Source organism: Frigoribacterium sp. RIT-PI-h, from assembly GCF_001297205.1.
Taxonomy (GTDB): Bacteria; Actinomycetota; Actinomycetes; order Actinomycetales; family Microbacteriaceae; genus Frigoribacterium.
Map to the genome: position 1 here is coordinate 1 of NZ_LHOZ01000076.1, position 56,937 is coordinate 56,937.

The 56,937-nt window shown below is 70.7% G+C and carries 52 protein-coding genes and 1 pseudogene (1 of these 53 only partly in view); 25 read left to right on the forward strand and 28 right to left on the reverse strand.

All coding sequences use genetic code 11. The annotated features are described in order from the left end of the window. The 5 genes from AEQ27_RS17825 to AEQ27_RS10395 all read left to right on the forward strand — a co-directional run. Window positions 1–1,044, forward strand: a 1,044-nt coding sequence (locus tag AEQ27_RS17825; protein WP_054146586.1) for a hypothetical protein, incomplete at its 5' end; no start/stop codon positions are given. Next, window positions 1,041–1,679, forward strand: coding sequence for a DUF4129 domain-containing protein (locus AEQ27_RS10380; RefSeq protein ID WP_054146587.1), 639 nt, complete (start codon window positions 1,041–1,043; stop codon window positions 1,677–1,679). The genes AEQ27_RS17825 and AEQ27_RS10380, both read left to right, overlap by 4 nt. Beyond that, complete coding sequence (locus AEQ27_RS10385) at window positions 1,676–2,860, forward strand: DUF4350 domain-containing protein (protein WP_054146588.1); 1,185 nt, start codon at window positions 1,676–1,678, stop codon at window positions 2,858–2,860. Before AEQ27_RS10380 ends, AEQ27_RS10385 begins: the two co-directional genes overlap by 4 nt. Window positions 2,861–2,930: 70 nt before the next feature. Then, on the forward strand, window positions 2,931–3,884 hold the full coding sequence (locus AEQ27_RS10390; RefSeq protein WP_054146589.1) for a MoxR family ATPase: 954 nt from the start codon (window positions 2,931–2,933) through the stop codon (window positions 3,882–3,884). 2 nt (window positions 3,885–3,886) lie between these two features. Then, window positions 3,887–5,179, forward strand: coding sequence for a DUF58 domain-containing protein (locus AEQ27_RS10395; protein ID WP_054146590.1), 1,293 nt, complete (start codon window positions 3,887–3,889; stop codon window positions 5,177–5,179). Between the two features lie 31 nt (window positions 5,180–5,210). Here the strand turns inward: AEQ27_RS10395 and AEQ27_RS10400 are convergent, their stop codons facing one another. Then, on the reverse strand, window positions 5,211–6,206 hold the full coding sequence (locus AEQ27_RS10400; protein ID WP_054146591.1) for a stage II sporulation protein M: 996 nt from the start codon (window positions 6,204–6,206) through the stop codon (window positions 5,211–5,213). 18 nt (window positions 6,207–6,224) lie between these two features. Here AEQ27_RS10400 and AEQ27_RS10405 point away from each other — a divergent pair, with 18 nt between their 5' ends. Then, window positions 6,225–7,109, forward strand: coding sequence for an RDD family protein (locus AEQ27_RS10405; RefSeq protein WP_082383443.1), 885 nt, complete (start codon window positions 6,225–6,227; stop codon window positions 7,107–7,109). Between the two features lie 34 nt (window positions 7,110–7,143). Here the strand turns inward: AEQ27_RS10405 and AEQ27_RS10410 are convergent, their stop codons facing one another. The 3 genes from AEQ27_RS10410 to AEQ27_RS10420 form a co-directional block, all read right to left on the reverse strand. Beyond that, window positions 7,144–7,395, reverse strand: coding sequence for a metal-sensitive transcriptional regulator (locus AEQ27_RS10410; protein WP_233568399.1), 252 nt, complete (start codon window positions 7,393–7,395; stop codon window positions 7,144–7,146). A 147-nt stretch (window positions 7,396–7,542) separates the two neighbouring features. Then, complete coding sequence (locus AEQ27_RS10415) at window positions 7,543–8,964, reverse strand: phosphomannomutase/phosphoglucomutase (protein ID WP_054146593.1); 1,422 nt, start codon at window positions 8,962–8,964, stop codon at window positions 7,543–7,545. Continuing rightward, window positions 8,954–9,166 (reverse strand): DUF3499 family protein, encoded by a 213-nt coding sequence (locus AEQ27_RS10420; RefSeq protein WP_054146594.1) that lies wholly within the window; start codon window positions 9,164–9,166, stop codon window positions 8,954–8,956. The genes AEQ27_RS10415 and AEQ27_RS10420 overlap by 11 nt, the downstream gene beginning before the upstream one ends. 71 nt (window positions 9,167–9,237) lie before the next feature. Between AEQ27_RS10420 and AEQ27_RS10425 the strand changes: the two genes are divergently transcribed. Then, complete coding sequence (locus AEQ27_RS10425; protein WP_054146595.1) at window positions 9,238–9,687, forward strand: metallopeptidase family protein; 450 nt, start codon at window positions 9,238–9,240, stop codon at window positions 9,685–9,687. Between the two features lie 149 nt (window positions 9,688–9,836). Here AEQ27_RS10425 and AEQ27_RS10430 read toward each other — a convergent pair whose 3' ends face one another. The 5 genes and pseudogenes from AEQ27_RS10430 to manA all read right to left on the reverse strand — a co-directional run bounded on the left by AEQ27_RS10430 (window position 9,837) and on the right by manA (window position 16,888). Beyond that, complete coding sequence (locus tag AEQ27_RS10430) at window positions 9,837–11,207, reverse strand: DUF5719 family protein (protein ID WP_152970309.1); 1,371 nt, start codon at window positions 11,205–11,207, stop codon at window positions 9,837–9,839. A gap of 2,029 nt (window positions 11,208–13,236) precedes the next feature. Continuing rightward, window positions 13,237–14,031: pseudogene (locus AEQ27_RS18775) on the reverse strand (glycosyltransferase family 2 protein); the annotation flags it as partial. A gap of 165 nt (window positions 14,032–14,196) precedes the next feature. Beyond that, the gene (locus AEQ27_RS10440; RefSeq protein ID WP_167599050.1) at window positions 14,197–14,532 is read right to left on the reverse strand and encodes a WhiB family transcriptional regulator; all 336 of its coding nucleotides are present in this window, start codon (window positions 14,530–14,532) and stop codon (window positions 14,197–14,199) included. Between the two features lie 185 nt (window positions 14,533–14,717). After that, window positions 14,718–15,677, reverse strand: coding sequence for a UDP-glucose 4-epimerase GalE (galE, locus tag AEQ27_RS10445; RefSeq protein ID WP_054146598.1), 960 nt, complete (start codon window positions 15,675–15,677; stop codon window positions 14,718–14,720). A gap of 44 nt (window positions 15,678–15,721) precedes the next feature. Further along, window positions 15,722–16,888: a mannose-6-phosphate isomerase, class I gene (manA, locus tag AEQ27_RS10450; protein ID WP_054146599.1), complete on the reverse strand. Its 1,167-nt coding sequence runs from the start codon at window positions 16,886–16,888 to the stop codon at window positions 15,722–15,724. A gap of 154 nt (window positions 16,889–17,042) precedes the next feature. Here manA and AEQ27_RS10455 point away from each other — a divergent pair, with 154 nt between their 5' ends. The 3 genes from AEQ27_RS10455 (at window position 17,043) to AEQ27_RS10465 (ending at window position 20,936) form a co-directional block, all read left to right on the forward strand. Next, window positions 17,043–18,239, forward strand: a complete 1,197-nt coding sequence (locus tag AEQ27_RS10455; protein WP_054146600.1) for an acyl-CoA dehydrogenase family protein — start codon at window positions 17,043–17,045, stop codon at window positions 18,237–18,239. A 64-nt stretch (window positions 18,240–18,303) separates the two neighbouring features. Beyond that, complete coding sequence (locus tag AEQ27_RS10460) at window positions 18,304–19,620, forward strand: O-antigen ligase (protein WP_054146601.1); 1,317 nt, start codon at window positions 18,304–18,306, stop codon at window positions 19,618–19,620. Beyond that, on the forward strand, window positions 19,617–20,936 hold the full coding sequence (locus tag AEQ27_RS10465) for a hypothetical protein (RefSeq protein ID WP_054146602.1): 1,320 nt from the start codon (window positions 19,617–19,619) through the stop codon (window positions 20,934–20,936). The genes AEQ27_RS10460 and AEQ27_RS10465 overlap by 4 nt, the downstream gene beginning before the upstream one ends. A gap of 50 nt (window positions 20,937–20,986) precedes the next feature. On the opposite strand, the gene AEQ27_RS10470 is transcribed toward AEQ27_RS10465, so the two are convergent. The 5 genes from AEQ27_RS10470 to AEQ27_RS10490 all read right to left on the reverse strand — a co-directional run bounded on the left by AEQ27_RS10470 (window position 20,987) and on the right by AEQ27_RS10490 (window position 26,449). Beyond that, a complete protein-coding gene (locus AEQ27_RS10470; protein WP_152970310.1) occupies window positions 20,987–22,105 on the reverse strand; it encodes an acyltransferase in 1,119 nt (372 codons plus the stop codon). Window positions 22,106–22,140: 35 nt separating this feature from the next. Further along, window positions 22,141–22,935 (reverse strand): polyprenol monophosphomannose synthase, encoded by a 795-nt coding sequence (locus AEQ27_RS10475; protein ID WP_054146604.1) that lies wholly within the window; start codon window positions 22,933–22,935, stop codon window positions 22,141–22,143. 75 nt (window positions 22,936–23,010) lie between these two features. Then, the gene (locus tag AEQ27_RS10480; protein WP_054146605.1) at window positions 23,011–24,381 is read right to left on the reverse strand and encodes a hypothetical protein; all 1,371 of its coding nucleotides are present in this window, start codon (window positions 24,379–24,381) and stop codon (window positions 23,011–23,013) included. Beyond that, window positions 24,381–24,824, reverse strand: coding sequence for a GtrA family protein (locus AEQ27_RS10485; RefSeq protein WP_054146606.1), 444 nt, complete (start codon window positions 24,822–24,824; stop codon window positions 24,381–24,383). Before AEQ27_RS10485 ends, AEQ27_RS10480 begins: the two co-directional genes overlap by 1 nt. Next, the gene (locus tag AEQ27_RS10490) at window positions 24,812–26,449 is read right to left on the reverse strand and encodes a DUF2142 domain-containing protein (RefSeq protein WP_054146607.1); all 1,638 of its coding nucleotides are present in this window, start codon (window positions 26,447–26,449) and stop codon (window positions 24,812–24,814) included. The genes AEQ27_RS10485 and AEQ27_RS10490 overlap by 13 nt, the downstream gene beginning before the upstream one ends. Window positions 26,450–26,612: 163 nt before the next feature. Here AEQ27_RS10490 and AEQ27_RS10495 point away from each other — a divergent pair, with 163 nt between their 5' ends. From AEQ27_RS10495 to AEQ27_RS10505, 3 genes are read left to right on the forward strand one after another with little or no spacing between them, the layout of a single operon-like run. Further along, the gene (locus AEQ27_RS10495) at window positions 26,613–27,350 is read left to right on the forward strand and encodes a glycosyltransferase family 2 protein (RefSeq protein ID WP_054146608.1); all 738 of its coding nucleotides are present in this window, start codon (window positions 26,613–26,615) and stop codon (window positions 27,348–27,350) included. After that, the gene (locus tag AEQ27_RS10500; RefSeq protein ID WP_054146609.1) at window positions 27,347–27,724 is read left to right on the forward strand and encodes a DUF2304 domain-containing protein; all 378 of its coding nucleotides are present in this window, start codon (window positions 27,347–27,349) and stop codon (window positions 27,722–27,724) included. The genes AEQ27_RS10495 and AEQ27_RS10500 overlap by 4 nt, the downstream gene beginning before the upstream one ends. Beyond that, window positions 27,721–28,743 carry a glycosyltransferase family 2 protein gene (locus AEQ27_RS10505; RefSeq protein WP_054146610.1) on the forward strand — a complete coding sequence of 341 codons (1,023 nt, stop codon included), beginning with the start codon at window positions 27,721–27,723 and terminating at the stop codon, window positions 28,741–28,743. The genes AEQ27_RS10500 and AEQ27_RS10505 overlap by 4 nt, the downstream gene beginning before the upstream one ends. Window positions 28,744–28,746: 3 nt before the next feature. On the opposite strand, the gene AEQ27_RS10510 is transcribed toward AEQ27_RS10505, so the two are convergent. After that, window positions 28,747–30,045, reverse strand: a complete 1,299-nt coding sequence (locus AEQ27_RS10510) for a lipopolysaccharide biosynthesis protein (RefSeq protein ID WP_054146611.1) — start codon at window positions 30,043–30,045, stop codon at window positions 28,747–28,749. Window positions 30,046–30,150: 105 nt separating this feature from the next. On the opposite strand from AEQ27_RS10510, the gene AEQ27_RS10515 reads away from it, so the two are divergent. Beyond that, window positions 30,151–31,743, forward strand: coding sequence for a DUF2142 domain-containing protein (locus AEQ27_RS10515; protein WP_054146612.1), 1,593 nt, complete (start codon window positions 30,151–30,153; stop codon window positions 31,741–31,743). A 92-nt stretch (window positions 31,744–31,835) separates the two neighbouring features. On the opposite strand, the gene AEQ27_RS10520 is transcribed toward AEQ27_RS10515, so the two are convergent. Both AEQ27_RS10520 and AEQ27_RS10525 read right to left on the reverse strand, forming a co-directional pair. Beyond that, a complete protein-coding gene (locus tag AEQ27_RS10520) occupies window positions 31,836–33,845 on the reverse strand; it encodes a hypothetical protein (RefSeq protein WP_152970311.1) in 2,010 nt (669 codons plus the stop codon). Between the two features lie 245 nt (window positions 33,846–34,090). Further along, window positions 34,091–35,125 carry a glycosyltransferase family 2 protein gene (locus tag AEQ27_RS10525; protein ID WP_054146614.1) on the reverse strand — a complete coding sequence of 345 codons (1,035 nt, stop codon included), beginning with the start codon at window positions 35,123–35,125 and terminating at the stop codon, window positions 34,091–34,093. Between the two features lie 104 nt (window positions 35,126–35,229). Between AEQ27_RS10525 and AEQ27_RS10530 the strand changes: the two genes are divergently transcribed. The 6 genes from AEQ27_RS10530 (at window position 35,230) to AEQ27_RS10555 (ending at window position 43,279) form a co-directional block, all read left to right on the forward strand. Then, window positions 35,230–37,785, forward strand: coding sequence for a glycosyltransferase (locus AEQ27_RS10530; RefSeq protein WP_054146615.1), 2,556 nt, complete (start codon window positions 35,230–35,232; stop codon window positions 37,783–37,785). Window positions 37,786–37,870: 85 nt separating this feature from the next. Continuing rightward, window positions 37,871–38,800 carry an ABC transporter permease gene (locus AEQ27_RS10535; protein ID WP_054146616.1) on the forward strand — a complete coding sequence of 310 codons (930 nt, stop codon included), beginning with the start codon at window positions 37,871–37,873 and terminating at the stop codon, window positions 38,798–38,800. A gap of 50 nt (window positions 38,801–38,850) precedes the next feature. Continuing rightward, window positions 38,851–40,053, forward strand: coding sequence for an ABC transporter ATP-binding protein (locus tag AEQ27_RS10540; protein WP_152970312.1), 1,203 nt, complete (start codon window positions 38,851–38,853; stop codon window positions 40,051–40,053). Between the two features lie 7 nt (window positions 40,054–40,060). Next, window positions 40,061–41,233: a glycosyltransferase family 1 protein gene (locus AEQ27_RS17290; protein WP_054146618.1), complete on the forward strand. Its 1,173-nt coding sequence runs from the start codon at window positions 40,061–40,063 to the stop codon at window positions 41,231–41,233. Further along, window positions 41,230–42,093: a glycosyltransferase family 2 protein gene (locus tag AEQ27_RS10550; protein ID WP_054146619.1), complete on the forward strand. Its 864-nt coding sequence runs from the start codon at window positions 41,230–41,232 to the stop codon at window positions 42,091–42,093. The genes AEQ27_RS17290 and AEQ27_RS10550 overlap by 4 nt, the downstream gene beginning before the upstream one ends. A 76-nt stretch (window positions 42,094–42,169) precedes the next feature. Then, window positions 42,170–43,279, forward strand: a complete 1,110-nt coding sequence (locus AEQ27_RS10555) for a glycosyltransferase family 2 protein (protein WP_054146620.1) — start codon at window positions 42,170–42,172, stop codon at window positions 43,277–43,279. 14 nt (window positions 43,280–43,293) lie between these two features. Here the strand turns inward: AEQ27_RS10555 and AEQ27_RS10560 are convergent, their stop codons facing one another. The 4 genes from AEQ27_RS10560 to AEQ27_RS10570 form a co-directional block, all read right to left on the reverse strand. Continuing rightward, window positions 43,294–44,265 (reverse strand): glycosyltransferase, encoded by a 972-nt coding sequence (locus tag AEQ27_RS10560; protein WP_152970314.1) that lies wholly within the window; start codon window positions 44,263–44,265, stop codon window positions 43,294–43,296. Between the two features lie 110 nt (window positions 44,266–44,375). Beyond that, a complete protein-coding gene (locus tag AEQ27_RS17830) occupies window positions 44,376–44,534 on the reverse strand; it encodes a hypothetical protein (RefSeq protein ID WP_161805534.1) in 159 nt (52 codons plus the stop codon). A gap of 6 nt (window positions 44,535–44,540) precedes the next feature. Then, on the reverse strand, window positions 44,541–45,404 hold the full coding sequence (gene rfbA / locus AEQ27_RS10565; RefSeq protein ID WP_054146622.1) for a glucose-1-phosphate thymidylyltransferase RfbA: 864 nt from the start codon (window positions 45,402–45,404) through the stop codon (window positions 44,541–44,543). 1 nt (window position 45,405) lies between these two features. Continuing rightward, on the reverse strand, window positions 45,406–46,017 hold the full coding sequence (locus tag AEQ27_RS10570) for a dTDP-4-dehydrorhamnose 3,5-epimerase family protein (protein ID WP_054146623.1): 612 nt from the start codon (window positions 46,015–46,017) through the stop codon (window positions 45,406–45,408). 132 nt (window positions 46,018–46,149) lie between these two features. Between AEQ27_RS10570 and rfbB the strand changes: the two genes are divergently transcribed. The 4 genes from rfbB to AEQ27_RS18360 are packed head-to-tail and all read left to right on the forward strand — an operon-like array spanning window position 46,150 to window position 49,136. Next, window positions 46,150–47,133: a dTDP-glucose 4,6-dehydratase gene (rfbB, locus tag AEQ27_RS10575; RefSeq protein ID WP_054146624.1), complete on the forward strand. Its 984-nt coding sequence runs from the start codon at window positions 46,150–46,152 to the stop codon at window positions 47,131–47,133. Continuing rightward, the gene (rfbD, locus tag AEQ27_RS10580; protein WP_054146625.1) at window positions 47,133–48,023 is read left to right on the forward strand and encodes a dTDP-4-dehydrorhamnose reductase; all 891 of its coding nucleotides are present in this window, start codon (window positions 47,133–47,135) and stop codon (window positions 48,021–48,023) included. The genes rfbB and rfbD overlap by 1 nt, the downstream gene beginning before the upstream one ends. Continuing rightward, window positions 47,998–48,699 carry a glycosyltransferase gene (locus AEQ27_RS18355; protein ID WP_235451058.1) on the forward strand — a complete coding sequence of 234 codons (702 nt, stop codon included), beginning with the start codon at window positions 47,998–48,000 and terminating at the stop codon, window positions 48,697–48,699. Before rfbD ends, AEQ27_RS18355 begins: the two co-directional genes overlap by 26 nt. After that, window positions 48,693–49,136, forward strand: coding sequence for a glycosyltransferase (locus AEQ27_RS18360; protein WP_369813634.1), 444 nt, complete (start codon window positions 48,693–48,695; stop codon window positions 49,134–49,136). The genes AEQ27_RS18355 and AEQ27_RS18360 overlap by 7 nt, the downstream gene beginning before the upstream one ends. A 117-nt stretch (window positions 49,137–49,253) precedes the next feature. On the opposite strand, the gene AEQ27_RS10590 is transcribed toward AEQ27_RS18360, so the two are convergent. From AEQ27_RS10590 to AEQ27_RS10620, 7 genes are all read right to left on the reverse strand, one after another. Next, a complete protein-coding gene (locus tag AEQ27_RS10590) occupies window positions 49,254–50,597 on the reverse strand; it encodes an LCP family protein (protein ID WP_054146626.1) in 1,344 nt (447 codons plus the stop codon). Then, on the reverse strand, window positions 50,594–51,130 hold the full coding sequence (gene purE / locus AEQ27_RS10595; RefSeq protein WP_255349763.1) for a 5-(carboxyamino)imidazole ribonucleotide mutase: 537 nt from the start codon (window positions 51,128–51,130) through the stop codon (window positions 50,594–50,596). The genes AEQ27_RS10590 and purE overlap by 4 nt, the downstream gene beginning before the upstream one ends. Window positions 51,131–51,147: 17 nt before the next feature. Further along, window positions 51,148–52,287, reverse strand: a complete 1,140-nt coding sequence (locus AEQ27_RS10600) for a 5-(carboxyamino)imidazole ribonucleotide synthase (protein WP_054146627.1) — start codon at window positions 52,285–52,287, stop codon at window positions 51,148–51,150. Next, entirely contained in the window at window positions 52,284–52,760 is a 477-nt protein-coding gene (locus tag AEQ27_RS18080) for a hypothetical protein (RefSeq protein ID WP_054146628.1), read from the reverse strand. The genes AEQ27_RS10600 and AEQ27_RS18080 overlap by 4 nt, the downstream gene beginning before the upstream one ends. A gap of 99 nt (window positions 52,761–52,859) precedes the next feature. Next, on the reverse strand, window positions 52,860–54,164 hold the full coding sequence (locus tag AEQ27_RS10610) for a UDP-glucose/GDP-mannose dehydrogenase family protein (RefSeq protein ID WP_054146737.1): 1,305 nt from the start codon (window positions 54,162–54,164) through the stop codon (window positions 52,860–52,862). Between the two features lie 29 nt (window positions 54,165–54,193). Then, window positions 54,194–54,742 (reverse strand): PH domain-containing protein, encoded by a 549-nt coding sequence (locus tag AEQ27_RS10615; RefSeq protein WP_235451060.1) that lies wholly within the window; start codon window positions 54,740–54,742, stop codon window positions 54,194–54,196. 4 nt (window positions 54,743–54,746) lie between these two features. After that, the gene (locus AEQ27_RS10620; RefSeq protein ID WP_054146630.1) at window positions 54,747–55,526 is read right to left on the reverse strand and encodes a biotin--[acetyl-CoA-carboxylase] ligase; all 780 of its coding nucleotides are present in this window, start codon (window positions 55,524–55,526) and stop codon (window positions 54,747–54,749) included. Between the two features lie 107 nt (window positions 55,527–55,633). Between AEQ27_RS10620 and AEQ27_RS10625 the strand changes: the two genes are divergently transcribed. Continuing rightward, window positions 55,634–56,937, forward strand: partial view of an acyl-CoA carboxylase subunit beta gene (locus AEQ27_RS10625; protein ID WP_054146631.1) — the 5' portion only. The gene runs 310 nt beyond the window's last position; 1,304 of the gene's 1,614 nt are visible here — the first part of the coding sequence; its start codon is at window positions 55,634–55,636; its stop codon lies off the right edge, out of view.

Genomic DNA, 56,937 nt, shown 5'->3' on the forward strand with positions numbered 1-56,937 from the left:
GGCCTCGTGCCGCTGCGCCCTCTGACCTTCGGCGAGATCCTGGGCGCCTCGTTCCAGGTCTTCCGCCGCAACCCGCGCACCACGTTCGGCACGGCCCTGCTGTCGCAGGTCGTCCTGCTCGTCGTGACCGTCGCGATCACCGGCGGCAGCGCCTTCCTGGCCTTCGGGCGGGTCGAACAGGCCCTCCCCCGCGCCCGTGACGCGGCGCTGGCCGGCGCCGACGCCGTCGCGGCCGCGGCGGCACTCGTGCCGGTCGCCCTGCAGGCGATCGTCACGGCCCTGCTCCAGGGGCTCTTCGCGCTCGAGACCGCCCGTCCGACGCTCGGAGCGACGCTGCCACTCGGCCGCCCCTGGGCGCCGGCCCAGCGCCGCCCCGGCTCCCTCGTCGGCTGGTCCGCCCTGCCCCCCGCCGCCTCCGTCCTGGCGCTGGCCCTCGTGGCCGGCGTCGTCGTCGGCGGCGTGGCCGTCGGTTCGGGCCCGAGCATCGCTGTCGGCATCGGGGTCGGGGTCCTGCTCGGGCTGGGTCTCCTCGTGCTCGGGGTGTGGCTGACCGTCAAGACCTGCCTCGTGCCGAGCGCGATCGTGCTCGAGCGGATGACCCTCGGCGCGGCGGTGAGGCGCTCGTGGTCGCTGACCCGCGCCTCCTTCTGGCGGACCTTCGGCGTGATCGCGCTGGTGTTCCTCATGATCCAGGTCGCGTCGCAGGTCGTCGCGACGCCCTTCTCGGTGCTGTTCAGCGTCCTGACCGGCACGCTCGCCCCCCCGGGCGACGTGACCGACCCGGCCTTCCGCGCCTTGACGGCGGGCCCCTACGCCGTGCCCCTGGGCATCACGGCGGTCATCGGCGCGATCGGCTCCGTGCTGCAGGCGGCGTCGGCCGGCCTCGTCTACATCGACCGGCGCATCCGCACCGAGGGGCTCGACCTCGAACTCGTCCGCTACGTCGAGCGCGGCGGACGGTCGGCCGAGGGGCAACCCGACCCGTACCGCACGCCCGAGGTCCCGCTCACCCCGACGACGCACCCGGGAGCACCCCGCTGGTGAGTCCCCTGCCCTTCGCCGCCGGGCCCCCGCTGACCCCCGACGCCGACGACGCCCGGCGCGAGGTCCTGCGCGAGCTCACCGGGCCCGAGTACGTGGCGGCGCAGCCGTCGTGGCTCGACCGTGCGGCGCAGGCGTTCTGGGACTGGCTCGGTTCGATCCGGTTCGGGGGGACCGAGGGGGCGCCGGCGGTCGCGGCGATCGTGCTGCTCGTGGTCGTCGTGGTGGTCGTCGTGGTCGTGCTGCTCGTCTACGGCGTGCCGCGGCTGAACCGCCGGTCCGCCCGCGACCTCGGCCTCTTCGGCGACGCCGACGTCCGCGACCGCCACGCCATGCGTGCCGCGGCCCGGGCGGCCGCCTCCCGCGGCGACCTGACGCTCGCCGTCGCCGAGGCCTTCCGGGCGATCGCCCGCTCGCTGGCCGAGCGGGGCGACGTCGCGGTCTCCCCCGGCACCACGGCACGCGACGTGGCCCGCCGGGCGGGCGACGTCTTCCCCGAGCTCCGGGCGGGTTTCGCGGACGCCGCCACCGCCTTCGACGGCGCCCGCTACCTCGACCGCCCCGGCACCGACGAGGCCTACCAGGCCGTCGTCGAGCTCGACCGGCGCGTGACGTCGTCCCGGCGGGTGGACGCGTGACCGTCACCGCACCCTCCGCCGAGACCGGCACGGTCTCGACCCCCACCGTCACGGCGTCGCTCCGCCGTGCGCGGTTCTGGGTCGCACTCGCCCTCGTCCTGGCGCTCGGCGTCGCGGCGACACTCCTCGTCGGCTCGGGCTCGGGCGCGGGGCGCGCCCTCGGCCCCGCGACCGCCGCTCCCGGCGGGGCGAAGGCACTCGTCGAGGTGCTCGGGCGGCAGGGCGTCGACGTGACCGTGACGACCCCCCTCGGCGACGCCCTCGACCGGCTCGGGTCGGGCGACGGCACGCTCCGCGTCGACGACGCCTCCGGGTTCCTGGTCGGCGACCAGTGGCGGCGCCTCGCGACGGCGGCCTCCCACCTCGTGCTCCTCTCCCCCGGGTCCGCCGCGCTCGACAGCGTGGCCCCGGGCGTGGCCGTGGCCGCCCCGGTCGAGGACGGCACGGCCGCACCCGCCTGCTCGTCACCGGCCCTCGAGCAGGCGTCCCGGGTCGACGTCACGGGGGTCGCCTACGCCGTCGACGCCCCGGGCGCCGTCCGCTGCCTGCCCACCGACGACGGCTACGGACTCGTCGAGCTCGACGACGGCGACGCGAGGGTGTCCGTCCTGGGTGCCACGGGCGCCCTGACCAACGGCGCGATCGCGACGGACGACGACGCGGCCTTCGCGCTCGCCCTGCTCGGCGGGTCCTCCGAACTGACCTGGTACCTGCCCTCGGCCGGCGACCTGCCCGAGGGCCAGGGCACGCTCGCCACCCTCACGCCCCCGTGGGTGACGCCGTCGCTGGTGGTGCTCCTCCTGGCCGGAGTGGCTGCCATGGTGTGGCGGGGTCGACGCCTCGGCTCCCTCGTCGTCGAGCGCCTGCCGGTGATAGTCAAGGCGTCCGAGACCACCGAGGGTCGCGCCCGGCTGTACGAACGGTCCGGGCAGCGCCGCCACGCCCTCGACCAGCTCCGCATCGGCACGTTCGGGCGACTCGCGCGAGCGACGGGCCTGTCGTCGACCGCCTCGGTCGACGACGTCGTCGCCCGGGTGGCCGCTCTCACCTCGGCCGACCCCCGGGGCCTCCGGCACGTCCTCGTGGATGCCGACCCGGCCGACGACCGCGAACTCGTCTCGATGAGCGACAGCCTGCTCGACCTCGAGCGCGCGGTGCGACGGGCGGTGGCTCCGTCGTGACCCGACCCGCGCCTCCTGCGCCTCGTCCGCTCGCCCCCGCTCCGATCCCCACCCCGGAGGACCCCACCAGATGAGCTCAGAACTGCAGCAGACCTTCGCCCGAGTCCGAACCGAGGTCGGCAAGGCCGTCGTGGCCCAGGACGGTGCCGTGACGGGCCTGATCGTCACCCTGCTGGCACAGGGGCACGCCCTGCTCGAGGGCGTCCCCGGCGTGGCCAAGACGCTGCTCGTGCGCGCCCTCAGCCACTCGCTGTCGCTCGACACCGCCCGGGTGCAGTTCACGCCCGACCTGATGCCCGGCGACATCACCGGGTCGCTCGTCTACGACGCGAAGTCGGGCGAGTTCGACTTCCGGGCCGGCCCCGTGTTCACCAACGTGCTGCTCGCCGACGAGATCAACCGCACGCCGCCCAAGACCCAGTCCGCGCTGCTCGAGGCGATGGAGGAGCGCCAGGTCTCGGTCGATGGCGTCAGCCGCGCACTGCCGACGCCGTTCCTGGTCGCGGCGACCATGAACCCCGTCGAGTACGAGGGCACCTACACGCTGCCCGAGGCCCAGCTCGACCGGTTCCTGATGAAGCTCACCCTCGACCTGCCGCCGCGCGAGGCCGAGGTCGAGGTGCTGAGCCGCCACGCCGCGGGCTTCTCGCCCCGCGACCTGCGGGCCGCCGGCGTCACCCCGGTGCTCGGCCCCGACGACCTCGCCCGCGCCCAGGCCGAGGTGGCCCGCGTCGGCGCCTCCCCCGACGTGCTCGCCTACATGGTCGACCTGGCCCGGGCCACGCGCGAGAGCCCGTCGGTGAAGATCGGCGTGAGCCCCCGCGGATCGACGGCCCTGCTCGCCGCCTCGAAGGCGTGGGCGTGGCTGACCGGCTTCGACCACGTCACGCCCGACCACGTCCAGGCCATGGCCCTGCCCGTGCTGCGACACCGCCTGCAGCTGCGACCCGAGGCCGAGCTCGAGGGCGTCGACGCCGACGGCATCGTCCGCTCGGTCCTGCAGCAGGTCCGGGTGCCGCTCTAGCCATGGCGATCACCGGTTGGTTCGTCGCGCTCGTCGCATTCGGCGTCGTGCCCGTCGTCGTCACGGGCAGCGGCTGGGCGATCGTCGGCTGGCTCGGCGTCGTCACGACGCTGACCGTGGTCGACGTGGCCCCCGCGGCCTCGCCCCGGCCGCTCCCGATCCGGCGCGAGGTGCCCGGGGCGATCCGCCTCGGCGAGAGCGCACCCGCCCGGCTGACCGTGGTGAACGGCGGTCGCCGCGCCCCGCGCGGACTCCGGCGGGACGCCGGGCAGCCGTCGGCCGGCGCCACCCCCGCCCGCCGCCGTCTCTCCCTGCGGCCGGGACGGGCCGCGACCCTCACCGTGACGCTGACCCCGTTCCGTCGGGGCGAGCGCCGCGCCGGAGGCGTCACCGTCCGGACCGTCGGCCCGCTGCGGCGCGCCGGTCGACAGGCGACGCGCGGGGTGCCCGGCGCGGGGCGCGTGCTGCCGCGGTTCTCGTCGCGCAAGCGCCTGCCCTCCCGCCTGGCCCGGCTGCGAGAGCTCGACGGCCGCACGAGCGTGATGATCCGCGGCCAGGGCACCGAGTTCGACAGCCTGCGCGAGTACGTCCGAGGGGACGACGTCCGCTCCATCGACTGGCGGGCGACCGCCCGCCGCGACGACCTCGTCGGGCGCCCCTGGCGACCCGAGCGCGACCGTCGGGTGGTCGTCGTGGTCGACACGGGGCGCACGTCGGCGGCTCGCATCGACGACGAACCCCGGCTCGACACCGCTTTCGAGTCGGCCCTGCTGCTCGGGGCGTTGGCCTCGAGGGCCGGCGACCGGGTCGACGTCGTCCTCTTCGACCGTCGGGTCCGGGGCCGCGTCCAGGGCGCGACCGGGCCCGCCCTGCTGTCGTCGATGGTCGAGACCATGGCTCCGGTCGAGCCCGAACTCGTCGAGACCGACTGGTCCGCCGTGCCTGCTCTCGTCCGCTCGGTGACGTCCCGCCGGGCGCTGGTCGTCCTGGCGACCACGGTCGCCAGCCCCGCCGCTCCCCGCTCGCTGCTCGCCGCGATCCCCCCGCTGACCCGCCAGCACCTCGTCGTCGTGGCGTCGGTCACCGATCCGGCCCTCGACGAGTCGGTCTCGCGACGCGGCACCCGCGACGAGGTCTACCGGGCGGCCTCCGCCGAGCGTGCCCGGCTCGACCAGGGCCGTGTCGCCGCCGCCCTGCGTCAGGTCGGCGCCGACGTCGTGACCGGGGCGCCGGCCGACCTGCCCCCCGCCCTGGCCGACCGCTACCTCGCGCTCAAGGCGGCCGGTCGCCTCTGACGGAGGCGCGGGGCGGGGCGGCGACGCAGGATCAGTCGGCGACGAGCTGCCTCGCCCCGGCTTCGAACTCGTCGAGGTCGCCGGTCTGCCCGGCTCGGTGGGCCCGCCCGCCGAGCAGCCACTGGTAGGCCAGGAAGCCGAGCAAGGCCACGGTGCCGATGCCGATCTTGATCGGCCACGGCCACGCCTGCCGGGTGACGAACCCCTCGATGACGCCCGAGACCAGCAACGAGAGCATCAGCCCGACGGCGATGGTCACGAGTGCGCGGCCGTCCTGTGCCAACGCCTGCCCCCGGGTGCGGGCACCGGGCGCCACCCAGGACCAGAAGATCATCAGACCGGCCGCCCCGGCGACGAAGATGCTGTAGAGCTCGAGCTGGCCGTGGGGAGCGATGTACAGGAAGAACTGGTCGAGCCGCCCCTGATCGGCCATGAGCCCGGCCGAGATGCCGACGTTCATGGCGTTGCTGAGGATCGCGTAAGGCACCCAGACCCCGGTGATCCCGAAGGCCACGCACTGGGCCGCGATGTACGCGTTGTTCGTCCACACCTGGCCGGTGAACGAGGTCGAGGCGCTCTCGGAGTAGTAGTTCACGAAGTCCTGCTCGGCGAACTGCCGGCGGAACTCCTCGCTGCCGAACGAGGCCAGCAGCGCGGGCGTGTTCGCCGCCCAGATCGCGAACACCGCCGCGACGACGACCGTCACGAGCGTCAGCACGAGCGACAGCCAGCGCACCCGGTAGAGGGCGGCCGGCAGCTGCGCGACGAAGAAGGTGGGCAGCTGGCTGAACAGGTTGCGGCCGGCACCCGTGAAGCGGAGTCGTGCTCGCGACAGGGACATCGAGAGCCGGTCGGCCACCACCGAGTCGCCGGTCGCCGTCTTCAGCGCCGACAGATGACCGGCCCCGGACTGGTATAGGCGCACGAGCTCGTCGGCTTCCGGCCCGCTCAGTCGGCCGCGCCGGGCGAGGCGGTCGAGCTCGGCCCAGTCGTGGCCGTGGGCGGCGGCGTAGGCGTCGATGTCCATTCTGCTTAGATACTAGGCATGTCCCGCACGAAGGCACGAGGCGCCTCCCCGGTGGTGCTGCGCCCCGACCAGGTCGAGGCCTTCACGGCGGGCGGGGACGAGCTCGTCACGGGCGAGGCGGTGGCTCTCGACCTCCGGCCGACGAGCTTCGTGCTGCGGGCCGCCGGCGTGCTCATCGACTACCTGGCCTACGCCCTGTTGCTCGTCGGCGCGTTGCTGCTCGTCTCGCTGCTCAACGAGGGCGGGGTGCTGGACGACGCGCTGTCGCAGGCGTTCCTCGTCGCGTCGATCGCGATCTGCTTCATCGTCGTGCCGACGGTGGTCGAGACCGCGAGCCACGGTCGGTCCCTGGGCAAACTCGCCGTGGGGGCGCGCATCGTCCGCACCGACGGAGGCGCGATCGGCCTGCGCCACGCCCTCACCCGGGCACTCGTGGGGCTGCTCGAGATCGTCTCGACCAGTGGCGGCCTGGCCGTCGTCGTCGCCCTGCTGAACGGCTCGTCCCGCCGCCTGGGCGACCTGATGGCCGGCACCTACAGTCGCAACGAGCGTGTGTCCAAGGCCGCCCACGTGGTCTACGGCGTGCCGTCGCACCTGCAGGGCTGGGCCGAGATCGCGGACGTCGGGCGCCTGCCCGACGGCCTGGCCCGTCGCATCGCGTCGTTCCTGCAGCAGGCACCGCAGCTCTCCCCCGCCAGCCGACGACGTGTCGCCGACGAGCTGGCGGCCGAGGCGACGCCGTACGTCTCGCCCGTGCCGTCCGGCGAACCCGAGTTCCTCCTGGCCGGCGTCTCGGCGCTCCGTCGTCAGCGCGAGTCCGCCGCCCTGGCCCGCGAGTCCGCACTGCTCGACCGCCTGACCCCGGCACTGACCGAGACCGTCCCGGGCTTCCCCCGCCGCTGACCGTCGCCGTCGTGGCCGGCCGCGCGACTCGGGTTCACGACCGGACGAGCCTCGCGATCGCCGCCGACGCCTCGCGGACCTTGGCGTCCGCGACGTCGCCTCCTTCGCGGGCGGCCTGGGCGACGCAGTGGGCGAGGTGGTCCTCGAGCAACTGGAGCGCCACGGTCTCGAGGGCCCGCGTGGCCGCGCTCACCTGGGTCAGCACGTCGATGCAGTACGTGTCGTCCTCGACCATGCGCTGGATGCCCCGCACCTGACCCTCGGCCCGGCGCAGACGCTTGACGATCTGCTCCTTGTCGCCGCTGTAGCCGACGTGCCTCGTCGTCGTGTGCTCACCCTGCTGCGCCACCCGCGCCTCCTGCCCGTGTCATCTGATCGCCAGGATACCCCCAGGGGGTAACGGACCCGTCCACGGCCGGAGCTCGGTCGGCCGTCAGCCGCGGATCAGCCCGAGGACGTCGTCACGGACGCGCTCCATGCCGGCGGGCGTCGCCGCCCCGGCGTTGAGGCGCAGCAACGGCGCGGTGTTCGACGGCCGGCCGTTGAACCACCAGAACCCGTCGTCGGACGTCCCGCTGACCGTGAGCCCGTCGAGCTCGTCGAAGTCGCCGACCCCGGCATAGGCCTCGACGATGCGCGCGTACGCCGCCGGCACGTCGGTGACGGTCGAGTTGATCTCGCCGCTCGCCGCGTAGGGCGTGTAGCGGTCGGTCAGGGTCGAGAGCGGCTCCGCCTGCGCCCCGAACTCGGCCAGGACGTGCATGGCGGCCAACATGCCGTTGTCGGCGCTCCAGAAGTCGCGGAAGTAGTAGTGCGCCGAGTGCTCACCGCCGAAGATCGCGCCGGTCGACCGCATCTCGTCCTTGATCAGCGAGTGGCCGACGCGGGTGCGCACCGGGGTCGCCCCGGCGGCCTCGATGGCCTCGGGCACCGCGCGCGACGTGATCAGGTTGTGGATCACCGAGATCTCGGCGTCGGGCTCGGCGGCACGGACGCGCGCGATCTCGCGGACGGCGACGATCGCGGCCACGGCCGACGGGGTCACGGCGTCGCCCTTCTCGTCGACGACGAAGCAGCGGTCGGCATCACCGTCGAACGCCAGCCCCAGGTCGGCCCCGTGCTCGAGGACGGCTTTCTGCAGGTCGACGATGTTCGCCGGGTCGAGGGGGTTGGCCTCGTGGTTGGGGAAGGTTCCGTCGAGTTCGAAGTACAGCGGGATGATCTCGATCGGCAGCTTCGGCAGGCCCGCGGCCTCGCCCAGCACCGCCGGGACCGTCAGGCCGCCCATGCCGTTGCCCGCGTCGACGACGACCGTGATGGGCCGGATGCCGGAGAGGTCGACCAGTCCGCGCAGGTAGGCGGCGTAGTCGGGCAGCGCGTCGTGCTCTCGGACGGTGCCGGGCTCGGCGACGGCCTCGATGCCGTCGGCCAGGAACGAGGAGGCGCGGTCACGGATAGAGGACAGCCCCGTGTCGAGGCTGATGCCCTGGGCACCGGCCCGGCTCATCTTGATGCCGTTGTAGGTGGCCGGGTTGTGGCTCGCGGTGAACATGGCCGCCGGGGCGTCGAGCGAGCCGGAGGCGAAGTACGACTCGTCGGTCGAGCACAGGCCCAGCGCGACGACGTTCGCACCCCGGGCGCGGGCGCCGCGGGCGAAGGCGTCGGCGAAGCCCGGCGAGGAGTCGCGCATGTCGTGGCCGACGACCAGGTCGCGGCCGGCGCCGTCGATCTCGTCGGCGAACGCCGCACCGAACGCCTCCACCACCTCGTCGGTGAGCTGGCTGCCGACCAGCCCACGGACGTCGTAGGTCTTGACGAAGGCGGTCAGGTCGACGGGGGTGTTCTCAGAGGTCATGGCCCAAAACTACCCGGCGCAGGACCTGCCAGCCCTGCGGGACCGACAACGAGCCCGCGTGGCGGGCGCAGAGGTCGTAACCGTGCGGCTCGACGCGGTCGCTCAGGGGCCCGACGACGACCATCGAGTCGGCGTACACGTACGTCAGCGTCGCGACGGCCTCGTCGTGGCACGTCACCTTGCTGCAGGGTCGACCGTTCATCTGGCGGACAGACTATCGCGAGGTCCCCCGGGGGCCGACCCGCGCCTCCGCGCCGGGCCTACGATGGGCGGATGAGCAAGGCCCGCCCCGCACGCGTCACCGACCGGTCCCGTCGGCGCGACCGCCACGGGCGCGGGTTGCGGTCGTCGGCCGCCGGGCCCCACCTGCCCTTCCTGCGCACGCGGGTCGATCTCTTCGACGACATCGTGGCCGCCACCGCCGACTACCTGCGCGAGGCATGGCCCGACGAACTCGCCGACACGTCGTTCGAGGTCGCCGGCCTCCCCGCCGAACCCGACCGCACCCGCGTCGAACGCTGGTCGGTCGACCGGGCCGCCGGCCGGGTGGTGCTGTACCGCCTGCCGATCGAACGGCCCGCACCGTCGCAAGACCGACGGGGTGCCGCCGAGGACGAGTGGAACCACCGTGTGCTCGTCGAGGGGTACGTGTTCCGCGCCGTGGCCGATCTGCTCGGCAAGGACCCGTGGGAGCTCGCGCCCGACCGCTGGCGCGACGGCTGAACCACTCGATCGTCGGGGCCGTGTCTGCCGTCGGGGTCGCGCCGACGGTCGGCGAGGCCGGGCCGTCAGGCCGTCGGGCGGTCGGGCCGTCAGGCCGTCGGGCCGTCAGGGGTAGACGGTCACGGGCGTCGACGCCGGGAACGGTGAGGTCACCGGCCAGGCGGCGATGGCTGCGGGTGCCGAGAAGCTGACACCCGCCCGCAGGCCGTCGGCCTCCTCGGGCCGGACGGCGTCGCCCGAGGCCACGTCGGCGCCGACCGTCGCCCCCCGGGCGCCTCGCCGCCCCGCTCGTCGCCGTCACCCACCGTGACCTCGGCCGTCACGGCGTCCTGACCGGGGTTCGCGAGCCAGAGGCGTCCGCCCTCACCGTCGGGCACGACGGCCTCGGTGTCACCCGAGAGGCGCGGCGACGGGGCGGCCCAGCTCAGGTCCACGCCTCCCGCTGCGGCGGCGACGGGGGAGGTGCGGGCGGCGACGGCCACGGCCGTGGACGGCCGCACGGTGGCGGTGTAGACACCGTCCTCGAGCCCGTCGATCGGCACGTCGGTCACGCGACCCCCCTCGACCCGGGTCTCGAACGTGGTGCCGGTACCGTCGTCGGTGGCCAAGGAGGCGCTTACCTGAGCGGAATCCTGGCCCGGAACGAGGACGCGCAGCACGGATTGGAGGTCGGAGGACGACGGATCGGCCAGCGCACCCTCGAGGTTCGCCGAATCGCGGACGACGATCCCCGTGACGACCGACTCGCGCGAGGGTGCGGCGGACCCGGTCACGATGTCCACACCGCCGGGTTCGAGGGTCCGGACGACGCTCTGCTGGAGGGTGGCGACGATCTGCCCACCACGACTCGACACGTGGACGGCCGGCGAGACGAGTCCGGTCGCGAAGCCCGAGAGCGGCACCACCTTCTGGCTGCGTGGCGCGACGACGATGCCGTCGATGCCGGGGCCCTGCACCTCGCCGGTCTCGGACCGGATGTCGAGGTCGACGGTGGCGTTCACCTCGCTGGGGTTCACGAGGCTGATGAGCGACACGCGCCCCGTCTCGGTCGAGCCGCCGATCAGCCACGTCGAGCTCGTGGGCTCGGTGCACGGCGCCGAGGCGAAGCCACGCAGGTCGCCCTCGTCGACCGACTGGCTCTGGGCCGCCGCGACGAGGGGCACGTCGCTGCCCTCGACGGGCGCGGTGACCACGGACGGCCGCGAGTCGCTGCCGTCGGCACCGGCGAGTTCCTCGACGGCGACCTCGCCCTCGCCCGACTGCCGGGCGACGGCGGCCCGACCGACCGAACTCGCGGTCGTGGCCTGCTGACCCTCCGCGTCCGAGAGCTGCAACAGCGCACCGGTGCAGACCCGCTGCTGGTCCACGGGCACCGGGGTCACGAGCTGGCCCGCCGGCACCGTCTCGAACGAGGGAAGGCGCACGACCGCGGCACCCCCGACGACCGCCGCGGCGACGGCGAGGCCGACGCCGCCGACCGCCACTCGTCCCGTCGTGGAGAAGACCGATCGCTTATTCATCTCGCTCCTCGTCGAAGGTCGTGGCGGGCTGCTCGGCCTCGGGCGTCCCGGCCCGGGATCGACGTCGCCGCGGCGACGTCGGGATGGCGAGCAGCAGGGCGGAACCGAAGACGAGCCCCCAGCTGATCAGGACGATCGGACGCAAGGGTCCGGCAGCCGGACGCGCGTCGCGCTCGTCCTGCGCCTCCACGTAGCGCCAGAGCAGGCCGTTGGACGTGTCGCCGACGGGCAGGAAGTCGGCGTCGGCGTCGAGGGCCTCGCCCGCGCGCTGGCCGAGCCGGTCGGCGTCGCCGTCGTCGTCGGTGGCCGTCAGCAGCACGAACCCGACACCGAGTCGACGCAGGTCGTCGGTCGGGTCGAAACCACTGCGGCTGACGAGGTTCCCGGCCAGGACGGTCAGGTCCTCGTTGACCGAGGTGAGGCGTTGGGCGGTCGAGTCGAGCGTCGACTGGTCGTCGAGCGTCGCTCCCTGCCCGTGCTCGAGCGACACGGCGAGCGAGCCGTCCGGCTGAGGCGTGAGGACGAGCGTCCCGACGTCGGGCGTCGCCTCGGCCTCCGCCGTGACGTAGGCCGACAGGATGCGGCCCGAGCTCGGACGGACGTCGGCCACGGGGCCGAACGACGCGATGACGGTGGGGGCCGCGGCCGCCACCGCGAGCACGGCGACCAGGGCACCGGCCGGCGGGGCGATCCTCGGCAACCGGTCGAGGGTCACGGCCGCGGCACCGACGAGTCCCAGCAGGTACAGGCTCAGCCCACTGCCGGCCCAGATCGTGGTCGTGGCGCTGCCGACGCCCGTGACGGACACGTGGGTCGCGGCGACGGCCGTGAGGTAGCCGAGCAGGGCGAGCGCGAGGGCGGGGACCGCGCGGCGCTGCGAGCCGACGAACGGCGAGGCCACGGCGAGCAGCGCCAGCGGGGCGATCGCGACGGCCACCAGCACGGCGAGCGTGGCGGACGAGAAGCCCGTTCCGGCGATCAGGGCCGTCCAGCCGTTGAGGCCCGTCTCGGGCGACGTGAGCAGCAGCTGCAGCGGCGACGCGGGGTCCGACCTCGTCGGGACGCCGGGGTCGGCGAACACGGCCCACCAGGTGCCCCGCTGCAGCTGGGCGACGACGAGCGGGGCGAAGAGGGCCAGCGCGGGCAGGGGCACCGCGACGAGCCGGTGGGTGCCGCGCGGGCGGCTGACGATCGACCCGAGCCAGCCGACGAGCAGCGCCGGGACGAGCGACGGAGCAGCGGCGGCGACGACGGCGAAGAGCAAGGAGGCGGTGGCCCCGGCCGTCCACGACCTCGCGGCGCCGATCATGGCCCAGACCAGGAACGGGAGCGCCACGTGCGCGAGGACGGCGCCCAGGTGTCCGGACTGCAGCCCCGAGAGCAGGGGCGACGAGAGGGCGTAGAGCGCGGCGGCGACGGCCGGCACCCAGGTGCGACGGGTCACGCGGCGGGTGGCGAACCAGGCCCACAGCGCCGAGAGCGGCAGGGCCACGACGTAGACGCCGACGACCGCGGTGGACGGCGACCAGGGCGTCAGGCTGCCCAGGACGGCGACGAGTGCGGCGAACGGGTCGGAGGGACCGAGGAACCCGGTGCCGATCTCGCGCCAGCCGTAGCCGACCGACGACCACAGCTGACCCACCGAGGTGCTGAGCGGCAGGAGCCCGCCACCCGTCACGGCCGGGTTGCCGAGCAGCGGCAGGAACGCGACCACGCCGACGACGGCGGCGACCAGGACGACCCAGAGACCGCCCGAGTGGACGAAGCTGGCCCGGGGATCGGGCGCGTCCTCGACGACGGCGACCTGCGCATCGCGTTCGGTGACGCGACGTTCACGCAGCAACGCGCGTGACGCCCGCAGGGGCTCGACCGAACTCCAGCCGACGCTCTTGGTGCGGGCGAGTGCCCGACGGGCGGACCGCACGTGCGAGCCGCCGAAGGCAGCCCGGAACGCGGTGGCGAACTCGCCCACCACGGCTCCGGGGTTCTTGGTCAGCAGGTGCCACACGCTGCGCACGACCGCCAACGGCACGAGGCTGAGCCAGTGCAGCGGCAACAGGACGGCGGCCGAGTAGACGAGGCGCCGGTGCAGTTGTGCCGCACGGTGGAGGCGCGCTCGACGGGCGTGACCGACGGGTCCGTGGCCGAACTCCTCCGGCGGTCCGGCGCTGTCGACCTTCGCATCGGGCACGAGCACCACACGGTGACCGGCGAGACGGGCACGGATGGAGAAGTCGAGCGCCGCGTCCACGTGCGGCAGCGCGGGATCGAAGCCGCCCAGCGCGGTCCAGACGGTGCGACGGACGAGCATGCCGCCCGCCGCGACGCCGAGCACGTCGTCGGTGACGTCGTGCTGGCCCTGGTCGAGCTCGTTCTCGACACGGGCGAGCGAGGCGCCGTACCGGGTGACGGTCTCGCCGAACTCGGCGATGACACCGGGCTGACCCCACCGCATCAGCTTGGGCCCCGCGACCGCGACGGACGGCGACACCTCGACGGTCGTCATGAGGTGCTCGAGCGCCTCGGGCGCGGGCGCGTTGTCGTGGCCGAGCAGCCAGACCCATTCGTCGGGGTCGCCGTCGCCCGGGTCGGAGAGCCGGACGCCGTGCGCGGCGGCGGCACCGAAGGTCTTGGCGTCGGGCAGCGAGGCCAGCTGGGCGGCACCGCTGAGCGAGAGCCGGCCCGCGGCCGAGTCCTTGCCGCCGGTGTCGACCACCACCAGGGCCTCCGGGGGCCGCGTCTGACGCGACAGCCCGTCGAGGGTTCGGTCGAGGTAGGTCGCTCCACCAGGGGCGACGAGGATCGCTGTGACTCTCGGCTGCATGACTCGTGCAGCCTAGGTCGCACCGACGCGGGCACCGGCTCGGCGCGCCGACGCGACGAGCGAGACGTGGCGACCCGCGCCTCCCGGCCCCTCGCCCCCGTCCGGGACGACGGAACGGCACCGACCCGGAGGGGTCGATGCCGTCGGAAGCCGAGGAGGCGCGGGTCAGGCCCGCTTGCGGAGCTTGCGACGCTCGCGCTCGGACAGCCCGCCCCAGATGCCGAATCGCTCGTCGTTCTGCAGGGCGTACTCGAGGCATTGGGCCCGGACGTCGCAGGAGGCGCAGATCTTCTTGGCGTCCCGCGTGGAGCCGCCCTTCTCGGGGAAGAAGGCCTCGGGGTCGGTCTGGGCGCAGAGCGAATCCGCCTGCCAGGCCAGCTGGTTCTCGTCGTCGGCGACGGTGGTTCGCGACGCCGACGATCCGACGCCGGGGACGCCCAGCTGGATCGGGTCGACGTGCCAGTCGTCCGGGACGCCGGCGCGGTTCTCGTGGATGCCCACAGCGCATCTCCCCTCGTGTCGATCGCCCGTGAATGTACGCGACAAGGTAATTACACCGGTGTCATTACCCATCCGTCAAGTCGAGGGCCAATAAACCCTCCACCCCCCGATCAGGGGCAAGGGAGCCCCGGCGTGTCGGGGGACGTTTCGAGCGGAACGGGTGATGTCGAGCGCGGTGACGTCCGTCAGCCGCGAGGTGCGGCCTCCCAGGCGCTCGTGACCATCTCGAGGAGCGTGTGCCGCATCTCCCAGTCGAGGTCCCGGGCCGCCAGGCTGCCGTCCGCGACGATGCGGTCCGGGTCGCCGGGGCGACGCGGAGCGATCTCGGGCGTGAAGTCGATGCCGGTGCCCTCGCGCATCGCGGCCATGATCTCGGCGACCGAGACGCCCCCGCCCGAACCGAGGTTGTAGGCGGGCTCGACGGGCTCGCCCGCGTCCAGTCGGCGGGCCGCGGCGACGTGCGAGACCGCCAGGTCGGCGACGTGGACGTAATCCCGGACGCATGTGCCGTCGGGGGTGGCGTAGTCGTCGCCGTTGATGCGCGGGACGCGTCCTTCGACGAGAGCCGCGAAGACGAGCGGGAAGAGGTTGTGCGGGCTGGCGTCCCAGAGGTCGGGTCGACCCGAGCCCACGACGTTGAAGTAGCGCAGGCTCGTGTGTCGCAGCCCCTCGGCCACGGCCTGGTCGCGCAGCAGCCACTCGCCGATCAGCTTGCTCTCGCCGTACGGCGACGCGGGCGCCTTGGGGGTGTCCTCGGTGACGAGTTCGGTCGGCGGCGTGCCGTAGACGGCCGCGCTCGCCGAGAACACGATCCGGTCGACGCCCCGGCTCGACATGGCCTCGAGGAGGCGGGCGGGCCCCGTGACGTTCTGGTCGTAGGTGTGCAGCGGACGCTGGACCGAGACGCCGGCGTACTTGTAGCCCGCGACGTGGACGACGCCCGTGACGCCGTGACGGTCGATGGTCTGCTCGATCAGCTCGCGATCGAGGATCGAGCCCCGGACGAACGGCACGTCGGCGGGCACGAAGCCCTCGAGGCCTGACGAGAGGTCGTCGAGGACCACCGCGTCGATGCTCGCCCCCGTGAACTCGCGGACGACGTGAGAACCGATGTACCCGGCACCGCCGGTGACCAACCATGACATGGGGCCAACCTACCGGGTGCCCGGCGGGTGGTGGCGGGCCCGGCTCAGGCCGGCGTGGCCACGTACGCGGTGCCGTCGCCGGTCATCGCGAGCCGGACCTCGTCGGGCGTCACGAACGCAGACTCCCCACGACCGAGCCGGATGGTGCCGTCCTGCCCCTTGACGTGGACCTCGCCGTCGGTGACCAGGACGATGCTCGGACCGCCGATCTCGACGACGGCCCCCGGTCCCGAGGCGTCGACCCTGAGCATGGCGAACCCCGTGCCGGACGGCGCGAAGCGCTCGACCCCCCGGGCGACCGTGGTGGGCTCGAGGCGGGGCACGGGCAGCGGTTCGAAGTCGAGGACCTTCAGCAGTTCGGGGACGTCGACGTGCTTGGGCGTCAACCCGCCGCGCAGCACGTTGTCGGAGGGGGCCATGAGCTCGACGCCGAAGCCACCCAGGTAGGCGTGGACGTTCCCGGCGGGCAGGAACAGGGCCTCGCCGGCCCGCAGCGTCACCCGGTTGAGCAACAGAGAGAGGACGACCCCGGGGTCGCCCGGGTAGCGCTCGGCCAGGTCGACGGCCGTCGCGACGCTCGCGCCGCCGGCCCGGTGGGCGGCGGCGAGCTCGCTGACCGCGGCGATGGTCGCGGCCGAGTCGTCGTCGGCCTGGAAGAGGAACGCGAGGGTCGACCGCAGGGACTCGCCCAGGTGCCGACGGAGCCGGTCGAGGCGCCCCGAGCCGTCGTCGAGGAGGTCGACGTCGGCCAGGGTCTCGGCCGGCTCGCGGAACCCGCAGAGGGCGTCGAAGGTGTCGCTGAGTGCCACGATGATCTCGGGTTTGGCCGACGAGTCCTTGTAGTTGCGTTCGGGGGCGTCGAGCGGGATGCCGGCGGCGTCCTCGCGAGCGAAGCCCTCCCGGGCCTGCTCGGGGGTCGGGTGCGCCTGGATGGAAAGCGGGCCGTCGGCCGCGAGCAGCTTCAGCAGGAACGGCAGGTGGTCCCGGTCGCGCCCGAGGGCCCGGGCCGGCTCGGCGGCGAACCAGTCGGCGAGGGTGTCGGCGCCGCCCACCACCGCCGGGGCCACGACGACGCTCGGCGAGCCCGGGTGCGCGCCGAGCCAGAGCTCGGCCTCGGGGCGGCCGCTCGGTCGACGACCGAGCAGGTCGGCGATGGCCGTCGTCGAACCCCAGGCGTAGTCGCGGGGCGTGTTGGTGATGGCGAGGAACATGGCTTTACCTGCTTGTCGAGGTCGTGCTTGGTCGCCCCCTACAAAGCCGTGCGGTCGACGACGCCGGGGCGTTGACCAAAGCTACCAATCCCTTGGTCACGGCCGGGTCGCTGCCTAGGCTCCTGTCGTCCCGACACGAAGCAATGGAGCACGGATGTCATCAGCGACCCTCACCTCGTTCACCTCTCTCGTCAGCGACTTCTACGGCTACGAAGACCTGCTCTCCGACCGCGAGAAGGGTGTGCTGGCCGACCTGCGCCGCTACCTCGAGACCGAGGTCAAGCCCGGCGTGAACCGCCACTGGGCGGACGCGACCTTCCCGCACGAGATCGTCAAGGGCCTCGCCGGCCTCGGCCTGTTCGGCATGCCGTGGGAAGAGACGCGCCCGTTCGAGAACTCCGCCGTCTTCCGCGGCTGGGTCGCACTCGAGCTCGCCCGCGTCGACGCGTCCGTCGCGACCTTCGTCGGCGTGCAGAACGGCCTGGCGATGGGGTCGATCGGCGTCGGCGGTTCGCCGGAGCAGCGCGCCGAGTGGCTGCCCCGCATGGCGAGCGGCGACCTGGTGGGTGCCTTCGGCCTGACCGAGCCGTTGTCGGGGTCGGACTCGGCCCAGGGCCTCCGTACGATCGCCACCCGTGACGGCGACGGCTGGGTGTTGAACGGCTCCAAGCGGTGGATCGGCAACGCCACGTTCAGCGACATCACCATCATCTGGGCCAAGAGCGCCGAGGACGGCCAGGTCAAGGGCTTCATCGTCCCGACCGACACCGCGGGCTACACGGCCACCAAGATCGAGGACAAGCAGAGCCTCCGCATCGTCCAGAACGCCGACATCACCCTCGAGGACGTCCGCGTGCCCGAGCGCAACCGGCTGCAGCAGGCCGATTCGTTCCGCAGCACGGCGGCCGTGCTCCGCCTGACCCGGGCCGAGGTCGCCTGGGCGGCCGTGGGCAACTCGATCGGCGCGTACGAGGCCGCGCTGGCGTACGCGAACGAGCGCGTGCAGTTCGGCAAGCCGATCGCCAAACACCAGCTGATCCAGGACCTCCTGGTGAAGTGCATCGGCAACATCACCGCGTCGATCGGCATGGTGGTCCGCTGCTCGCAGATGCTCGACGAGGGCACGCAACGCGACGAGCACGCCTCGCTCGCCAAGGCGTTCACCACGGCCCGCATGCGCGAGACGGTCGGGTACGCCCGCGAGGTCATGGGTGGCAACGGCATCGTGCTCGAGTACGACGTGGCCCGGTTCTTCGCCGACGCCGAGGCGCTCTACAGCTACGAGGGCACTCGCGAGATGAACACGCTCATCGTCGGCCGCAGCATCACGGGCCAGGCAGCCTTCGTCTGATCCATCGGGCGGGGCGGCCCCCGGTCGCCCCGCTGCGCCTCCCCCGTCGTCTAGCCTGGTGCCCATGACCTCGACGCTGCCCGCGCGGCCCGCCCGAACGGCGCCCGCGCGCGGAGCCACGACGTTCGCGACGCTCGCGTTCCTCGTGCTCTTCGGTGGCGACGTCCTGCGCAACGGCACCGGCTGGTGGGGCTGGGGGGCGGCCTGCGTCGCGATGGTGGTCGCCTCCGTCGTCCTCGTCGTGCGGCACCCGCCCCGGGTGCGGACCCTCCCGCGCCTCCTCGTGCTCTTCCTGGCGTTCGCCGTCGCCTCGATCGCCTGGTCGCAGTACCCGGCCGGCTCGGCGATCGGCATCGTCCTCACGCTGATGACGAGCGTGGGCGCCCTGGCGGTCACCGTCGTCGCCCCGTGGCCGGCCATCGTGACCGCCCTCGGACGAGCGCTGCGCATCCACGTCGTGGCCTCCCTGCTGTTCGAGGTCGTCGTCGGGCTGTTCGTCCGACAGCCGGTCTGCCCGGTCTACCTCGACTGCACCGGGCAGCCCGCGGCGTGGTTCTGGTCGCGTGACGTGCTCTTCGAGGGCGGTCGCATCCAGGGACTGCAGGGCAACAGCAACATCCTGGCGATCATCGCCTTGCTGGCCCTCGTCGTCACGGCCGTCGAGGCCGCGAACCGGTCGATCTCCCGCGGTTCGACGATCGTCGGGCTCGCCGCCTCGCTGCTGGCACTCGTCCTGACCCGGTCGGCGACGGTCGCGGTGGTCGCGGTCGCCGTCGGCCTCGTGCTGCTGCTGGTGCTGGCGACCCGCCGCCGCGAGCCCGGTCACCGGGCCCCCGTCTTCGGCGTCGCGGCCTTCGTCGTCGCGGGCCTCGCCGTCGCCGTCCTCGCTCGCGGTCCCCTGCTCGCGGTGCTCGGCAAGAGCGGCGACCTGACGGGCCGCACCGACATCTGGTCGGCCGTCTACGACCTCGGCGTCCAGCACCCCGTCGTGGGCTGGGGCTGGGTCAGCTACTGGTTCCCGTTCGTCGAACCGTTCACCGACCTCGCCGAGCGAAACGGCGTCGTGTACCTGCAGGCGCACGACGCGTACCTCGACGTCTGGTTCCAGCTGGGATGGATCGGCCTGATCCTCTTCGGCCTCACCATCGTCGGGGTCGTGCTGCGGTCCTGGTGGTGGGCCGTCGACCGTCGGATGCTGGCCCGCGAGGTCGCGGCCCCGTGGTCGGCCCTCGACCTGCTGCCGCTGCTCCTCGTGACGGCCCTGCTCGTCCACGGGTTGACGGAGTCCCGCTTGATCGTCGAGTGGGGGTGGGCCACGTTCGTGATCGTCGTACTCGTCACCCGACGCGACCCCTTCGGCTGGACGGGCCACGACCGGTGACCTCCGGCCACGACCACGGGTTCGACCGCGACCGGGACCCCCTGCGCCGCTACCTCTCGGCTTGGATCGGCTTCTCGGCCGGCGGGCACTTCTCGCAGGCGCTGTCGGTCGCGATCGTCCTCTACGCGTTCTCGACGCAGTCCGTGCGCGCCCTGATGGGGTGGCCCGGGTCGCTCGCCGTCCTGGGCACGCTCGTGGTGCTGGCGGCGCTCTCGCTCGTCGGCGGTCGGCACCACATCGAATGGCACGGCATCCTGCCCGTGTCACTCATCGCCCTCTTCGGGTTCATGGGCCTCAGCGTCTTCTGGAGCGAGTACACCTGGGTGACGATCGGCGGGGTCGCCTACGCCGTCGGGTTCGGCGCGCTCGGGCTCTACCTGGCACTCGGACGCGACCTCGTGCAGGTCGTGAGGGCGTTCGGCGACGCCCTGCGCATCCTGCTCGTGGTCTCGTTGTCGCTCGAGGTGCTGAGCGGTCTGCTGATCGACCAACCGATCGCGTTCCTGGGCATCCAGGGCAACCTCGCCGCGGGCGGGCCCATCCAGGGCATCTCGGGCACCCGCAACTACCTGGGGTTCCTGGCGACGCTCGCGGTCATCACCTTCGCCGTCGAGTTCCTCACCCGGTCGGTTCCCCGACGACAGGCCGTGGCCTCGGGCGTGCTCGCCCTGACGGCGCTCGGCTTCGCCCGCTCCCCCGCGACGGCGATCGCGGTCATCGTCCTGATCGTGGCCGGCGTGGCGCTCGACGCGCTGCGTCGGGCCCCCGAGTCGAGACGGTCGCTCATGCAGTCGGTCTTCGCGGTGATCGTGGTGCTGGGAGGCGCGCTGGCCTACGCGGGCCGCTCGCGCCTCCTCGATGCCGTCGACGCCACGAACGACCTGTCGGTCCGCTCGCTGCTCTGGGCGCGCATCCGCGAACTGGCCGCGGTGCACGACATCGTCGGCTGGGGCTTCGTCGGACAGTGGCCGACCGAGATCTTCCCCTACTCGACGATCATCGCTCCGAACGGCCGACCGCACGAGACGGGCCTGAACGCGTTCTTCGACATATGGCTGCAGCTGGGCCTCGTCGGGGGGCTGTTGCTCGTCGTGGCCGGCACGCTCGCGTTCGTGCGCAGCTGGATCACGGCCTCGGGCCACCCGATCGTGGCCTACGTCTGGCCGGCGCTCGTGCTGGTCCTGATCGGGGTGACGGCCGTCGCCGAGAGCTTCGTGCTGTTCGAGGGAACCCTGATGACCTTCGTCACCATCGCGACGATCGCGGCCCGCAAGCGATCGTGGCGGTCACGCCTGCCGCAGGCGGCCGGCCGGTAGGAGGCGCGGGTCGGGTCGGTCACCACCCGGTCGCCTGGTGGGTCGCCGCGTCAGCCCGTCGGGCCCCGACCGGCGTCGACGTCGCTGCCGACGAGGACCCTCGGCACAGCGGCCCGCCGACCGCGACGAGCCGGGAAGCGCTTCTCGAAGCGCGTCTTGACCCGCAGGGCCGGGGCCTCGACGAGGTGCCAGGAGAGGGCGGCCAGGACGAGTGTCACCACGACCACGGCCACGGCATTCGCGGCGATGCCGCGGACGCCCAGCGTCGCGACGACGACCTGCTGCACGGGGAACGCGTAGATGTATAGGCCGTAGGAGAAGTCGCCGTAGCGGGACGCCCTCCGGAGCACCGGCGTCGACGCGAGCCCCAGGGCGAGGGTCGAGTACGGCAGGACCGCCCAGAGGACGTAGGTGCCGAGACCCGCGTCGACGGCCGAGACGATCGTGACGGCGAACAGACCGAGGAGGGCCACGTCGAGTCGGAAGGCGTGCCGCTCGAGCAGGAGGGCGCACAGCATGCCGCCGGCGAAGAAGATCCAGGGCTCTCCGACGGACGAGGACGTGAAGAAACCGAGGACGTCCACGTCCGGCCAGACCCTGAGGTGCAGGGCGATGCTGATCAGGGCGAACAGCCCGACGGCCGGGACGTGCAACCTCCGCGGGAGGAGGAGGACGAGGGGCACGACGAGGTAACAGGCGAACTCGACCGGGAGCGTCCACAACGAGCCGTTGAGGACGTAGGGGTACGGGAGGTCGACGAAGACGCCCGGCAGACCGAAGACCGGTTGCAGGAGGGCGTTCTTGAGGTAGAGCCAGGTGCTCGGGTCGGACAGGTAGTCGCCCGTCGGCAGCGTCGTGAAGACCGTGCCCACGACGAAGGCGGTCAGGATCACGGCGACGATCAGGGCGGGGAAGATGCGCAGGGCCCTCGCGGCGAAGTAACTGCGCCAGTCGGGGCGACGCCGCCAGCTCTTGGTGATCAGGTAACCGCTGATGATGAAGAAGACGTGCACGCCGAGGGCGTGCAGCGGCTGTCCGAAGATCGTCGGAGGCGCCATCGGTTTGGCGAGGACGACGTACGAGTGCCCGAGGACGACGAGCAGTGCTCCGCCGAGCCGGAGGGCGTCGAGGTTGTTGTCGCGCCGTCGCAGTTCTTCCCCCGTGGACATCACCCCAGCGTAGGGGGCCGCGGAACGGCCCCCGGTCACGACTGGCGGTCCTCGACCACCCACCGAGGCCCCGGACGGCGACCGAGGAGCGTCTGCAGGCGACGCTGCACGCCCCACTTCGTGACCCTGAGCATGGCCTCGACCACGATCGCTCGACTCATCTTCGATTCGCCGAGCTCACGCTCGCGGAACTCGATCGGCACCTCGACGACGCGGCCGCCGCCGTCGAGGACCCGCAGGGTCATGTCGACTTGGAAGCAGTACCCCTTGGAGTCGATGCCGGTGAGGTCCATCGACTCGAGGGCCGCGCGCGTGTAAGCACGGAAGCCCGCGGTCACGTCCTTGAGACGAAGACCGAGCGCGAGGCGCGCGTACAGGTTGCCGCCTCGGCTCAGGATCTGTCGCGAGAGGGGCCAGTTGACGACGGAGCCACCCGGGACCCAGCGCGAGCCGATGGCGAGACTGGGTGCGGCCGGCCCACCCGCGCCGACCAGGGAGATCATCTCGGGCAGTTTCTCGGGCGGGTGCGAACCGTCGGCGTCCATCTCGATGACGACGCCGTAGCCCCGCGCGAGTGCCCACCCGAAGCCCGCCACGTAAGCCGAGCCGAGACCGAGCTTGCCCTGGCGGTGCGTCACGTGGATGCGGTCGTCGGCCACGGCCATCGTCTCGGCGAGGTCTCCCGTGCCGTCGGGACTGCCGTCGTCGACCACGAGCACGTGGATCTCAGGGGTCGCGGCGAAGAGCCGACCCAGGATGATCGGGAGGTTCTCGACCTCGTCGTAGGTGGGGAGGACGACGAGGGCGCCGGCGCCGGAGTGGTGACTCATTCTTGCCTTTCTGGTGACAACGCGTTCAGCCTAGACGGCACGGACGCCGTTCTCGGGACGACCGTGACGATGCGGCTACCGATCGAAGCCGTCGCCGTCGAGGTCGGAACAGGCGACGTCGACGCCCCACCCGGCGGGCGCCGAGGCGACGCGCACGACCCCCTCGGGGTCCGCCTCACAGGCCACCCTCGCCGTGGCCACCGAGGCGGCCCAGTCGGGTCCGGAGATGCGAGTGTACGAATACGGCGCGAACTGTCGGGTCAGAGCCACGACCAAGACCATCACCAGGAGCACCGCTCCCCCTCGGGAGACGAGGGACCTCGACGCCGCGAGTCGGTCGATGCCCAACGCGAGCAGTGCGATGAGGAACATCGACGGCACCAGGGCATAGCGGACGTAGCCCATGTCGCGGGTGAGACCCAAGCCATGACCCACGAAGTCGATCGTCACGGTCGGGTTCGCGTAGACATCCGTCACCCAGACCGCCAGGACGCCGTACCCGAGCACGGCGATCAGGAGGTTCCGGGAGCTTCGCCGCCGCACTAGCCCGGCACCCAGGGCGATGACGAACGGAGCCGTGGCGGCGAGGGCCACCGCTACCCCGTGCGGCCCGGTCAGGAGGTCGGCGGCGCGTCCCGGTGAGACCCAGGAACCCATCACGGGCTCCGCGACGAAGCCGATGGCCACGTTCACGACTTCGGGGAGTGGGGCGTCCCCGCGGACGCGTGGACTCGCCACGACCGAGGCGAGTTGGGCGACGCACGCCAGGACGAGGGCGACGGCTCCCGACCGGGTCACGCGCCGGACCAGCACGAGGAGCACCAACGGCAGGAAGATGACCGACTGCACCTCGCTCAGCACGACGACGACGATGACGATCACCTGGACGACGTGCCCGGTGGTCCGACGCGGCCTCCAGACGACGGCGAAGGGCAGCAGGTAGAGCAGGAACCAGTGCAGGTTGGCCGCGTTGCCCAGGGCTTCGAGGGCAGCCATCGGCGCCAGCACGGGCACGAGTGCGAGGGCGGCCCGCATGACCCTGCTCGTGACGAAGGACGCGCTGAAGAGGAAGACCAAGGCGGCAGCGAGACCGACGACGACCAGGCTCGCGACCGTCGTGCCGAGCGCGAACTGGTCCTCGTCGGTCGACACGGCCACGACGAGGTCCACGACGATCCGCGGCACGAGGTGGAGGTACCCGTCGTAGGGCAGGAGGAGCGTGGCGAAGGGCCCCCGGTCCAAGCGCTGGACGAGGAAGAGCCCGGCGTCCTCGGCCCATGCCGTCCGCCTGACGAGAGGCGTCAACCTGCTCCACCCGAGCGCCACGGTGACGACGACGAGGCACGCCGCGACGATCCGGTCGAGCCACGCCGAGCGCGACGAGACGTCTCGCCCCTCGTCACCGCCCCGAGCCGACCCAGGGGACGCGAGGAGGGACACCGTCATCAGTACAGCTCGCCTGGTGCCGAGGAGCCGGTCGCCGCCGCATCGGCGGCCTCCGCGTGGCGGAAGATCCAGAAGCGGTAGATGAAGTAGTTCCAGGTCGTGATGATGGCCGTCGAGCCGAACTTGCCGATCACGTAGCTGATGCCTGCCGACTCGACGCCGTGGATGATGAGCGTCGTCATGACCCAGTTGAAGGTGACGAGCACCCCGTACTTCCAGAGGCTGTGCCACGTGACCTTGTTCCGGCGGAACGTGAGGAATCGCTGGAGCGTGTAGCTGGCCGTCAACCCGGCGACGAGGGACACCGCTGTCGCGAGGGGAAGCGGTGCCCGGAACACGTCCCGGAGGACGATCAACGACCCCAGGTCGATGACGAACGCGGTGCCGCCCACCGCCCCGTAGAGCAGGACCGACATGACGTTCTGACGACTCAGGAGCGCCATGCGGGCACCTCGTCACCGGACTCGAGCCGCCCGTCCTCGGGCTCCCCCGGGGGAACGCCCGGGTCGAGGGAGACGGCTGGGGGGACGACGAGATACGCCGACAGGCTGACGACGACGACGACTGCGACGACCGACACGGCCCACGGCCCGACCCCCAGCAAGGGCGGGTGCCAGACGGGTGCCGAGAACATCTCCGCCCAGGACGTCCAGAGACCGACGCTGTAACGCTTCAACGCGGTCAGGGCGGATGCCGCTTGCACGAAGGCCGTCGCCGCGAGCAGGAAGAGGACGACGCGGCGGCCTTCGGACGCAGGGAGCCGATCGAAACGACCGCTGGCGGCCACGGCGGCCACGAGGACCAACACGACGACGGCCGGGAGGCTGTACCGCCCCTGCCAGATGTACCCGGACTCCGTGACGCTCGAGGCCTGGACGGCGGCGGGGATGACGACGGCCGAGGCCAAGGCCACCCAGACGGCGGCACCGGCGCGCGTTCGCCCACCGAAGAGCAGGGCGGAGACCACGAGCAGACCGAGCAGCCCGGAATAGACGAAGGCCACGTACCCGGGCGCCGGTGTGTCGAGCCACCCGAAGTTGCCTGCCGCCTGGGCGACGTAGTCGGTCGAGGTCTCGACCATGCGGACGAACCCCTGGGCCGTGGAAGTACCGGCTCCCGAGTAGACGCCCACGGCGTTCAGCGAGCCCGAGCGGAGGGTCCAGACGACCGCGAGGGCGGTCGAGACCGCCACGGCGACGACGCTTGCCAGGTACGGAGGAGTGAGGACACGACGCAGGAAGGCGGGGACGCCGACCCATACGGCGACGACGAGCACCGCCAGCCCGAGCCACACCGGGGACAACCCCCGCGCTTGCACCAAGAGGCCGCCCGACAGAGCCAACGAACCGGCGACGAGCCAGCGTCCCGGCCCGGCGGGAACCGGCGTCGTCGTGGCCAGCAGGAGCGTCGAGAAGAACGCGGCCGTCGTCGAGATCTCGAGTGCGTTCGGGTTCACCGAACCCATCAGGAAATAGGTCATCGGGGTGGAGACCGCGAAGACCGCCAGGACCGGCAGGGTCGGGCGGGGAAGGCGCGAGAGCGCCGTCACGGCAGACGCGAGGAAGAAGGCGCAGAGGGCCGCACTCACGAACCGCATGAGGAAGAGGGACCCCTTGCCCATTTCGAGCAACGACGGCCAACCGACCAGCACGTAGTACACGGGGTTGTACAACCCGGCGGACGTCGTGGAGTCGACCAGGTCACGGTCGCTGCCGAAAGGGGGCAAGCAGTCGGCTGTCGTACTGGGGTCGTACGCCATGCACATCACGTTGCCCGTGTCCGCGACGTTCTCGGGGACCTGCACGACCTTGTCCTGCGGTCGGGGGCCCGGCTCACCGATCAGCTGCCCACGCACGGTCGACGCGGCCTTGATGTAGTGCGCCGGCTCGTCGGGGCTGGCCCCGATCGGCGTCGTGACCGCCCACAGGGACGACAGCGCCAGGAACGCCAGGAACGAGACGACGAAGACGGCGACGGGACGGGTGCCGAGTCGTCCGGCGAGTCGCGCCAGACCTCGTTCAGGACCGTCGCCCTGTCGCGGCCGACGCACCGGAGGCGTGATGTTCATCTATCTCCCCAACAGACGGTGGTTCGGGCCTGCGGGACGTAGCCGCCGCTCGGACTCGACGGGGGCTTCGCCCCGGGCCTCGGGAATCCTATCGGACCCGTCGCCCATCCAGGCCGTACCGGCCACACCCCGCTGCGGTCGGCGCGCTGTTACGATCCTTGCCATGGATCATCTGGCGCAGACGCTCATCGTCATGCCCGCCTTCAACGAAGAGGTCGCCGTCGCCGGCGTCGTGACCGAGGTCTTCGAGAAGCTTCCCGGCGTCTCCGTCCTCGTCGTCAACGACGGTTCGAACGACGCGACGGTCGAGCGTGCCCGGTCCGCCGGGGCCACGGTCCTCGACCTGCCCTTCAACCTCGGCGTGGGCGGTGCCATGCGTGCAGGCTTCAAGTACGCGCTCGCGAACGGCTTCCGGTACGTGGTCCAGGTCGATTCCGACGGACAGCACGATCCCGCCGGCGTCCCCGCCCTCCTCGAGGCCCTCCAGACCGTCGACGTGTCCATCGGGGCCCGCTTCGCCGGCGAGGGCGACTACAAGGCGTCGGGCCCGCGACGCTGGGCCATGCTCGTCCTCGCGTCGACGGTCAGCCGCATCGCGCGCACCCGACTGACGGACACGACCTCGGGGTTCCGCGGGGCCGGGCCCCGCGCCGTCGCGATCTTCGCCCAGCACTACCCCGCCGAGTACCTCGGCGACACGGTCGAGTCCTTGGTGCTCGCGGCGAGGGCCGGGTGCACCATCACCCAGGTTCCCGTGTCGATGCGCGTCCGCGCAGGCGGGACGCCGTCCCACGATCCCGTCAAGGCGGCGGTGTACCTCGGCCGGGCCTGCCTCGCTCTCGTCATCGCCCTCTGGCGTCCCCCGCTCGCCCTCAGCTCGGAAGCAAGTCCGTCCGCATGAACGTCACCACCTACGTCTTCGGGATCGTCTCGGCGTTCCTCGTCCTCGTCGTCGTCTTCGACCTGCTCCGCCGCCGCCGGGTGCGCGAGCGTCACGCCCTCTGGTGGATCGTCGCCGGCGTCGTGGCCCTCGTGGTGGCAGTGTTCCCGGGCCTGCTCACGGGAACGGCGTCCCTCCTCGGCGTCACCGTGCCGACCAACCTCGGTTTCTTCCTGAGCACCATCGTCCTGTTCCTCGTCTCGGTCCAGCACAGCGCGGAGCTCACGGTGCTCGAAGAGAAGTCACGGACCCTCGCCGAGCACTCGGCATTGCAGGACGAACGCATCTCCCGCCTCGAGTCGTCGGCGTTCCAGCGCACGGACGACTCCCGGTGAGCCCCGCCCCCCGGGTCACCATCGTCACACTCGCCTACGGCGACGAACCCTGGCTCCACGAGTCGGTGTCGGCGACCCCCGCCTCGACGGGCGCCGACGTCGCCCTCGTCCTCGTGGACAACGGATGCACCTCCGATGCCGTCGCGTCGTTGCCTGACGACCCGCGCCTCCTGGTCGTCACACCGACCGAGAACCTCGGGTTCGCCGGCGGGGTCAACTACGGCGCGAGACACGCCCGAGGAGACTTCCTGGGCCTGGTCAACTCCGACGCCGTCGTCGCACCCGATGCGGTCGCCGCCCTCGTCCGTGTCGCCAGTCGGCCCGAGGTCGGCATCGCGAGCGGCAGCATCCGGCTGGGCGGCCGCGAGGACCGCATGAACTCGGCCGGAAACCCCGTGCACGTCGTCGGGCTGAGCTGGGCCGGCGGACTCGAGGAGCCTGCCGACCTCCACAGCGTCGAGGTCCCCGTCGCGTCGGCCTCGGGCGCGGGGCTCGTGCTGCGAACGTCGTTGTGGCAGAGCCTCGAGGGATTCGCCGACGAATACTTCGCCTATCACGAAGACGTCGACCTGAGCTGGCGGACCTGGCAGGCCGGGTTCGAGGTCGTCTTCGTCCCCGATGCCGTCGTCGTCCACCACTACGAGTTCAGCCGCAACTCCCTGAAGATGTACCTGCTCGAGAAGAACCGGCAGGTGTTCGTCCGCACCGCCTACGGTCGACGCCTCCGCATCGCGGCCTGGTTGCCCCTGGCCGCCTTCGACCTCGCCCTCGGGGTGGTGGCGCGTCGCCAGGGATGGGCGACCGAGCGTCGACGGGCGAAGGCATGGGTACGCGACAACGCCGCCTGGATCGCGGCCCGACGTCGCTTCGTCCAAGATGCCCGTCGGGTCTCCGACCATCGGCTCGTTCCCCTCTTGACCTCGCACCTCGACCAGCAGGTGTTCCCCTTGCCCGCCGGTGCTCGGCCGCTCCAGACGGCCATGCGGCTCTACTGGTTCGTGGCGAGACGCCTCGTCTGACCCTCAGGCGTCCGGGGCGGGACCTTCGTCCGAGACCGCGGGCGGTCCGGTGCGGTCGGTTTTCGTCGGGAAGAACGACAACGCGAGCACGGCGACGAGGTTGACGCTGGAGCCGACCAGGAATCCGACGCTGCCTGCCTGCACTCCCCACGTCGCGGCGGCCGCGAACATCGTCCCCACCCCGATCACGAATCCGACCACCGATGACAGGGCGACCTCGCGAGACCGTCCGCCGGCCAGGAGCAGAGCCGCCGGGATCAGGGCCACCGTGAAGACGAAGACCCCGAGCATGAGGAACCTCAGGGGCCCGACGGCGTCCTGCCCCTCGGCCGGGTAGAAGAGCGGCAGGAACCACGGCGCCGCTGCCGCCACCAGACCGAACACCAGAGCGCAGGCGAACGAGAAACCGACGAACAGCACCAGCGGACCGCGACGGCGGAGAGGTGCCCCGGGCTCGTGATGGGCGAATGCCGGGATGACGATCTGCGCCACGGCCTGACCGAGCATCGATGCCGGTGTCGCCAACGTGAACGCCGCGGCGAAGACACCCGCCCCGGTTCCGGGCGAGGCCAGCTGCGCCGCGACCATCGTGAGCTGCAGCAAGCCGTTGGTCGTGATCCCCGTCAGGACGTTCCACAGCCCGAACGAGAGCGCGACCCTGGCCTGACCGGCCTCGGGAGCGTCCGTGTGCTCTGAGCCCCTGGGCCAGCACGCCAGGGCGAAGACCGTGTAGCCCAGCGACAGAGGGACGAGGACGAAGAGCCCCCCACCCGTGACGCAGACGACCACGAGCAGGCCGAGCGAGAGGAATGCGGTGACACCGTCCCAGGCTGCTGCCTTGCCGACGCGGTGGTACCCGAGCTGTGATCCTCGGGCGTAGGTGTAGGCACCGTAGCCCATCACCAACCAGGCGGCCGACAGCGCGGTCGTCGGTGGGTTGCCGAGTGCGAGGGCGACGGGGACCGTCACCGCGCCGAGCACGAGTGACGAGCCCAACATGGTGAGGGCGAGCGTCCGACGGAGGAGGGCGTCGGACAGCCCGGCCCGCAGAGCGACGGCCAGGAACCGCGACGCCGTGTTGCCCGCCGGCGTGGGCCAGAAGAGAGCGGCGAAGATGGACAGGCTCAGAAGCGTGGAGGCGTGACCCAGCGCCTCGGTGCCGAAGGTGCGACCGATGAGGACGGTGTAGATCAACCGGGCGACGCCCTGCACCCCGATGCCGAGGATCGACACGAGGGCCGACGTGGCCACGCTGCGGCCGGACGCGGGGAGCGTCGCCGGGACCGTCTCAGGAGTGCTCATGTCGCACCAGCCTAGGGCGCGGTCGCGAGGCGGACGACGCACGGGTCGGTACGATCGTCGGGGCCGATCCGCATCCGGACGTCGGCCGGCGACGACTGGAGGACCATGACCGACCTGGACACGACGACCGTCCGTGACCGACCCGGGGCGAGGGCCGGAGTCGGTCGCCCCGGCCTCCGTTCGGCCGTGAAGCACTTCGTCTCGGCATTCGTCGTGCTCTGCGCCCTGGGCGGCTCGTGGGCCGTCGCCAGCCCGTTGATGGCCGTCCCGGACGAACCCGCACACACCATCCACGCCGTCGCGGTCGCGCACGGCCAGATCCTCGGCGAGCGGACGGCGGACGGGGGCTGGACCGAGGTCGACGTCCCTGCGTACGTCGCCGAGACCTACGACCTCCGGTGCTACGCCTTCAACGCGGCCGTCTCGGCCGAGTGCCAGACGGCCGTCAGCGACGACGACAGCGCGACGGAGGCCACGACGTCGGCTGGCTCGTACGACCCCCTCTACTACGCGATCGTGGGCCTGCCCTCCCTCGTCTTCGACGGAGAGATCGGTCTCTACGCGATGCGCGCCATGAGCGTCGGCCTGAGTGCGGCGCTCCTGTCCCTGGCGTTCGTCGCCCTCATGCAGCTCCGGGCACGATCGTTCGCCGTCGTCGGCCTCGTCACCGCCGTCACCCCCATGGTGCTGTTCCTCATGGGGGGCATCAATCCCAACGGCATGGAGATCACCGCCGCGGTGATGCTCTTCGCCTGGCTCACGCTCCTGCGTCAACGCATCGACGAGGGCGTCCCGCCTCACCGCGTGGCGTTCGTGGCCGTTGCGGCGGTCGCCGTGGCGAACACCAGGAGCATCGGTTTGCTCTGGTTGCTCGTCATCGTCGTCGCCACCATGATCGACAAAGAGCTCTGGCTCCGACTCGTCCGATCCGTCGCCTTCTGGATCGCCGCCGGTGCCATCGGTCTCGGTGTCGCGTTCAGCGTCCTGTGGACCATCTCGACGCAGAGCCTGAGCGTCACCGTGCCGAACCCCGGGGTCGGAACGAGCTTCCCCGTCGCGTTCAAGGAGATGATGTTCGTCACGTTCGAGAACGTGCAGGGCTATGTCGGCCTGCTCGGGTGGCTCGACACTCCGTTGCCTCCGACCACCGTCGGCATCTGGGGCGCGATCATGCTCGTCCTCGTCGTCGGCGGCCTGGTCGCAGGGCGACGGCGGGAACAGGTGGCGTTGGGCGTGCTCGCGCTGGCCTTCGTCCTGGTCCCGGCCGTCGTCCAGGGCTACGGCGCCAAGGACTACGGCTTCATCTGGCAGGCGCGATACGTGCTGGCACTCGTCGCCCCGTTGATCGTCGCCGGTGGCGTCGCCCTCGATTCGGCCTTCCCCCGGGCCTTCGCGAACCTCAGGGTCCGTGTGCTCGCGATCGTGGCACTCGTGACGATCTCCCTCATGCAGGTGCACGCCGTCCTGTTCAACCTCAAGCGGTACGTCGTGGGGCTGACCGACGGCTGGAGCAAGATGATCGTGGACCCCGAATGGCTGCCCCCGCTGGGTTGGGCGCCCTGGGTGATCGTCGTCGCCGCCACCTGCGCCGTGACCGTGGTGGCGGCCATGCGGGCCGCCCGACCGGCGGCCGAGGACGGCTCCTCGCCCACCGAGCGGCGACGTCCACCGATAGACGAAACCGCGGGTCTCCGCTAGACCCCTCGCGAAGAAGGCCCCCGCACCGTATGGTGCGGGGGCCTTCTTCACGGGCTGGCCACGAACGTCGATTCCTGGTCAGGAGTCCGACGTCACGGCACCGTCACCGTCGAGCACGACAGCGACGGGTTGTAGCCGCCAGCGGTGTCGAGGGCGTAGACACAGACCTTCTGCGGCCCGGACGCCGCCGGGACGACCGTCGAGAAGCCGTGAGCCGCGCCCGCCTCGGGGAACACCCGGGCGATGTCGCTCCTGGCCTGGTCTGCCGTGATGACGGTCGCGACCGACCCGAGGTACACGTGCACGGGGATCGACGTCTTGGGGCTGTCCGGGTCGAAAGTCCACCCGGCGACCTGAACTCCGCCGGCGACCCCTCGGACCACCTCGGCGCTTCCGACGGGAGCCGTGTTCGTGACCGTCACGGTCCGACACGTCATCAGGGTGTGCGACCCCGGACCGCGGTTGATCGCGTAGACGCAGACCTCGTGCGCTCCCGCCTTGGCCGGGATGCTCATGGCGAAACCGTGACCGGCGCCGTAGGCCGGGTAGATGCGACCGATGTCGGACCGGGCCTGATCGGCGGTGAAGGCCTGACCGACACCGTCTACGTAGACGTGGACCGGGATCGCGTCGGCGACGTCACCGTCGAGGGCCCAGCCCGAGAGGCTGATCGCCCCGGCGGACGTGGTGATCCCGTCGACCGCCCCGATGGGCTCGTGCGGAGGCACGGTCACGGTCGAGCAGGGGAAGGCCTTCGTGGCGCCCTTGGCACCCGCGTTGATGCCGTACACGCAGACCGTATGAACGCCCGGGCTCGCCGCGAAGACCTGCGCGAATCCGTGGTTCGGGCCTTGCTGGGGATAGACGCGCCCGATGTCCGACCGGGGCAGGTCGGCGGTGATGGCCTTGCCCACGCCGTCCACGTAGACATGGACCGATATCGGGTTCGGGGTGTCGAAGTCGAAGGCCCAGCCGGCCACCTGCACTCCGCCCGGAGCGGGCCGGACGGCTTCCACGGAGCCGACGGGCGAGGGGTCGAGGACGGTGACCGTCTTGCACCCCAGCATCGCGTTGTTGCCCGACTGGACCCCCAGGGCGTAGAGGCAGACCTGCCACGTGCCGGGAGCCGCGTCGACGGTCGCGGCGAAGCCGTGCGCCGCCCCGAGGGTCGGGTACTGGGCCGCGACGTCGGACCGCGCGAACGTCGTCGGAATGGCCGTGCTGGCCGGCCCGACGTAGACGTGGACGGGGATCGACGCCGAGCTCGCCCGGTCGAGAGCCCAACCGGCCACGGTCACCGTGCCGACGCCACCGCTGGCGTACTCGTATGACCCGATCGGTTGCGCCGGCGCGTTGGTCGAGCCGAACCAATTGTTGAAGTAGACCCAGAAGTTGCGGTTGCCGAAGGCGGAGCAGCCGTCGCCGCCGCCGTTGAGGTTCGAGAGCGCCGCGGCGTTGGGGGTGTACGGCGTGTAGTAGTAGAGGTTCGCCGTCGCCTGATTGCGGATGGTCACGGCTTTCGTGCCACAGGCCGCGTTGGGGTTGTACTGGACGTTCGCGGTGACACCCGGTCGGAACCAGGTGAAGTAGTTGCTCGTCCCGGCGGGGTTGGCGTAGCGCTTGAACTGCCAGGCAGCCTTGTACAGCTGGTTGTAGACACCGGCGAAGGACGGGTCACAGCCGCCGTTGGCGGTGTCGGGGCAGGCGAATCCCATCGCCCGGTCGAGCCTCGCGGCGGAGGGAGCACGGGCCGTCGCCCCCGAGATGAGGCTCTGCTCTTTCTGCAGCGTGACGAGCAGCACCTGGGGGTTGATGCCACAGGCCTGCGACACCTTGACGATGATGCGCGAGACCGGCTCGGCGGCCGCACCCTGGTAGGCGCCGCACATCGCGTCCCCACCCCGCGTCGTCGTCGTCAGCGTCTTGACGTTCAGGCAATTGCCGTTGCTGCAGCTGCCGATCATCGAGTTCAGGAAGTTCTGGACCTGCGCCTCGTTCATCGCGCCCGAGTTGAAGAAGACGGCGTCGGAGATGATGTTGCCCGGGTCGAAATCGGCCCCCGAGAGGGCCGACGAGCGGTCCGGCGTCGTCGCGAGGGACATGCCCGTCATGAGAGTGGCCGCGACGGCGGTCGCGAGCAGGAGTGTCAATATTCGTCGCACGATGGAGGTGCCTCCCTGTAGGCATCGCGATGTCGCACCGCCCAGGACACCACCAAGCGTCAGACCGGTCCGCGCGGCAGTGATCCGAGGCCGCTGCAACGACCATAACGTGAACTTGTCCCCCTGTCAGGGGCTGAAGGGGACGTCCACGCCCCCCAAGGGGGGCTGACCGACGAGCACCGGCCCTAGCGTCGCAGCAGTGACTCGACCCGGACGCGGTCTCGAGACCCGACCCCGTCCCGGCGTCGCGACCTCAGCGCACCGACCACCAGGCGTGGCGCCTCCGACCAGAGCCTAACCCAGTCGCGTGGCTCGAGTTGGCGCTGCCGCGGGGTGGACAGCAGGTCGGTGACGCACTTTCCGACGGTCCGTGCGACGACGCGGCTGACCATCGGCAGGCTGCCGTTGCGGACGACGACAGCCAACCTGTTCCGCATGCTCTGGTACCGCACGAGGGAACCACTGCTGCTCGAGCTGCCCGCGTGGACGTGGATGGTCGTCGCGTCCTCCGCGTGCACGATCTCGTGCCCCGCGAGACGGAGGCGCCAGGCGAGGTCGAGGTCCTCGTAATACATGAAGAGGGACTCGTCGAAGCCGCCGACCTCGTCGAGGGCACGCCGGCGGATGAAGGCCGCGCCCCCCGAGAACCCGAACGGCGGTTCGGAGTGGGCCGGAGGCCCGTCCGGAGGAGCCGGGACGAGCCAGTCACGATCGTGGCCGTTCCCGTCCGCGGTGAGCTCGACCCCCGTCCCGTTGATCAACGTGGTGCCGCCCCGCTCCGACCGGACCCATCGGGCTCCGGCGTTCCCCACCAGCACGTGCTCCGGGTCGTCGTCGGGTGCCGCGGGTCGGAACCCGCCTTGGAGCAGGACCGTCGCGGCCACGGCAGCCACCTCCGTCGGGCCTTCGAGGAGGCGCTCCGTTCCGATCTCGAGGAATCCCGGGCCGGCGACCGCATCGTTGTTGACCAGGACGATCACGTCGCCCGAGGCGACGTCGAGGCCGCGGGCGACCCCGCCGGCGAAGCCGAGGTTGCGGGGCACGGCCACGACGACGAGACCGGAGAACTCGGACTCCCACCCGGCTCGGGCACCCGGCGAGGCCTCGTTCTCGACGAGGACCACCTCGGTCGCAGGGCCCGCCTGCGCGAACAGGGACTCCAGGCACCTCCTGGTCAAGTCGGGTTGCCGCCAGTTGACCACGATGACGGTGCTCTCCATGCCGGTAGTCTGTCAGGGACCTGCGCAGGAGCGTGCTCGTTATAGTTGGGTCCGCCCGGATCAGGTTCGCACCCATCGTCATTCGTCGTCTTGGAGTCCCCGTCTTGCCAGTTTCCACGTCGAGCGTCGTCTCCGTCGTCATCGTCAACTTCCGAGGAACGGACGACACGCTCGAGTGCGTCGCCCGCCTGAACGACGTCGACTGGCCAGCGGCACAACTCGAGATCCTGATCGTCGAGAACGGTTCCGGTGACGACAGCACCGCCAGGCTGACGGCGACGCTGGGCGAGCAAGAGAACGTGACGATCATCGTCTCGGACGAGAACCTGGGGTTCACGGGTGGCAGCAACCTCGGGGCCCGACGGGCTCGCGGCGAGTACGTGGCGTTCCTCAACAACGACTCGAAGCCGGGCACGGGGTGGATTCGCGAAGCCCTCGCGCAGTTCAACGTCAGTCCCAAGGTCGCCGCCGTCGGCAGCAAGGTCCTCGACTGGGACGGCAAGGCCATCGACTTCGTCCAAGGCAGCCTCACCTGGTTCGGCATGGGCTATAAGGACCGGGTCACCGAGATCGACACGGGTGAGTTCGACACCCCCCGGGACCTCCTGTTCGGCACGGGCTCCGCCCTGTTCGTCCGCAAGTCCGTGTTCCTCGAGGTGGGTGGCTTCGACGAGCGGCTGTTCATGTTCTACGACGACGTCGACCTGGGTTGGCGTCTAAACATCCTCGGGTACCGGGTGCGCTTCGCGCCGGCGTCGGTCGTGTACCACAAGCATCACGGCTCCATGAAGAGCTTCGGCGAGTACCGCGAGATGTACCTCCTCGAGCGGAACGCCCTGATGCTCATGTTCAAGAACCTCGGTGACGAGAGCCTCTCCAAGTTCTTGCCCGGGGCACTGGCCCTCCTCGCCCGTCGAGCGGTGGCCAAGAGCGGCCTCGACTCGGAGTCCTTCGACATCAGACGTTTCGTCGGAGCCGCGGACGAGTTCGACCGGGACACCCCGGTTGCCAAGGACACGGTCGCCGGCCTCTTCGCCCTCGACCAGTTCGTCAAGGAGCTCCCGTCGCTCCAGGAGACCCGGGACGACCTCCAGGCACGGCGCACCAAGACGGACGCCGACGTGTTCCGGCTCTTCGGCGACATCCTGAAGCCGCTGTTCGGTGACCCCTATTACCTCGAGGGCTTCCGGAACATCGTCGACGCGTTCGAGATCGAGGAGCACACCCAGCGACGTCGGGTGCTCGTCATCACCGGAGACGCGATCGGCGCCAAGATGGCGGGGCCCGCCATGCGCGCCTGGAAGATCAGCGAGGCGCTCTCCGAGCACAACGACGTCCGTCTCCTGACCTGGAACGTGGCCAACCGGAGCTCGGACACGTTCGAGGTCGAGCGGGTACGGCTGCAGAACGAGCACGAGATGCGCCAGCACGAGAAGTGGGCCGACGTCATCGTGTTCCAGGGCCACGCGCTGCACCACTTCCAGACCCTCAAGCGGTCCACGAAGATCATGGTCGCTGACCTCTACGACCCCATGCACCTCGAACAGCTCGAGCAGGGCCGCGAATGGGGACTTGCGCAATGGAAGAACCAGGTCGCCTCGGCGACCGAGGTGCTCAACGAGCAGCTGCTGCGCGCCGACTTCTTCCTCTGCGCCTCCGAGCGCCAGCGCCTCTTCTGGCTGGGCCAGCTCGCCGGGCTCGGGCGCATCAACCCGGAGAACTACGCAGCCGACGAGAACCTCGAAAAACTCATCGCGATCGCGCCGTTCGGCATGGACAGCACTCCCCCGGTCCACGAGCGACGAGCCATCAGGGGGGTCGTGGACGGCATCGGCGAAGACGACAAAGTCGTGATCTGGGGCGGGGGGATCTACAACTGGTTCGACACCATGACCCTGGTCCGGGCGATCGCCCTGCTCGCCGAACGCAGGCCCGACGTCCGACTGTTCTTCCTCGGCGTCGCGCACCCGAACCCCGACGTACCCGAGATGGCGATCGTGGCGAAGACCCGCGAGCTCGCCGCCCGCCTCGGCGTCGCAGGCAAGAACGTGTTCTTCAACGAGCAGTGGGTCCAGCTCGAGGACCGCCAGAACTACCTCCTCGAAGCCGACGCCGGCGTCAGCACCCACTACGACCACATCGAGACCACGTTCTCGTTCCGCACTCGCATCCTCGACTACATGTGGGCTGGCCTCCCGATCGTCACGACGCGCGGCGACAGCTTCGGCGATCTCGTGGGCGCCGAGGGCATGGGCGTGTCCGTGGCCGAGCGAGACGTCGAGGCCCTGGCTGACGCCCTCGAGACCGTGCTGTACGACCCCGCCGCCATCGCCTCTTCGCGAGAGGCCGTCACCCGTGTGGCGCAGGACTTCACCTGGGAGAAAGCCCTCGCCCCTCTCGTCGAATTCTGCAAGGACCCGTGGGTCGCGCCCGACCGGAGCGATGACGCTCCCGACGGATCCGTCGGTCGCAAGGTCAGGGCCGCGTCGGCTCTCACCGCTGAGGAGAAGTTCCACCGGATCGCCAACAGCCGTCACGGCATCCGCCGGGACGTGGCCCTCGCCCGTCACTACGTCACCCACGGGGGCGGCATCGACGTGCTCCGCGACAAGGTGAAGAACCGTCTCGCCACCACACGGGCCAGCAAGTACGGCAAGTGAGGACCCTCGCCTCCGGGACGCCCCGGAGCCGTCGAGCCCGTGCGGGTTATAGTTCTCCAGTTTTCCGATCGAAGAGGTAACCCGCATGACCACAACGACACCCGGCACCACGACACCTTCCCAGCGGTTCGCCCGTCTCGCGGACGAGCCCATGGTCGTCGCCGGGCAGCCCTCCTCCGGGTTCTCGGGTGCGTTCGGCATCGTCCGTGAGATCTTCGCCCACCGGCAGCTGCTCGATCTGCTCATCCGACGCGACCTGAAGTCCCGCTACAAGGACAGCGCGCTCGGCTTCGTGTGGACTCTCATCCGGCCCATCACGCAACTGCTGATCTACTACGTGATCCTCGGCCAAGTCCTCGGCGCGGCCCGGAACATCCCCGGGTTCGCGGTCTATGTCTTCGCCGGCCTCACGATCTACGGACTGTTCTCCGAGATGATCGCGGGAAGCACGTCCTCGGTGGTCAGCAACGCCGGGCTCATCAAGAAGGTCTACGTCCCGCGAGAGATCTATCCGCTGGCGAGCATCGGGTCCGCGCTCTTCAACTTCGGCATCCAGCTCGTCGTGCTCCTCGCGGCGACCGCTGTCACGGGGTCCTTCCCCTGGCACGTCGAGCTGCTCTACTTCTTCCCCTCCGTCATCGTCATCCTGATCTACGGGACGGCCTTCGGGCTGCTGCTGGCAGCGGCGAACGTCTACCTCCGGGACATGCAGTACCTCGTCGAGGTGCTGCTCATGTTGGCCATGTGGGCCTCCCCCATCGTCTACGCCTGGACGATGGTGAGCGAGAAGCTCGAGGGCCGCTGGTCGTGGCTCCTGGGCCTCTACACGGACAATCCCATCACCCTCGCCGTGCTCGGTTTCCACCGGGCGTTCTGGACGGCCGGTGGTGACGAACACTATCCGGACGACCTCCTGCTGCGAATGGGTGTCGCGGCGGTGATCGGCCTGATCCTGGTCGTGCTCTTCCAGCGCGTGTTCGCGAAGCTCCAAGGCAACTTCGCGCAGGAGCTCTGACCCGAATGGACGACATCATCACGCACGACAGCCGGGGGACGAATTCCCTCATGCCTCCCACGTCCGCGCCGACCGTGGTCTCGGTCCAGGGGGTCTCGAAGAAATTCGTCATCCGCAAGGACAACTCCCTCAAAGAGCGTCTCGTGACCCTCGGACGTGCGGGACGTCGCCACAGCGAGGCCTTCTGGGCGCTCAAGGACGTCACCCTCGACATCCCCGCAGGTGTCACGATCGGCCTCCTCGGGCCCAACGGCTCGGGCAAGAGCACCTTGCTCAAGGCCATCGGCGGCATCATCGAACCGACGACGGGCACGATCACCCGTCGCGGACGTCTCGCGGCGCTGCTCGAGCTCGGGGCCGGGTTCCACCCCGACCTCACCGGTCGGGAGAACGTCTACCTCAATGCCGCGATCCTCGGACTCAGCCAGGCAGAGACCGAAGAACGCTTCGACGACATCCTGCAGTTCAGCGGGATCGGCGACTTCATCGACACCCAGGTCAAGTTCTATTCGTCGGGCATGTACGTGCGGCTGGCCTTCGCCGTCGCCGTCCACACCGACCCGGACGTCCTCCTCGTCGACGAGGTCCTTGCCGTCGGTGACGAGGCCTTCCAGCGCAAGTGCCTGGACAAGATCAGGGAGTTCCAGCAGCAGGGTCGCACGATCATCCTCGTGAGCCACTCCCTGGGGCAGGTGCAGGAGATGTGCGACATGGCCGTCGTCCTGTCGCAAGGCGAGGTCAAGTTCCAGGGCAGTGCCGCCGACGCGGTGAAGAACTTCCGGGACATCCTCGAGGGCCGTCGGGTCGCCGAGGCGGCCGAGGCGGAACCCGACGAGGATCCCTCGCCGGGTCGAGTCCTCGAAGCGGAGATCCATGCCGAGGGTCGTGCCCCGGGGGAGGAATTCCAGCCCGGTGACACCCTCGTGGTCACGATGACGTACTCGCATTCGACACTGCTCCCCGCGTGGCATTCGGGCCTGAAGATCGAGACCACCCTGGGCACGCAGGTCTACGGCACGGACAGCCGGATGCTCGGTCTGGTCCACGAGCCGCTGGACGGGACGGCGTCCGTCGAGTACCGACTCCGCGATGTCAGCTTCGGTGCCGGGCAGTTCTTCGTCCACGCGTTCTTCGCCGAACCGGACGGATCACACATCGCCATCCGTCGCCAGGCTGCACGGTTCGTCATGTCCGACGACGACCGAGGCAGCGGCGTGGTACGAGTCGATGCCGTGGCACGTGAAATGGACTGATCGACTCGTGGAACGCCCCAGAGTCCTCGTCGACGCCACGTCCCTCCCGCCTACGCGTGGAGGCGTTGCGCGTTACCTCGCGGGCCTGCTCGTCGGCCTCAGCGAGATCGAGGCACCGGTCCTCGTGGTGGTCAAGCCCGAGGACCTCGCGTGGCTGAGTGGACAAGCCCCCCGGCACGACTACGTCACCTCACCGCCCTGGTTGACCAGTCGACCGCTCCGACTCGTCTGGGAACAGTGGGGACTTCCGCGACTGGCGCGACGCCACGGCGTCGACGTCATCCACTCGCCTCATTACACCTTCGCTCTCGCTGCGGCTCGGCGGACCGTCGTCACCGTCCACGACGGAACCTTCTTCTCCGCCCCCGAGGACCACGGACGCGTCAAGGGCCTGTTCTTCCGCACGTGGATCGCGCTCGGGCGGAGGCTCGCCGCACGGTCCATCGCGCCGAGTGACGCGACGTCCCGAGAACTGGCTCAGTACGCTAGAGCGGCCCACGGCCCCGTAGACGTGGCCCATCACGGTGTCGACCCCGTAGTCTTCCGCCCTCCGTCGGACGAATCGGTCCGGGCCTTCGCCGCACGGCTAGGCCTCGACCCACGCGTGGGGTGGATCGCCTTCCTGGGGACCGTCGAGCCACGCAAGAACGTGGGCCCTCTCATCGCCGCCCATGAAGCCATGACGCAACGTGACGCGACGACGCCGCCACTCCTCGTGGCGGGAGGACTCGGATGGGACGTCGAGGCCTCCCGGCGCCTGGAGGAGGCCGGAGACGTCGTCGGTGGAACCCTCCGCTACCTGGGGTACCTCCCTCTCGACGACCTGTCCCCCTTCCTCGGTGGAGCATCCCTCGTCGTCTACCCGAGCAGCGCAGAAGGATTCGGTCTCCCCGTGCTCGAGGCCATGTCCACCGGAGCACTCGTCCTGACGACCGACCGCACGGCCCTTCCCGAGGTAGGAGGGGACGCGGTGATCTACGCCGAACCCGTAGAGGGTTCGTTGACGACCGCGATGACGGAAGCCCTGACCGACAGGGACGGCGGAGCGGCGCTCCGTGGACGAGCCGTAGGTCGTGCCAAACTCTTCACCTGGGCCGCCTGCGCCGTCGTCCACCATGCTGCCTACCGGGCAGTGAGCGACGGGGCTGCCTCGGGCGAAAACGGTCGAGAACGAGAATGAACCAGAACACTGACCCCACGGTCGCGATCGTGACCGTGAGCTACAACTCCGGTCGCTACCTGGCCGACTTCCTCGACTCGACGCTGGAAGCCTCGGAACACCCCGGAACGGTCATCGTGCTCGTGGCCGACAACTCGTCCGCCGACGAGAGCGAGGCGCGTGCCGAGACCGAGAAGCACGGCGCGATCTTCCTCCCGGTCGGGGGAAACCGCGGCTACGGGTCAGCGGTCAACCACGCAGCCCGTCACATGCCCGACAGCGTTCGCTGGCTCCTCATTTCGAACCCTGACGTCGTCTTGACTCCGGGTGTCGTCGACACACTGGTGCTGACCGCGGAACGAGACGCCGAGATAGGGGCCGTGGGCCCTGTCGTCCGGGAGGTCGACGGAGAGGTCTATCCGTCGGCGCGTCGCATCCCGTCGCTGCGGACCGGACTCGGTCACGCCCTCTTCGCCAACGTGTGGCCCGAGAACCCGTGGACACGCTCGTACCACCGCGACGGTGAGACCTCGGTCCGTCGGACCACCGGCTGGCTCTCGGGGGCCTGCCTCCTCGTCCGGCGTGAGGTCTTCGACGAGCTCGAAGGATTCGACGAATCCTTCTTCATGTACTTCGAGGACGTCGATCTGGGTTGGAGGCTCGGGCGCCTCGGGTACTCCAACGTCTTGGAACCCGCCGCCCAGGTCGTGCACGTCGGCGCACACTCGACGCAGTCCTCATCGTCGGCCATGCGTCGAGCGCATCACCGGAGCGCCTACCGGTTCCTGGCGAAGAAGTATCCGGGCGTCGTGCTGGCTCCGCTCAGGCTGGCCCTGCGGGTCGGCCTCGCCGTGCGCGCTCGCGTCGGCCCCGGTCGGTGACCTCCGAGAACCCGTCATCGGTCACACCAGGTCCCCCCGACGGGTCCTGGCCACCCCATCCCCCGAAGGAGCAACCATGATCCTCGCCGTCACCGCGATGGTCCGAGACGAGATCGATCTGATCGACGCCTGGGTCGGACACCATCGCGCGCAGGGTGTCGATGTCATCATCGTCACCGACAACGCGTCGGAAGACGGCACGAGGGAAGCCCTCCAGACTCACGCGGACGCGGGGCACCTCGTGCTCCTCCACGACCCCGTCCACCGGAAGCAGCAGGGCACAGTCGTCACACAGATGGCTCGGGATGCGGCCGTTCTGCACGGGGCGGACTGGGTCGTCAACGCCGACGCCGACGAGTTCCTCGTACCCGTCGACCGGACCCTCACTCTGAAGGACGTCTTCACCCGACTCGACCCGGCGATCCGATCGTTCACCGTGCCGGTCGTCAACTTGATCGGCCCCCTCGCCGAGTCGGGGGCCGGATTCGATCGGCTCGTGTGGCGAGACGATCGATCGTCCGAGGATCTTGCGGCCGCCGGGCTGCTGGCGCATCCCACCCACAATGCCGTCCACGTCGGATCTGCCGACGTCGTCGTCGCGCAGGGCAATCACATCGTCACGATCGAGAGCAAAGGATCTCCCCCACCGGGACTGGAGCTCGAGGTCCTGCACCTCCCCTGGCGGTCGTGGCGGCAGGTCGAGCGCAAGGTCGCCATGGCAGGAGCGGGATACCAGGCCAACCCGGATCTGAACCCCAGTCCGAACCACCACGGTATGCGGGACTTCCTCCGCCTGAAGGAAGGGACCCTGCTCCCTTACGCGGCAGCGAGACACCTCGACGCCGACGCGGCCGTTCGGTCAGGACTCGTCGAGGACACCTTCCTGCGGGACGAGCTGTACGGGCTCGGACTGAGTAGCGGCACCGAGGAGTCTCCCCTGGACGGTCGCCTCGCCACGGTCGCGTCCGACGCCGGCCGTGCCCTGGTGTCTCGCGATCGAGCCTTCGAACGACGAGACCGTGAGGCCGAGGCGGCGGAGCACGAGCTGAGGCGAGCCGTCGAGGCCCTCGAGGTCCGCCTCCGGCAGGTCGAAGGCGAGCTCTCTGCGCAGAAAGCCCGGCGCGTGGTCCGGCTCGTCGATGCCGTCAGCGAGAGGACGCGAGGAGGACGGAAGCGTTCCGACTGAAGGGCACGACCGCGCTAGCCCTCCCGCGGCAGGAACAGGTCGGCGTAGCGACCGGCCAGGGATATCGGTGACCGTTCCCGCGCCGCGGCCAGGGCGGACTCCCGGAGCGCTCCGTGCTCTCGGTGCACTCGCTCGACGGCATCGCGCAGAGAGTGCAGGTCGTCGCCGTCGTCGCCCTGCACGGCCCAGAGCGGGAGTTGCCACGTCGGTTCCAAGGGCCAGGTGGCGCGAAGAGACCCACCGATGAGCACGGGCACACCGTAGGAGGCGGCGAGCAGGGCCACTCCGCTGTTGAGGCCTCCGTCGTACGGGAGGACGAGGGCGTCGGCCCGACCGAACACGCTCGGCACCCGGGTCGGTTCGACGTACCCGGGTTCGAACCGCACCCCGTCGCATCGCTCGAGCTGTTCGCGCACGTCGTCCTCGGAGAGAGTCCCGCCGACACGTCCGACCACGTCGAGCTCGACGTCGAGGCCGGCTCGACGTGCCCGGTCGACGAGTCGCGCGAACTCGAGGATGCCCTTGTACGGTCGGACCTCGCCGAACGCCAGCAGGCGCACCGTCCCCACCGTCGCCGAACCCGCCCCTGCCCCGTCCGGTTCGACCGCATAGCTCGGATGCGGAATGCGGACGACTTTCTCGACGGGGAGGACGTACAGGGGCGCGACGATGTCGACCGTTCCGGGATTCATGACGTGAACGGCATCGACCGTCTCGGCGAGGAGACGGTGGAACGCCAGCTCCGGTGTCACGTGGTGGGACTCGTGCGACACGACGTTGTGGACGGTCCAGACGACGCGGACGCCCAGGGCCCTCAGTTCGCGCACGGTGTCCACGAAGCGCAGGACCCGCTGCATCGAGGCCACGACGTCCGGTACGACCTGCGTCACAGGCGTCGACCACCCCAGGTGCACGGTGTCGGGCAGCTCGCCTCCGAGCTGCGCGGTCAGTTCGCCGACGGAGAAGAAGGGCCCGACTCCGGACACGCGATCCCCCCGTCCGCGCAAGCCGAGGTAGACCATCTCGTGCCACGGATTGTCGGGGTAGTGAGGGAAGACGGCCAGGAGGCGACCGTCACCTCTCGTGCCCACCGGGGTCATCGGCGGAACAGCCGACGCCATGACCTCCGACGTCGGGTCAGCTCCGCATCCAACTCGGCTTCGAGCTCACGCACGCGGGCTTCGAGACGACCCACCCGCTCGGCGGCCGTCTCGACCTCGAGGGTCGCGCGGCCGAGGAGGTCAGCGAGGTCCATCGCCGGTCAGACGGCCAGGAGGTTCTGCAGGTAGACGCCGTAGCCGCTCTTCGCCAGCGGCGCCGCCAGGTCGGCGAGGTGCTCGTCGTCGATCCACCCGTTGCGCCAGGCGATCTCCTCGATGCAGCCGATCTTGTGCCCTTGACGGTCTTCGATGACCCGGACGTACTCGGACGCCTGCATCATCGACTCGAAGGTGCCCGTGTCGAGCCAGGCCGTGCCGCGATCGAGCACCTGGACCTGCAAGTCGCCGGCCTCGAGGTAGCGCTCGTTGACCGTCGAGATCTCGAGCTCACCACGGGGGCTGGGCTCGATCGTCTTGGCGATCTCGACGATGCGGTTGTCGTAGAAGTAGAGCCCCGGGACGGCGTAGTTGCTCTTGGGGACCGCCGGCTTCTCCTCGATGGAGACCGCCTTGAAGGCCTCGTCGAACTCGACCACGCCGTAGGCCTTGGGGTCGGAGACGTGGTACGCGAAGATGGTGGCACCCTCGACGTCGGCGTTCTTCTTCAGATTCGACCCGAGTCCCACACCGTGGAAGATGTTGTCGCCGAGGACCAGCGCGACCGAGTCGTCACCGATGAAGTCCTCGCCGATGATGAACGCCTGAGCGAGACCGTCGGGTGACGGCTGGACGGCGTAATCGATGGTCATGCCGAGGTGCGAGCCGTCGCCGAGCAGGGCACGGAACTGATCGTTGTACTCCGGCGTCGTGATGACCAAGACCTCGCGGATGCCCGCCATCATCAACGTCGACAGGGGGTAGTAGACCATCGGCTTGTCGTAGATCGGCATGAGCTGCTTCGAGATGCCCTTGGTGATCGGCCAGAGGCGCGTGCCGGAGCCCCCGGCGAGGATGATGCCCTTCACGTCAGACCGTCTTTCCGTCGAGGGACGCGTAGTACGCCCGCATGTCGTCCCACGTGGGCAGGAGACCTGCCGACGCGGCCTGGCTCAGGGAGGGTGCCTCGGTGTCCTTCGGCGAGAGGAGGGGCTCGCCCGCCTCGGCCGGGAAGACGAGACCGATCTCGCTGTCGAGGGGATCGATCCCGTGCTCTCGCTCGGCATTGAAGGTGTCGGTGACGAGGTAGCTCACCGTCGCGTCGTCGGTGAGCGCGACGAAAGCATGCCCCAGCCCCTCGGCGATGTAGATCGCCCGACGGTCCGTGTCGTCCAGGAGGACCGTGTCCCACTGACCGTAGGTCGGTGACCCGACGCGGATGTCGATGACGTAGTCGAGCACGGCCCCGTGCGTCGCCGTCACGTACTTGGCCTGCCCGAGGGGCACGTCGGCGAAGTGGATGCCCCGGACGACACCACGCTTGGAGACCGACGTGTTCGCCTGTCGCAGGTCGATGGGGTGTCCCACGACCTCGGCGAGTTTGTCGAAGCGGTACCACTCGAGGAACACCCCTCGGTCGTCACCGAACTGCTTCGGTGTGATCTCGTAGCTGTCTGGGATCTTCAGTTCGCGGATCTGCACCCGGGCACTCTACCGGCCTGCCCGGTTCCGCACGTCTCCGACCCGACACGGAGCACGCCGCGGGTCAGCAGAGGCGGGAGGCGCCCTCCGCTACCATGGATCGACCGCCTGCGATCGACCCAAGGGACCACTGTGAAAATCCTCGTCACCGGCGGAGCCGGCTTCATCGGCTCCAACTTCGTCCGCCGCACGCTCGAAGACGCCTACCCGGGCCTCGAAGGGGCCGAGGTCGTCGTCCTCGACGCGCTCACCTACTCGGGCAACGAGGCCAACCTGGTGAGCGTCGCCGACTCCCCCCGCTACACCTTCGTCAAGGGCGACATCCGTGACGGCGCCCTGCTCGACACGCTCTTCCCCGAGGTCGACGCCGTCGTCCACTTCGCGGCGGAATCACACGTCGACCGCTCGGTCCGCGACGCCTCGATCTTCGTCGAGACCAACGTGCTCGGCACCCAGCAGCTGCTCGACGCCGCCCTGCGCAACGACCTGAAGCGCTTCGTCCACGTCTCAACCGACGAGGTCTACGGCTCCATCGCCGAGGGCTCGTGGGCCGAGGACCGCCCGCTCGAGCCGAACTCGCCCTACTCCGCCTCGAAGGCCGGCAGCGACCTGCTCGCCCGCAGCTACCACCGCACGCACGGGCTGAACGTCTCGATCACGCGCTGCAGCAACAACTACGGTCCGTACCACTTCCCCGAGAAGGTCATCCCGCTCTTCGTCACGAACCTGATCGACGACGTGCACGTCCCTCTCTACGGCGAAGGCAACAACATCCGTGACTGGCTGCACGTCGACGACCACACCCGCGGCATCGCGATGGTGCTCGTCAGCGGCCGCGCGGGCGAGATCTACAACATCGGCGGCGGCACCGAGCTCACCAACAAAGAGCTCACCGAGATGCTGCTCGAGGCCACCGGCAAGGACTGGTCCTACGTCGACCGTGTCCAGGACCGTCTGGGCCACGACCTGCGGTACTCCGTCGACATCTCCAAGATCCGCGACGAGCTCGGCTACGAGCCCCAGGTCCCCTTCGAGAAGGGCCTCGCCGACGTCGTCCAGTGGTACCGCGACAACCGCGAGTGGTGGCAGCCCCTCAAAGAGCGCGCCACCCTCTGATGGTCGCCGCCCAGAACTCCAAGTACCTCGTCACCGGGGCCCGGGGCATGCTCGGCACCGATCTCCTCGAAGCACTGTTCGGGCGTGACGTCACGGTGCTCGGCCGTGCCGACCTCGACGTGACCGACCGGGACGCCGTCTTCGCCGCCGTCCAGGGGCACGACGTCGTCGTCAACGCCGCCGCGTACACCGCCGTCGACGCGGCCGAGACCGACGAAGAGGCCGCGCTGGCCGTGAACGGCACCGCAGCCGGCCTCCTCGCCGAGGCCACCGCCTCCGTCGGGGCGAAGCTCGTCCAGGTCTCGACCGACTACGTCTTCGACGGCGACGCCACCGAGCCCTACGCCGAGGACGCCACCATCGCGCCGGTGAGCGCCTACGGCCGCACCAAGGCCGAGGGAGAGAAGCTCGCCCTCGCGGCCAACCCCGAGGGCACCTACGTCGTGCGCACGGCGTGGTTGTACGGCGCCCACGGGGGCAACTTCGCCAAGACCATGGTCAAGCTCGCGGCCTCACACGACACGGTCAAGGTCGTCGACGACCAACTGGGGCAGCCGACCTGGACGGCCGACCTCGCGGCGCAGATCGTCGCGTTGCTCGACTCCGACGCCCCTGCCGGCGTGTACCACGGCACCAACTCGGGCAGCGCGAGCTGGTTCGAGTTCGCCCAGGCCGTCTTCGACGAGGCCGGGCTAGATCCTGCCCGGGTGCTCCCGACGGACAGCTCGGCCTTCGTCCGCCCTGCACCGCGACCGAGCTACAGCGTCCTCGGCCACGACGCCTGGGCACGAGCCGGACTGACGTCGATGCGTCCGTGGAGAGAAGCGCTGGCCGAAGCCGCGAACAGGGGAGTGTTGCAGACCGATGACCACGCTGCGAGTAGTCGTTGACCAGATCCTGGCTCCCATCCCCGGGGGCATCGGGCGCTACACCGAAGAACTGACCCGCGCCCTCGTCGAGACCGCTCCCCGTGGTTGCGAGGTCGAGGGGGTCGTGGCGGCCCATCCGCAGACCGACTACGACCGGTTGACCGATCTGCTGCCCGGCCTGTCCCACGTCGCCAAGTCACCGCTCGGTCGCCGCGAATTGGCGTTGGCCTGGCAGGGCGGCGTCGTCGGCCTCCCCGGGCGCGGCATGGTCCACGCGACCAGCCTGTTCGCCCCCCTCTACCGACACGACCGTGCGCTCGACCCGGGGACACAGACGGTCGTCACCATCCACGACACCGTCCCGTGGACCCACCCCGAGACCCTCACCCCGCGCGGCGTCCGCTGGCACAAGGCCATGACCAAGCGCGCTTTCAAGCACGCCGACGGGGTCGTCGTGCCGACCCACAGCGTGGCCCGCGAACTCGCCGAACTCTTCCCCTTCGGCGACCGCCTCCGCGTCATCGGTGGGGCGGTGAGTCCCAAGCTCGCCGTCCCTGCGGACGCCGACGAGGTCGCCGACACCCTCGACCTGCCCGAGCGCTACGCACTGAGCGTCGGCACGCTCGAACCACGCAAGGGCATCGAGCCGCTCATCCAGGCTCTCGCCCACCCCGACGCCCCCACCTGCCGTTGCTGATCGTCGGACCCGAGGGGTGGGGAGACGTCAAGGTGGCCGACCTCGTGGCCGCCGCCGGCCTACCCGCCGACAAGGTCCGCACCATGGGCTTCGTGTCGGACGAACAGCTGGCGGTGCTGCTGCAGCGGGCTTCGGTCTTCGTATTCCCCAGTCTCGCCGAGGGTTTCGGGCTGCCGGTCGTCGAGGCCTTCAGCCTGGGTACGCCCACGATCGTCTCGGACGCCCCCGCCCTGCTCGAGGTCGCGGCCGACGCGGCCGTCAGCGTGGCCCGGGAAGACGCCGCCGGCTATCCCGAGCGCCTCGCGCAGGCCATGTTCCAGGTCGTCTCCGACGTCGAACTCTCGACTCGTCTCGGCATCGCCGGGATCGACCGTGCACGAGCCTTCAGTTGGCGGGACTCGGCCGACAAGGTGTGGCAGCTCCACGCCGCCCTCTGAGCCACCGTGCGGCCCCAGGGGCGACGTGAGCGCCCCGCGGAGCCGCACCGCGCCTCCTCGTCCCGTCGGCGTGCGCCGTCAGGCGACGGACCTCGCGAGACGGGCTCAGACGGCCCGTCAGGGTGCGGGAGCCGAGGTCGTGGCCTGGGCCACCGCGGCCCGCATCGCGTCGTAGTCGGGGTAGACGTTGTCGTAGGTCGGCGGGACGAGCTCGAGGCTGGTGATCTGCTGCGACTTGGCTTTGGCGGCCAGGTCGACGAAGGCCGCGAGGGCCCCTTGCGGGATGTCGGTGTCGACGGTCTGCACCCCCGCCGATGCGACGGCCTGGAACTTCGACAGCACCGTCGCCGGCTGGAACTGCGAGAGCAGCGCCTGCTGCACCTCGCGCTGACGAGACATGCGGTCGTAGTCGCTGGTGCCGTGCCGCGCTCGCGCGTACCAGAGCGCGTGATAACCGTCGAGCTTCTGCTCGCCGGGTTCGATCCAACCGTCGACGTTGATCGGCTGGCCGTTGCGATCGACTCCCCCGTTGATCGGGATGCGCTGCTGCACGTCCACCTGGATGCCACCGAGGGCGTCGATGAGGTCGACGAAGCCCTGCATGTCGATCAGGGCGTAGTACTGCACCGTGAGGCCGGTGATTCCCTCGACCGCATCACGCATCGCCTCGACACCGGGGTTGCTGCCCTTCGACTCGGCGTCGGGGTACAGATCGGGGTGCTCTTCCCCGTAGGTGTAGAGGAAGCTCACGAGGCAGTCGTCGCCGCAGTCGTAGCCGTCGGGGTAGTCGCCGTAGAGCGGCGACCCCGCGACGAAGGGTGCGTCGTACAGGTTGCGGGGAATGCCCACGATGGTGGTCGCACCGGTCTCGGCGTCGATGCTGGCGACCGAGATGCTGTCGGGGCGCAGACCGGTGCGGTCGGCCCCGGCGTCGCCGCCGAGCAACATGATGTTGTAGCGCCCGTCGACAGGAGGCGCGGCGTCGGCCCTCGAGGTGAACAAGCTGTTGAGCAGACCGTGCTGCACCCCCGCGAGGTAGGCCCCGCAGGCGGCGGGTCCGACGGTCACCACCATCAACAGCACCATCGCTCCGGCGAGGAGGCCCCGGGCCGAAGGGGCCGTCCGGACGATGCGGGCCAACCGGAGCGTGTCGACGGTCAGCCCCACCCACAGCACCGCGTAGTACGCGAGGAAGACCTGGACGACGGTCAGGGCGACGACGTTGGTCGCGATCTCGATCAAGGGTGAGCGGAAGGCGAACGCCAGGACGACGACGACGACCGCGACCGCCCAGAAGACGAGGGTGGAGGCGAGCCCCCACCGGCCGAGGCGGCGACTGCCCGCGAGCACCTGCGCCGACCCGGGCACGACCACGTTCAGCAGGACGAGCACCCACGCCCGCTTCGTCATGAACGGCTCGGAGGTGACGTCCGGATGCCGGACGGGCAGGGAGGTGCTCACAGCGATCGACGCAGGTCGGCGTTCTTCTGCTCGACCAGCTCGGCCAGGGACTCGGCGTGGCGGGCCAGCCGCTCCGCGGCCACCGGGGCGCGCGAGCCGAGGAGGCGGGCCGCGGGCCGACCGGCGGTCACCGCGCCGCCGATCGAGACCGTCGCCACGGGGATGCCGGCCGGCATCTGCACGATCGAGAGCAGCGAGTCCAGGCCGTCGAGCTTGGCCAGGGCCACGGGCACACCGACCACGGGGAGGGTCGTGACCGACGCGATCATGCCGGGCAGGTGCGCGGCTCCCCCGGCCCCGGCGATGATGACGGACAGTCCGCGGCCGGCGGCATCGCGACCGAAGGCGATCATCTTGTCGGGAGTGCGGTGGGCCGAGACGACGTCGACCTCGTGCGGGATGCCCAGCTCGGACAGGACGGTCGAGGCCCCCTGCATGGTGGGCCAGTCACTGTCGGAGCCCATGACGATGGCGACCTTCGCGGGTACGGCGGGGTCGTTCGGGCGCACGTCGGTGCTCTTCGGGTCGGACACGGACTAGAGGATAGCCGTCAGTCGGTGAAGAACTCGACAGCGGCGCGCGCCCGGAAGACGGCCTCGTCGAGGTCGTCGCCGACCACGGTGACGTGACCGACCTTGCGCTCGGGCCGGGGGGCCTTGCCGTAGTCGTGCACCTTGGCCGCCGGCTGGTCGACCATGAGGGCGGGCAGACGGTCGGCCATCGACCCCGTCGCCGGCCCGCCGAGCACGTTCAGCATGACGCTCCAGGGACGGTGGCAGTCCGTGTCGCCGAGGGGCAGGTCGAGCACCGCCCGGAGGTGCTGTTCGAACTGGCTCGTGGTCGATCCGTCGATCGTCCAGTGCCCGGTGTTGTGCGGCCGCATGGCGAGTTCGTTGATCAACAGGCGGTCGTCGGTCGTCTCGAAGAGCTCGACGGCCAGGACCCCGGTGACGTCGAGCCGTCCGGCGACCGTCCGCGCGATCTCGTCCGCCACGTCGGCCAGGCGACCGGCGCTCGAGGGCGCCGGGGCGAAGACCTCGGAGCACACTCCGTCGCGTTGGACGGTCTCGACGAGGGGCCACGGGACGATGTCACCGCTCGGCCGACGGGCCACGAGCTGCGACAGCTCGCGCCGGAACTCGACGAGCTCCTCGACCAGGAGCGCGCCTCCGTTGCCGTCCTCGGCCAATGCGCCGAACCAGTCGTCGGCGTCGTGGGCCGCCGAGACCACGCGAACGCCCTTGCCGTCGTAGCCACCCCGCGCGGTCTTGACGACCGCCCGGCCACCGTGGTCGGCGAGGAACGCCTCGAGCTCGGTGGCGTCGTGGACGGCCGCCCAGTCGGGAACGGGCAGTCCGAGCTCGGAGAGCCGCTGACGCATCACGATCTTGTCTTGCGCGACGGCCAGCGCGGACGGCCCGGGGTGCACGCGCACGCCCGCGTCGACGAGAGCGGCGAGGACGTGTTGGGGAACGTGCTCGTGGTCGAAGGTGATCACGTCGACCGTGCGGGCGAAGTCGAGGACGACGTCGACGTCGTGGTAGTCGCCCACCCGGGTCGCGGCCAACCGGGCCGAACTGCCCTCGGCCTCGGCGAGGACGCTGATCTCGATGCCGAGGTGGACGGCGGGCGGGATCATCATGCGGGCCCGCTGGCCTCCGCCGATGACGCCGACCCGGAGAGCCGTCATCGGACGACCGTCCCGCTCAGCTGAGGTGAGTCCGGAGTGCCACCGACCGTGCACCGGTAGGTGACGTTGGCGACCCCCACGTCGCCGCCTGAGTAGAGCCCGGCGACGTCGATGGTGCGCCCCCCGGAGCCCTGGACGAGGATCTGCGACGAGCGGTCGTTCCAGGTGTAATCCGCGCCCTGCGACCTCGTGGCCTCGTTCCGGCAGGCGTCGTAGGCGCGGGCGTCGGTCCAGCCGTCCGCCTGGTCGGTCGGCACGGGGACGGGTGTCTCGACGGTGTCGACCGGGTCGTCGGCGGGCACCGTGGGGGCAGCCGTCTCGGCCCCCGTGTCGGGCGCCGAGGGTGACGCGGTCGCCGTCGGGCTGAAGCTCGACATCGTCGGCGTCGGGTCGTCGTCGTCGCTCGTGCACGCGGCGAGGGTGAGGGCCAGGGCCCCGGCGGTCAGCACGGCGATGAGAGCCCGGTTCGTCATGCGGTCATCGTATCGGTGGCACCGGGTCGGGCGGCGTCGACCTGCCGGAGGAGGAGCGGCTGTGGCACGAGAGGCCGGGCCTCGCGCTCCGGCGTCCCGCTAGGGCCGCCCGAGCCCCCGGAACTCGAACCCGGCCTCGCGCCACTCGGCGGGGTCGAACACGTTGCGGGCGTCGACGATGCGACGACTCGAGACCAGCGCGGCGACCTCGGCCGGTCGGAGCGCCTTGAACTGCTTCCATTCGGTGAGGACCAAGACGAGCTCGGCGCCGCGGAGCGCGCTGGGGACGTCGTCGACGTAGCCGAGGTCGGGAGCCAGTCGGGCGGCCGTCTCGTTGGCCTCGGGGTCGTGGACGACCACGTCGGCGCCCGCGGCGTGGAGTCGGCGGGCGACGTCGAGTGCCGGCGAATCGCGGACGTCGTCGCTGTCGGGCTTGAACGCCACACCCAGCACGGCGATGCGCGCCCCCCGCACCTCGTCGAGCATCTCGCCCACGAGGTCGACGACGCGGTCGCGGCGACGGAGGTTCACGGCGTCGACGTCGGCGAGGAAGTCGAGGGACTCGAGCCCCAACTCGCGTGAGCGGGCCCGGAACGCCCGGATGTCCTTCGGCAGGCATCCGCCGCCGAAGCCCAGGCCGGCGTTGAGGAGCCGCCGGCCGATGCGGGCGTCGTGCCCGATGGCGTCCGCGAGCTGCGTCACGTCGGCTCCGGTGGCCTCGGCGATCTCGGCCATCGCGTTGATGAACGAGATCTTCGTCGCGAGGAACGCGTTGGCCGAGACCTTCACGAGCTCGGCCGTCGCGTACCCGGTCACGAGACGGGGGGTGCCCGTGGCGAGTGCCGTCGCGTAGACCTCGTCGAGCACGGCCGTCGCGCGCTCACCGGCGTCGCCGGAGGGCACGCCGTAGACGAAGCGGTCGGGAGCGACGGTGTCGGCCACGGCGAAACCCTCGCGGAGGAACTCGGGGTTCCAGGCCAGTTCGGCCCCCGAGGAGGCGCGGACCAGGTCGGCGAGGCGGCTCGCGGTGCCCACGGGAACGGTGGACTTGCCGACGACGAGGTCGCCGTCGGCGAGGTGGGGCAGCAGCCCCTGGACGGCGGCGTCGACGTACGTCAGGTCGGCCGCGTCGCTGCCCGCCGTCTGGGGGGTGCCGACGGCGACGAAGTGGACCTGCGAACCCGCGGCGTCCGCCGGGTCGGTCGAGAACCGCAGTCGCCCCGAGTCGAGAGCGCGGCGGAGGGCCTCGGGCAGGCCGGGCTCGAAGAAGGGCGCGTGGCCCGACGAGAGCATGTCGATCTTGCGGGGGTCGACGTCGATGCCGACGACCTCGTGCCCGAGGTCGGCCATGCACGCGGCGTGCACGGCTCCGAGGTACCCACAACCGATGACGGAGATTCGCATGACCACACCCTATGGCGTGCCCGGGGCGGTCAGACGACCGGCCCGTGACCCCAGGCCGTCGTCTCGTCGTTCCCGACGGACTGCTCGTGCTGGCGACGCTGGGCGACGCTGTTGAGGTTCGACTCCATGAGATCGTGCAGGGTCGACTGGACGAGATCGGCCGACGGGACGTCCCAGAGGACGAGCGGACGGTCGAGACCGGTGTTGATCAGGACGTCTCCGCTGCGGAACGCGCTCTGCACCGAGTTCTTGCGCACCGTGAGGTCGTACCCGCGGCTGTGCAGCAACTCCTGGCGAGTGCGCACGAAGAGCCCCTTGCGCACGACGAGGCGTCGCGAGGTGATGACGTAGCGCTTGCCGAGCCAGATCAGCACGGGGACCAACCAGAGCAGCACGATCAGGGCGAGGGCCGCACCCAGCACGACGTAGTTCTGCCACTCGACGTCGAATCGACCGCCGAAGTAGCCGGTCGCGGCGCAGATGCCGACGAGCGCGAGCGAGGGCCAGAACAGCACCCGGGCGTGGGGACGCAGCCGCGCGACGACGTACTCGGTCGGTTGCGGTCCGTCGGTGCTCACAGGCTCATTCATACCGCAGATGCGTGACGTCACCCGAAGCGACGGCCGTCAGCTCGCCGGTCGAGGCGGAACGGACGACCAAGCGGCCCGACTCGTCGACGTCCACCGCCTCGCCGACCAGGGCCGCGCCTCCGGGGAGTTCGACGCGGACCGAGCGTCCCAGGGTCGCGCAGTCCGCTCGGACCACCGCCAGGGCACCGCTCGCGACCGCGTCGCCGCGGGCTGCGGTGAGGTCGCCGACGAGCCGTGCCAGGCCCGAGACCCACGACGACGTGACGGCGTCCGCGAGCTCGAGGGCCGTGCCCCGTGCACCGTGCAGACCGAGCGACGTCGAGGTCGGAGTGGGCAGGTCGTCGGCGGGCACCGTGAGGTTGACCCCGGCACCCACGACCACGGCGCTCGCATGGGGTCGCAGCTCGGCGAGCAGGCCGCAGACCTTGTCACCGTCGACCTGCACGTCGTTGGGCCACTTCAGCGAGACGTCGCCGCTCTCGACCACGCCCCGGACGGAGGCGCGCATCGCCACCCCGGCGAGGAGCGGCACCCAGCCGAGCGAGTCGACCGGCAGGTCGCCCCGGTGCAGCAGGACGCTCACCGCGAGGGAGCGACCGGGCGCGGTCTGCCAGCGTCGGTCGAGCCGGCCCCGCCCCGCGGACTGGTCGAGGGTCAGCCAGGTCGCCAGGTGCGGCTCGTCGACGGCTGCCAGCAGGTCGGCGTTGGTCGACCCGGTGGATTCGAGCACCACGAGACGGGGGCTGACGGACGCGCTGAGGGGGAAGGCCATCGTGCCAGCCTACGGAACTGCAGTTGACGACTCCTACGACGTCCGGGCGGGTCCACGCGTGGAAACCTCCAACGGATGGCCACGGGTCGGTCAGTAGAGTGAGGCGCGTGACTCCTGACTCCGCGCCCCACACCGACGCCGCGCCCGACCTGCACACCACCGCGGGCAAGCTCGCCGACCTCAAGGCCCGCTATCACGAGGCCGTGACGGCCAGCGGCGAGGCCGCGATCGCCAAGCAGCACGCCAAGGGAAAGAAGACGGCCCGGGAGCGCATCGACGAGCTGCTCGACCCGGGCTCGTTCGTCGAGCTCGACGAGTTCGTCCGGCACCGCACGCACGCCTTCGGCATGGAGGCCAAGCGACCCTACGGCGACGCGGTCGTCACGGGCACGGGCACGATCCACGGCCGCCAGGTCGCGGTCTACTCGCAGGACTTCACCATCTTCGGCGGCTCGCTCGGCGAGGTCGCGGGCGAGAAGATCATCAAGGTCATGCAGCTGGCCCTCAAGACCGGGGTGCCCATCATCGGCATCCTCGACTCGGGCGGGGCACGGATCCAGGAAGGTGTCGTCGCCCTCGGCAAGTACGGCGAGATCTTCCGGCTGAACACGGCCGCCTCGGGCGTCATCCCCCAGATCTCGCTGATCATGGGCCCCGCGGCCGGAGGCGCGGTGTACTCCCCCGCGCTGACCGACTTCGTGATCATGGTCGACAAGACGAGCCACATGTTCGTCACCGGGCCGGACGTCATCAAGACCGTGACGGGCGAGGACGTCGGCTTCGAGGAACTCGGCGGAGCCCTGACCCACAACAAGGTCTCGGGCGTCTCGCACTACCTCGCGAGCGACGAGGACGATGCCCTCGACTACGCCCGGGCCCTGCTGTCGTACCTGCCCGACAACAACCTGGCCGACCCGCACGTCTTCGACGTGCCCGTCGAACTCGAGACCACCGACCACGACCGCCAGTTGAACACCCTGATCCCGGACAGCCCGAACCAGCCCTACGACGTGATGACGGTCATCGAGCACGTCGTCGACGACGGCGAGTTCCTCGAGGTCCAGCCGCTCTTCGCGCCCAACATCGTCGTGGGCTTCGGCCGGGTCGAAGGCCGCCCGGTGGGCGTCATCGCCAACCAGCCGTCCGCCATGGCCGGCACCCTCAACATCGAGGCCGGTGAGAAGGCCAGCCGTTTCGTGCGCTTCTGCGACGCGTTCAACATCCCGATCCTCACCCTCGTCGACGTGCCCGGATACCTGCCCGGCACCGACCAGGAGTGGACCGGTGTGATCCGCCGCGGCGCCAAACTGCTCTACGCCTACGCCGAGGCCACGGTCCCGCTCGTGACGGTGATCACCCGCAAGGCCTACGGCGGCGCCTACATCGTCATGGGGTCGAAGCAGTTGGGAGC

Coding starts and splice junctions, on each gene's coding strand:
- AEQ27_RS10390 (WP_054146589.1), top strand. CDS start 2,931: ATGAGCTCAGAACTGCAGCAGACCTTCGCCCGAGTCCGAACCGAGGTC.
- AEQ27_RS10395 (WP_054146590.1), top strand. CDS start 3,887: ATGGCGATCACCGGTTGGTTCGTCGCGCTCGTCGCATTCGGCGTCGTG.
- AEQ27_RS10400 (WP_054146591.1), bottom strand. CDS start 6,206: ATGGACATCGACGCCTACGCCGCCGCCCACGGCCACGACTGGGCCGAG.
- AEQ27_RS10405 (WP_082383443.1), top strand. CDS start 6,225: ATGTCCCGCACGAAGGCACGAGGCGCCTCCCCGGTGGTGCTGCGCCCC.
- AEQ27_RS10415 (WP_054146593.1), bottom strand. CDS start 8,964: ATGACCTCTGAGAACACCCCCGTCGACCTGACCGCCTTCGTCAAGACC.
- AEQ27_RS10420 (WP_054146594.1), bottom strand. CDS start 9,166: ATGAACGGTCGACCCTGCAGCAAGGTGACGTGCCACGACGAGGCCGTC.
- AEQ27_RS10425 (WP_054146595.1), top strand. CDS start 9,238: ATGAGCAAGGCCCGCCCCGCACGCGTCACCGACCGGTCCCGTCGGCGC.
- AEQ27_RS10430 (WP_152970309.1), bottom strand. CDS start 11,207: ATGAATAAGCGATCGGTCTTCTCCACGACGGGACGAGTGGCGGTCGGC.
- galE (WP_054146598.1), bottom strand. CDS start 15,677: ATGTCATGGTTGGTCACCGGCGGTGCCGGGTACATCGGTTCTCACGTC.
- manA (WP_054146599.1), bottom strand. CDS start 16,888: ATGTTCCTCGCCATCACCAACACGCCCCGCGACTACGCCTGGGGTTCG.
- AEQ27_RS10455 (WP_054146600.1), top strand. CDS start 17,043: ATGTCATCAGCGACCCTCACCTCGTTCACCTCTCTCGTCAGCGACTTC.
- AEQ27_RS10460 (WP_054146601.1), top strand. CDS start 18,304: ATGACCTCGACGCTGCCCGCGCGGCCCGCCCGAACGGCGCCCGCGCGC.
- AEQ27_RS10470 (WP_152970310.1), bottom strand. CDS start 22,105: ATGTCCACGGGGGAAGAACTGCGACGGCGCGACAACAACCTCGACGCC.
- AEQ27_RS10475 (WP_054146604.1), bottom strand. CDS start 22,935: ATGAGTCACCACTCCGGCGCCGGCGCCCTCGTCGTCCTCCCCACCTAC.
- AEQ27_RS10480 (WP_054146605.1), bottom strand. CDS start 24,381: ATGACGGTGTCCCTCCTCGCGTCCCCTGGGTCGGCTCGGGGCGGTGAC.
- AEQ27_RS10485 (WP_054146606.1), bottom strand. CDS start 24,824: ATGGCGCTCCTGAGTCGTCAGAACGTCATGTCGGTCCTGCTCTACGGG.
- AEQ27_RS10490 (WP_054146607.1), bottom strand. CDS start 26,449: ATGAACATCACGCCTCCGGTGCGTCGGCCGCGACAGGGCGACGGTCCT.
- AEQ27_RS10495 (WP_054146608.1), top strand. CDS start 26,613: ATGGATCATCTGGCGCAGACGCTCATCGTCATGCCCGCCTTCAACGAA.
- AEQ27_RS10500 (WP_054146609.1), top strand. CDS start 27,347: ATGAACGTCACCACCTACGTCTTCGGGATCGTCTCGGCGTTCCTCGTC.
- AEQ27_RS10510 (WP_054146611.1), bottom strand. CDS start 30,045: ATGAGCACTCCTGAGACGGTCCCGGCGACGCTCCCCGCGTCCGGCCGC.
- AEQ27_RS10515 (WP_054146612.1), top strand. CDS start 30,151: ATGACCGACCTGGACACGACGACCGTCCGTGACCGACCCGGGGCGAGG.
- AEQ27_RS10520 (WP_152970311.1), bottom strand. CDS start 33,845: ATGTCCCTCGCGACGACGCCGGACCGCTCGTCGGCCCTCTCGGGGGCC.
- AEQ27_RS10525 (WP_054146614.1), bottom strand. CDS start 35,125: ATGGAGAGCACCGTCATCGTGGTCAACTGGCGGCAACCCGACTTGACC.
- AEQ27_RS10535 (WP_054146616.1), top strand. CDS start 37,871: ATGACCACAACGACACCCGGCACCACGACACCTTCCCAGCGGTTCGCC.
- AEQ27_RS10540 (WP_152970312.1), top strand. CDS start 38,851: ATGCCTCCCACGTCCGCGCCGACCGTGGTCTCGGTCCAGGGGGTCTCG.
- AEQ27_RS10550 (WP_054146619.1), top strand. CDS start 41,230: ATGAACCAGAACACTGACCCCACGGTCGCGATCGTGACCGTGAGCTAC.
- AEQ27_RS10555 (WP_054146620.1), top strand. CDS start 42,170: ATGATCCTCGCCGTCACCGCGATGGTCCGAGACGAGATCGATCTGATC.
- AEQ27_RS17830 (WP_161805534.1), bottom strand. CDS start 44,534: ATGGACCTCGCTGACCTCCTCGGCCGCGCGACCCTCGAGGTCGAGACG.
- rfbD (WP_054146625.1), top strand. CDS start 47,133: ATGGTCGCCGCCCAGAACTCCAAGTACCTCGTCACCGGGGCCCGGGGC.
- AEQ27_RS18355 (WP_235451058.1), top strand. CDS start 47,998: ATGACCACGCTGCGAGTAGTCGTTGACCAGATCCTGGCTCCCATCCCC.
- AEQ27_RS10600 (WP_054146627.1), bottom strand. CDS start 52,287: ATGACGGCTCTCCGGGTCGGCGTCATCGGCGGAGGCCAGCGGGCCCGC.
- AEQ27_RS18080 (WP_054146628.1), bottom strand. CDS start 52,760: ATGACGAACCGGGCTCTCATCGCCGTGCTGACCGCCGGGGCCCTGGCC.
- AEQ27_RS10610 (WP_054146737.1), bottom strand. CDS start 54,164: ATGCGAATCTCCGTCATCGGTTGTGGGTACCTCGGAGCCGTGCACGCC.
- AEQ27_RS10620 (WP_054146630.1), bottom strand. CDS start 55,526: ATGGCCTTCCCCCTCAGCGCGTCCGTCAGCCCCCGTCTCGTGGTGCTC.